Raw genomic sequence first — 56653 nt, 5'->3', positions numbered from 1 at the left:
GGGCGCGCCGCGCGACGGCAAGCGCCGCGTCACGGTATGCGACAAGGCCAACATCCTGCGCACCTACGCCTTTTTCCGCGCCGTCTGCGACGAGGTCGCGACGTCCTACCCCGACGTCGACATCGACTACGCCTATGCCGACGCCATCACGGTACACATGCTCAAACGGCCGGATTTCTATGACGTGATCGTGGCCGAAAACATGTTCGGCGACATCATCTCCGACCTGGGCGCCGCCACTATCGGCGGCATGGGCCTGTCCGCCTCGGCCGAACTGGGCGACACGCACGGCCTGTTCCAGGGCGCCCACGGTTCCGCCCCCGACATCGCCGGCCAGAATGCCGCCAGTCCACTGGCCACCATCCTGTCGGGCGCGCTCATGTTGCGCTGGCTGGGCGACAAGCATGCCGATGGCGCGTTGACCGACGCCGCGCAGCGCATCGAGCTCGCCGTCGAACAGGTGCTTGCCAAGGGAGACCACGTGCCGCGCGACCTGGGCGGCACCGCAAGCTGCACCGACATGACCCAGGCCGTCTGCCGCGCGCTGTCCCGCTGAGCGGCGTACGCATCCACACACACAAAAGCAATGACGAGGAGACACCCCATGCTACGCATCACCCCCATCCTGTGCGCCGCGCTGACCGCGGTATCGCTTGCCGCCCCCGCGGCGGCCCAGGACTATCCCAGCCGTTCCATCACGGTCATCGTGCCCTTCGCGCCGGGCGGCACCAGCGATACGCTGGGCCGTCTGGTGGCTACCTCCCTTTCCAAGCAGCTGGGCCAGACCGTGGTGGTCGAGAACTCCGGCGGAGCCGGTGGCCTTATCGGCATGCAGAAGCTGCAAAAGAGTTCGCCTGACGGCTACACCCTGGCCTTCAACAACATGTCGCTGGCGATCCTGCCGCACCTGCATCCCAAGGCCAATTACGATCCGCAAAAGGAACTGGCGCCCATCGGCATCGTCGCTACCGTGCCGATGGTGCTGTCGGTCAGCAACAAGAGCGGCATCCAGGACCTGCCCGCCATGCTCAAGCGCATCCGCGACACGAACGCCGTCAAGCTCAACCTGGGTTCCAGCGGTCCCGGCAGCACCGCGCATCTGGCAGAGGCCATGTTCCTGCACTTCGCCAATGCGCGCGGCGAACTCATTCCCTATCGCGGCACGGGTCCCGCATTGACCGACCTGATGAGCGGGATGATAGACGGCGTCATCGACCAGACCGTGACCATGCTGCCCCTGCACCAGGACAAGCGCGTCAAGGCCATCGCCGTCACCGGATCCGCCCGTCTGGCGCAGAGTCCGGACATTCCCACCTTTGCCGAGGGCGGCCTGCCCGAGTTCGACCTGGCGATCTGGAACGGCCTGGTCGCGCCCGCAGGCACTCCCCAGCCCGTCGTCGACAAGCTGTCCGCCGCCCTGTCCCAGGCCATCGACACGCCCGAGTTCAAGACGCGTCTGGAACAACTGGCGGCGCAGGCTCCGGCTACGCAAGAACGCGGCCCCCTTGCTTTCGCCGATCTGCTCAAGCGCGACTCGGAACGGGTGTCCTCGCTGGTCAAGAGCGCGAACTTGCTCGGCGCCAACTAAGCGTCGCGGGCGGCCTCAGGGGCCATGCCAGTACCGCCGCCCGCGCTCCCGCTCAGCCCAAACCTCCAGGCCCTCGGGACCTGAGCTCGCCATCACCGCGCCATCGCGGTCGCTGCGCCAAAAGGCGGCGCCAGTCCGTGTCCATCGCAGCTCCACCGCGCGGGCCGGATGGCGGAAGCGGTTCAGGTGTCCCGCCTGCGCGATCGCATGGCCGGCGGCCGCGGCGGCCACCAGGTCCCTGCCCGAGGACGACGCCGAGCCATGATGCGGCGCCATCACCACGTCCACCGGCGGCAAAGCCTGGACCAGCGCGCTTTCCTGCGCCACGCTCACATCGCCCGTCAGCAACATCGCATGAGACTTCCCCTGCACCAACAGCACGCAGCTATCGGCATTGCGGCCCTGCCCGCCCTTGCCGCCGGCATCCACCGGATTCAGGAAGGTGAACGCCACGCTGTCCGCCTCCCAGCCCTGGCCGCGCCGGCAGCGCCCCATGTCGTCAGGCAAGGGCGGTGCAATGCTGCCCGCGTCCGGCCACAACCCGATGTCGCGGCGCAGGAACGCGGCCACATCGAACGAGGCAAAGCCGCGTAATGCCGGAACCGCCGCCAGCACAGCGCGCAAGCCACCCACGTGATCCAGGTCGGCGTGCGACAGGACCAGCACGTCCAGCTGCCGGATACCGCGCGCCAGCAGGAATGGCGCCACCACGCGCTCGCCCGCGTCGCTGCCGCCGTAGTGGCGTGGGCCCGCGTCGAACAGCAGGGTTTGGTTGGCGGTCTCCACCAGGATGGCGCTGCCCTGCCCCACGTCCATCGCGCTCATGCGCCAATGGCCCGGCTCGGGCCGGTCGGGCCGCCAGAACAGCAGCGGCAGCATGCAGATCCACCCCAAATGCCTGCCCGGCCATCCGCGTACCTGCAGCGCCCATGCCATCCCAGCCACCGCCAGCAGCAGCCAGGGCCATGGCGCCGCCGCGACCGGCACGCTGGCCCAGGCGGCGTTGCCCACCCAGGACACGGGCGCCATGATCAGGTCGAACGCCAGCAAGCCCCATTGACCCGCGAACGCGGCCAGCGCCTGTGCGCCCGGCAGCACCGACAAGGCTGCGCACAGCAAGGCCAGCGGCGTCACGACGAAGGTCACGACGGGAATGGCCACCGCATTGGCCAGCGGCGAACCCAGCGACACCTGGTGCACCAGGAAGGCCAACAGCGGCGTCAGGCCTACGGTCACCATCAACTGCAAGCGCGTCGCCTGCGCCAATCTGGCCACGCAGCGCCGGCGCCAGCCGGCCTCGTGGTCCACCGGCGCATCCGCGATACGCAACAGCACCGCCACCGCGCCGAACGACAGCCAGAATCCCGCCGAGACCGGCGCCCAAGGATCCAGCGCCACCACCACAGCGGCGGCGCACGCCAGTACCCGGCCGGCCGACAGCGGCAGGCGCGACACCGCCGCCGCCAGCACCACCGACAGCATGAAAAAAGTGCGCCGCGCCGGCACACCCCAACCGGCCAGCAGGCAATACAGCAACGCGACCAGCGCGGCCGCCGCCCCGCCCGCCACGCGCGCGGGCACGTGCTCGGCCAACCCCGCGCCGCGCCAACGTCCCCGCCGCCACAGTGCCGCCACCAGCATCCCGGCGATGCCCGCTATCGAGGTCACGTGCATGCCGCTGATCGACACCAGATGCGTGATGCCGCTGCGGTTGAACAATCGCCAGTCGTCGCGCGCCACGCCGGCCTGATCGCCGATGGCCAGGGCGATCATCACCGGCGCGTAGCGATGCTCGCCCAGGGCCGCGCGCAAACCCTCCCGCACACGATGGCGCGCCCGCTCTATCGCGATGCCCGGTGTCGCCCAAGGCCGGTCCGCCAGCAGCCTGGGCTGCCCGCGCACCGTGCCCACCGCGCGTATCCCCTGCGCGAACATGCGCCCTTCCGCATCGGGCCCGGCGGGATTCAGCAGACCGTGGGGACGCCGCAGCACCAGCGCCATGCGCCAGACCTGGCCGGGCTTGAGTTCAGGTAGCGCGGCCTGCGGGCCGGGCGGCGCCTGCCAGCTGACCTGGATGCGCGACGGAATCCCTGGCGGCGCCGGCTCGTCCAGTTCGGCCAGAAAGCGCTGGCTGCGCACATCGCCGTCCGGCAACTCCGCGACGCGCAGCGCCAGGCGCGACACGGCGTCCTGGTGCGCATCCGACAGCCTATCGTCAAGCCTGGATTGCGCTTGCAGGCTGGCATTGAGCAGGCCCGCGCATAGGCCCAGCATCAGGGCCGCGAGCAAGCGCCCGGCGCGGTGCCGCAGCCGCATGCCGACGGCGGGCGCGAGCAGGCACGCCCCCGCCAACAACCATGTGGCCCCAGCTCCTGGAAGCCGGGGGCACAACTGGATCAACCCCGCGCCCGCCACGAACGCCATGCAGAAAATTCGGCCTGTGATGTGCGACTCCCGAAACGGGACAGCGTAGGCCGAGGCGCGGCGTTGCGGCGGATAGTGTGTATGTTTTCAGCCAGCTCGGCTGAACGCAGATCAGAAGAATCGGCGCTGCTTTTAGCCCACTGACGCGTTGGCAAGCTGTGCCGCGAACACGCTGGGCGGCAGACCATCGGCAACCTGCTTGAAGGACTTTTCCAGCATGGAAGACAATTGATCGAACTGCCAGGGACTCGAGGAACTGATCTGGCGTATCTCTTCCGGATTGCTGTACAGCCCCACATCGAAACCGCCAGCGGACAGCGTGCGGCCAGTCAGCCAGCTCGATCGTTCGCTGGCAAGATACAGCACGATGGGCGCGATGTTCTCCGGCATGAGCGCGGCTATTCCGGGACTGTCCACATCGCCCACCTTCTTGTCGCTGGGAATCGTGCCGGTCAGCCGGGTCGCGGCCACCGGCGCAATGGCGTTCGCCGTAACTCCATATCGCGCCAATCCTTGCGCCAACGAATACGTCAGGCCCACCACCCCCATCTTGGCTGCGGCGTAGTTCGCTTGCCCGGGAGACCCTTGCAAGCCCGAAGCCGAGGTGAAGTTGATGATGCGATAGTTCCCGTTCGGGTTGCGCTGCTGGCGGAAATAGGCCGCCGCCGGCTGGACGGTGCTGAAATGCCCCTTCAGGTGTACGCGGACGACGGCATCCCAATCCGCCTCGGTCATGTTGAAGATCATTCGATCGCGCAAGATGCCCGCAACGTTGACGACGATATCGAGCTTGCCGAATTTCGCCACCGCCGTCTCGACCAGCCGCCGCCCGGTTGCCACGTCGGCAATGTCACCGGCGTCGGCAACGGCGCTGCCTTTCAGATCGTTGATCTGCTCGGCGACGCGATGCACCGGGCCGTTGTCGCCGCCAGTGCCGTCCGGGCCGGTACCCAAATCGTTAATGACCAGATTCGCGCCCTCTCGCGCGAAGGCGAGCGCGATGGCAGCGCCAATTCCCTGTCCTGCTCCCGTGATGATCGCGGTACGGCCTTTCAGGATACCCATGCTCAAATCTCCATTTTGGATGTGTTGTAACGATCCCTGAGAACATTCCTCTGCAGCTTCCCCGCTTCCGTGCGGGGTAGCTCATCAAGAAATTCATACCTGCCCGGGCACTTGTAGCCGGCCAGGGTTTCGGCCGCGTAGGCCCGGAGTTCTTGAACCAAGGCTGCCCGGTCGCTGCCTGCGTCGGCAGGCTGTATCACCGCCAGGACGCTCTGCCCCCATTCGGGGTCGCTGACTCCAATGACCGCAACATCCTTCACCGATCCGTGGGTAATCAGGCGGCCTTCGATTTCAGCGGGATAAATGTTCACACCGCCTGACAGGATCAGATCGTTGCGGCGGTCGAGAATGAACAAGAAGCCATCCTCATCGATGGTGCCGATGTCGCCAGCGGTCGCGTAGCCATCGTCAAGACGGGTCGACCGGGTCTTTTCTTCGTCGTTGTGATAGGAATAATCGGTCATCGCGCTACGCGCATAGATCATGCCTACTTCGCCCGCGGGCAGTTCCTGCCCATTCTCATCGACGATCCTGAGCACCGTTCCAGGTGCGGCCCGGCCCACCGTTCCTGGCTTGCTCAGCCATTCCTCCGGGCCCACCATCGAGTACATGCCAGCCTCGGTCGAACCGAGGTATTCCCAGATTTTTGGCCCGAGCCATTCCATCATCTTGAACTTGACATCGATCGGGCAAGGCGCGCCGGCATGCACCACGCACTTCAAGCTTGAAACATCGTATTTCTTGCGGTTTTCCAGCCGCAGCAATCTGACAAAATGGGTCGGCACCATGTGCACGGTAGATACCCGATATTTTTCGATATCCCGCAATGCCAGTTCGGCATCGAACTTGTTGCGGCAAACAATCGTATGGCCGCGATGCAGGGACATCATCGCCCATGCGGCAGGCGCCGAATGATAGAGGGGCGAGAACACCAGGTGACAACCAGGGTCATGAGAAACGCCAAAGAGATCGAGCGCGTCCGGGAGGTTGTCGATGACATCCTCGGGGCTCTTGTCCGCGAGCTTGCGCTTCACGCCCTTGGGCCTGCCGGTAGTCCCGGATGTGTAGCCCATCCACGAGCCCGCGCTGCGTTGATCGGGGACGCGGCTGTCCGCCTTCAATTCGTCGAATCCGCCCCAGCCACCCTCTGCTCCCTCGATGCTGAAGCGCATCGCTGGCAATTCGGCGGAGGCAAGACCGGGCGCGAACTCATTTGACGCGATCAGCATCTTTGAGTCGCTATCGCGCAAGATGTAGACGATCTCCTCGGCAGTGAGGTGCCAATTGATCGGCACCATGTACAGCCCGAGCTGCCCCGTGGCCAATGCAAGCTCGAAATAAGCTTGACAGTTCTTTAGAAGCACGGCGACCGCGTCCCCCCTACGCAGACCTCGCGCGCGAAGTCCATTCGACAGTCTGTTGACCTCGTCCAGCAACTTGCCAAAGGTCGTCGTCGTTCCGTCCGCCTCGATGTACGCAATGCGCTCGGGATGCCTGCTGGCGAGGCTGTAGAAACCTTTCGATTCGGGTCCTTTGCCGTGCATGGGTCTTCCTCCAATGATTTGCTGTGCAAACTCGGTCTCTTTCATCCGGAATTTGGCGCATTTTTTTACGGACGTTTTTTGTCTGTAAATAATAATATTGCGGTTCTTTGAGGTCAAGCGGCTAGGCAAATTGTCCGGTTTCGAGAGACGGGCGAACGAGTTCGCACGCGAGCGGCGCGTTGCCTTGGGGACGACATTGTGGCGTCAATAGGCCGCCACTACCGCCTCGCCAATCACCTTCTGCGCACCGTTCTGGTCCGCGCAGCCCAGGCTTAGCTTGACGAGCTTATCCCCCTGCGCGGTGGACTTTTCAATCACGCGCCCGACGCAATGAGGCTTGTCGCCCACGTTCGTAATTCCCGTAAATCTCACTGACATGCTGCGGATGTCTTCCTGCGGTACCAGCTTGGTCAGCAACCTTCCCAGATATGCGGCCGAAAGCATGCCGTGCGCGAATACGTCCTGCATTTTTGCCTTTCTGGCGAAATCGATATCCACATGAATCGGGTTATGGTCGCCGGATGCGCCGCAGTACAGCGCCAAGGTGGTCCGGGTGATGGCCGGTATATCCGTCAGCGCGATCTCATCTCCGACCGAGATGGCAGAAAAATCAATTCTTTGCATGGGTATTCTCCTTATCCGTTTCTACGCTCGACGATTGTGCTGCGAAGCTGCGCCACCGCGTCCCCATTGACGTCGCTCACGGCAGTTTCCAAGACGACAAAATGAAGCTGGCCGTCTTTCTTGTCGTATACGTCGGCCACCTTGGTTTCAAACTGCAGGACGTCTCCGGCATAGGCCATTTTTTTATAGGTGAAAGCCTGCTCGGCATGCAGAACGCGCGCCAGATCGAGTTGCAAGCGCGACATGGTATTGCTGGAGGCCGCGGCCTCTCCATTTAGGCAAAACAGGAAGGTCGGCGGAATCGGAATACCTCTGTAGCCGGCGGCAAGCGCCGCGGACTCTTCAAAGTAGATCGGATTGTTCTCTCCGATTGCTTTTGAGAAAAATTTCAACCGCCCCATCTCCGCCGTCGCAGTTCCCCGCGACAGGATCGTCCCGATATCAGTCGGCTCAGCCATAGCGCATCTCCGTGGAAAAAGTTTTCGCTCTGGTACGGGCGGACGCCGCAGACCGCCAATCCCCTGCCTTCAGGACTGTTGACACGCCCGTACGCCAGCACTATTATTTTCAGACTTATTTCGTCCGTAAATCGTAGCACGGAAATTGCAGAGATCAATAGCAAGTCAACGCAACGCCATCGTCAATCAAACCGAAACGACATTCATGAAGCCCATACCTACACCAGACACCCTTCCATACTGGAACGCGGCAAAACAAGGCCGGCTCGAAATTCAACATTGCAATGATTGCGGCCAGTTCTACTTCTATCCGGGGATTTTCTGCCGGCATTGCCTTTCCGATCAGGTCCGGTGGAAGCAGGTTTCCGGAAAAGCAAAGCTGATCTCCTATGTGATCAACCACCGGCCCATCCCGGGCAATGAGGGCGCATCGCCCGTCATCGCCCTGGTCCAGCTGGCCGAAGGCCCTCGCATGATGACCAACATCGTGGGCATCGCGCCCACACCGGAAAACCTGGCATTGGACATGGACCTGATCGTCGACTTTGTGCAGCGCGATGGCATATCGCTGCCCGTGTTTCAGCCCGAGGGAATCAGCAAATGAGCGAAAAAAACATGCATGGCGGCAACGTGGTCATCGTGGGCGCCGCCGAAACCGATGAGATCGGCATCGTTCCCTCCAAATCCGTGATCGCGCTTCACGCCGAAGCCGCCAGAAACGCCCTGCGCGACGCAGGCTTGTCACCCTCGGACGTAGACGGCATCGCCACTGCAGGGCTGATGCCGATGGAGGTTTCGCACTATTTGGGGATCACCCCCAGATGGATCGATGGCACGATGGTCGGCGGATGCAGCTTCCTTTCCCATGTGCGACACGCCGCGGCCGCCATTGCTTCGGGCGCCGCAAACGTGGTCCTCATCACGCATGGCGAGTCCGGCCGTTCACGAGTCGGGGCGCCCGCCTGGACCATCAACGCGGCGGCAGCGGAAGGACAATTCGAAGCGCCATACGGCGCCGTGGCGCCATACTCGACCTTTACCGTGCCCGCCTTGCGGTTCTTGCATGACCGGGACATGGGGCCGCGGGATCTCGCGGAAGTCGTGGTCGCGCAGCGAAAATGGGCAAGCCGCAACTCCCGCGCCTTGCGCCGAGAAATCGTCACGGCCGATGAAGTATTGTCTGCGCCTGTCATCGCTTACCCGTTCACGCGCGACATGTGTTGCGTCGTCACGGACGGCGGCGGCGCCCTGGTGTTGACCAGCGCCGACCGAGCCGCGGACCTGCCTTCGGCGGACCGCGCGGTCTTCTTGCTGGGCTCCGGCGAATCCGCCGAATCACGGCTGGTATCGCAAATGGAAGACGTCAGTTCGTTCCAGTCCTTCCGCCGATCTTCCAAAGAGGCGTTCGAAACCAGCGGAATCAGCCATGACGATGTGGACCATCTGATGTGCTACGACGCGTTCGCGCACTTGCCGCTATACATGCTCGAAGATATCGGATTCGTGGGCAAAGGCGAGTCCGGCGCCTTCATTGCCGAGGGCAATACGCTGCCGTCCGGCAGGCTGCCCATGAACACCAATGGAGGGGGGCTCTGCTACACTCACACGGGCATGTACGGCATGTTTGCCATTCAGGAAGCAGTACGCCAGTTGCGGGGCTGCGCCGATGCTCAAGTCGAAGACGCGCAGCTTAGTTTCGTGCAGGGCGTGGGGCTGTTTTTTGCGGCATCGACCAGTCTGGTGCTATCCGCCAACCGGCCCTGATCCCCGCACGCGGATTTACGCCAGGCATCTGAGCGGTCAGTCCCCCGAAGGAGCATGCGCGATGGCGACATGCTCCGTTTTGCTTTATGGCGAGCCCTGCTCGCCATCCGCTTCGTCTCCGAGGGCAGAATTCTGAATCCGTCTACACCTGGCCGCGGCCGTCCGATAGATCCCACGCTCGAGCCCCGGGTCTTTGCCGCAACGCGCGCACTCTATACAGAGCTAGGCTGGGCCGGGCTGACCATAGATGGCGTTGCGCGCGCGGCTAAAGTCGGTAAAGCCGCGATCTACAAGCGCTGGCCCAACAAGGAAGCCTTGATCGCGGACACCTTGCAAGACCTGTCCACCCCGTTTCCGGATTTCGGCAATACCGGATCCCTGCGCGGAGATCTGGTCCACCTGGCGGTCGCCATCCTGCGATTCTATGCGCAGGGCTACGGGCTCATCGTCGCCCGGGTCCATATCGAGGCAAAGCTCTTTCCGGAAGTACTGGGCAGATCGCTGGCAGGCTGGGAACGCCATAGCCGGGAACACGGACGCAAGATCATCGTGCAGGCGATGGCGCGCAATGAAATCCCGAAAGACGTCTCCCCTGCCCTGGTACTCGATCTGGTCGCCGGCGCGCTGCTGAATCACTTCCTGTACACCCCAGACGACAAAATGGAATTGCTTCAGAAAAACTGCGCGAGCTATGCCGAAACGGTGGTCGACTTCGTGCTGCGCGGCGTGGGCTACCAACCCATCTCGCCTGACGGCTCGCCGGCCACTCCGGCCCGGCCAGCCCGCGGCTCATAGGGCGACATTTCCTGTATTGTGTCGGTGCCCGGCAAGATGCTTCACTCATTAATGAGATAAGTCCATGGCCCACCCAGACACGATTCCAGCCGCTCCATCGTCATTCCCGGCAACCGAGCTAACGAACGCTTTCGTCGCCTTCCTGTTCTCCGCATCCGCGCCGGTGGCCATCATCCTGAGCGCGGGCGTGAAGGGAGGCCTCAGCCAGGCCACCCTGGCTTCGTGGATCTTTGCCGCATTCGTGCTCAACGGCATCCTCACCATCGTGATGTCCGCCATCTACCGGCAGCCGCTCGCCTTCCTCTGGACCATCCCCGGCGCGGTGCTGGTCGCCAGCGCCCTGCAACATCTGCCCTTTGCCGAGGTCATCGGCGCCTATCTGCTGACCGCCGCGCTGATGCTGGTGCTGGGATTGACGGGCTGGGTCGGCGCCATCATGGACCGCATCCCCATGCCCATCGTCATGGGCATGGTCGCCGGCGTCTTCCTCAGCTTCGCGCTGGACTGGATCAAGTCGTTCGCATCCGATCCCTGGCTCGCGGGCGTCATGACCGCCACCTTCTTCCTGGTCTCGGTCTTCCCTGCCGTGCAAAAGCGGCTATCGCCCATTATCGGCGCGCTGATCGCGGGAATAGGCGTGCTGATGTTCATGGGACGAGCGCCACAGCTGGAACACGTCACGCTGGCGACCTCGGTGGCCAGCCCGCAGTTCTACGCGCCGGTATTCTCCTGGGCCGCGGCATTTGAGCTGGTGCTGCCTCTGGCCGTGACCGTGATCGCGGTGCAGAACGCGCAAGGGATTGCGGTGCTAAGGAATTCGCTGCATCGTCCGCCGGTCAATGCGATCACCAACGCCTGCGGCGTGTTCTCGGCGCTGACCGCCTGCCTGGGCTGCGTCTCGACCTGTCTGGCCGGTCCATCGAACGCCATCATCGCCTCCGGCGCCGACGCGTCGCGGCACTGGCTGGCCGCGATCTTCCTGGGTGTGATGGTGATCGTGTTCGGCCTGTTTTCGCCGCTGGTCACGCAGGCGCTGCTGGCCACGCCCGCCGCCTTCGTGGCCACGCTGGCGGGGCTGGCGCTCCTGCGCATCCTGCAAGGCGCGTTCCATACCGCTTTCCGCCAGCACTTCACGCTGGGCGCCCTGGTCGCCTTCCTGGTGACCCTGGGCGGCCTGCCCCTGCTTGGCATCGGCGCGCCGTTCTGGGGCGTGGTGTTCGGCGTGGCGACCAGCTTCATCCTGGAGCGCGCGGATTTTTCGAAGACCTGATGGCCAAAACCGTGCGGACGGCGCACAAGTACTGACTCAAGAAGCCGGAGGCGGTTGTGCTGCTTTGCCAAAACAGCCAATCGCATTGCCTCCAAAGAGCGATTCAGGATTTATGAAATCTCTCGTCGCTCGCAAGATTTCCGACGGATACCGGGCCCATGCGCGCTCTTGAGAGAGCATGTGCCAATCGCTGCCATACATGAGCCTGGCACTCAGCACTGCATGAGTTTCGAAGATCCTCTTCAATTGATCGCGCGCGATGCAACTCTCCAACTTTCCACATCTCAGATTTTCCCAGTAACCCGTATCGCCATAGAGGTTCTTCCCCGCGCCAGCCTCCATCAGTGCGGCAAACCCGGCTGACCAACCCTCAAGATCGTCTCCCCCAAAGTGGCCGATGTTCACACGGGGCGAGTCCAGTTTCATCAGCGCTTGCGTCCATCCCTGCGGGCTTGCGTACTCGTCATGCAGGTCATCCAACCCCATTGTTGATGCGCCGTGAGCCATCACCGGTACGTCCAGACGCTGGGCAATGTTCCACATCGCCGTCAGCTCACGTTCCAGGGCTGCGCCCGAGGGTATCCCCGGGCGCATCGGGTGAACGTCAGGGTTTACAAGCGGCCTGAATCCGTTCGGCGGGTAAATCTTGATACCGACAAACCCCCGCCTTTCTATCGCGTCGGCCACCCGCAAGCGCACCCGCTTGGGGTCCAGCACCGCACTCCAGGGGTTGTACGCAACCAAGGGGCGCATGTATCCATTCGACAGCACTGAAAGCAACTGATGCAGCGCTATCTGGCTCTCTTGCGATGAAAGGGCTGCGGGAGCCAACCAATAATCAAAGTCGACCAAGGAAGCAAACACGCGATCCACCCCGAAAGCCTGGTCACCGGTGGTGAACGACTGCTGGTACGCGAGCAGGTTCATCCATCGATAAGACAGCATGTATCCCACAAAACCCACAACACCTTCGCGATATGCTCCTCCCCCCTGGGCCTCGCCATCGCTCATGGGTTCTACCAGTCCTCCGGTCTCGGTGGCTTGAAAAACCATTGCCATCGTGTCCGGTCCCAAGTTTCCGTCCACCCCTCCCTGTGTAAAGCTCGCTGGCGCCGCATCGTTGTAGATCGTCTCAAATTCGGTTCCTCGTACCACCTCGAAGAAGAAGGCTGACTGTCTTTTCAAGAACTCTGCTCGCCGCTGGTGCAGGACAGTTTCGCTTGCCTCTGGCGGCAGGCCCATTACCGCATGGTTGCGGGCCATCCCGACAAGCTCTTTGATTTCTTCATCGGCGGTCGGCGCCAGGGATGCAATCCGGCCGGCAAGTGGGGCCAATGCCCTAATCAGCGTCCTGGATACTCCGGACCTGCTATGCGCAACCGGTCCCGCCAGGAATCCTTCCACCGGCACATCGCTGGCATTAAAGAAGTGCGCGTGGGTATCGACCACCCAAGCCGGAGCGCCCTCGGCCTTCCGCCCAGGACGCGGTGTGAGGATAGGGCTGAGGCCCTCGGGCGGAGCGCTGCCTTGAGCGTTTTCCGAAGCTCGGCGCGGCCATCGGCAGCCCCCAACAAAGGGCAGCACGGCGAGCGCGCTCAAGAGTTCGCGACGCCGGGGTTTCATACAGGGAGCCAGCTCGCGCGGCTTAGTTTGCGCGAATGGCGCGGCTCAGGCTGGTTCTCCGCGAAAAAAGAAAATGAAACGTGCGTCTCGTCGATATCGACGAGACCATAGTTCCTGTACGTCTCTCCTACCGTCACGGCGTATTTCACTGCCGCGCCCGATGAGGTCGCCTCATGCAGGGGCCAACCCGTGGTGTAAAAAGCATCAGACTCGTTACGGTGGATATCGCCGCTGAGCACCAGGATCTTGCTGATGGCTGCCCGACCAAGCAGCCACTCCCAGTCACCGGCATACCCAACCTTGTAATCAGCACAGGTTGAGCCACTGGCGAAGAGGTGAATGGCATCAGGCGCGCGCTCCATAGCAGCGTCGAAGCCGGCTCTTTGTCGGGCGCCCAATATCGTGCGCGCGTCGTCTGGAATCAGCCAGGTTCCCGTACGCCAGCTACGCACATCGGCAAGATGCAACATCACGTCATTCGACAGCTTGATACTTGGCGATTCCAGAGGCGGCTGATTCTCCTTCCAAAGGGACGGAGCATTGTAGGCATTGGGAAATGAGCCCGCCGCCATGCCTTTCTTCAGAGTCCTACGAAACGCCTCATGCAGGGCAGTGCTGATACGCAGTTTCGGCGCCTGAGCGGGGCTTTCCCTGGCAACCGCTCCCAGCACATCATTCCATAGGCAGTCGTGATCGTCCCAAGTCGTCCAGACACGACCTGTTGGCAAGGACTTCACAAGTCTTGAGAACTGCGCCTGCTGAAGCAGCTCGCTGTACCGAGAAAACGCATGCTTGGCAAAGTCGTCCACGCCCATATCTTTTGGATGCCCTGCTTCCTCGACATGTATGTCCAGGTACATGCTGTCGCCGAGCAAGATCAGATGATCTGGCGCTTGCGCCCTGATCCAGTCCCAAACGGGTTGGTCATTGAATACATTGGTGGCGATGCAGGACGCAAATGCGATGCGCATAAGAGTTCCCTCAAGCGATTCGATTTTTCATCAGGACAATTGCTTCTCCAACCAACTTTCCCTTATCGAACCGCTGGTTCTTTCCGAGTTTTCCGTCGGCGGTCAGCTGGTATCCGGTGACGAAGACGGATTGCCTGACGTTGCCGCCCACGGCCAATGCAACCTCGGAACCTACCGCCACGACAATGTCAGAATGGCTAGGAGCCTCCGGATTTTTCGTCGCGGCGAGATATTGGTCGAACGTGAAGGGAGTTCCCCGCCAACTGCCGATGATGTCGCCGACCTGCGGCTTGTCTTCCGTTAAGGGAACACCCCAGAACGGCGCGGACGCATCCTTGCTCGCCCCCTTCTTGATGGCATCCCACATGAACCTCGCGTGGCCGATGGACTGCTTGAAGGCCTGGTACTCCGGGATAACCTTCGCCGCGTTCCTTACCATGAGGGAAATGGCAACGGCAGACCAGGGGTAATCAGTATCTTTTCCGGTCAGGTTCTTACCCAGCGCCTTCCACATTTCGTGGATGTAGCTGCTATAGGGTTCAGCGTTCTCTTTACCCTGCCCTTTGTCGAATCGAAGCCACTGCTCCACCGCGGCCGCCACAAGCGCTTCGCGAGCGCGCGTAGCGGGTGACCGCAACGTTGGCTGTTTGGCCTTGGCCCACTTGAACTTCGAGTCCGCCAGGCCGTCAACCGAGTATCCCTGGAGCGGCACCCCGCCAATTTCCGTTTGAACGTGATGCCACCCACCGGGCGCGTCCCCCAGATCGAAGATTTCCTCGCCTAGCGTGAGACTGCCGATCGGTGAGTTCTTCGCAGTACTGGGCGTGGCCCGCAGGTTGACAGCCTCGACATTGACGAAACGCTTCATGAGACGCTCCCTGACCGCACCCGGGCATTGGCCGCTGTGCACGCCAAACCGAGACAACGATCTCTATCAACTCAATATGCAAAAGCCGGCACCTTTTCCAAGGTGCAGTGCAAGCCAAAGTACGTGAAAAGATCCGCATCATCTCTCCGCCAATTGCATGAAACACAATGGCGCAGATACCATCCGCACACACGGAAATCCCGGGCAAGAGGTGCTCCCCTCAAGTTATTGCCATAGGAGCGATGTGCGCGGCCTTGGCCGAAACCATGTTAGGAGTGTCTTTTTGTCGGCGCATACCCAAATTTGAGTATGCGGACCGCAAGACCCGTCCATTGCCACACCCAAGCCATAAGCACATCACTCAGTTAGAAATTGCGTATCGGTCGTTTGGCCTGACGACCATCTCCCGTACTGTGACCTGTCCGCGCCGGCCTTGCTGAATCCGCAAGGCGCCGCGTCCGTTTCACTCTCGGAGACCCGCATGAACGACCGGCTGCACCGTACCCAGGCTTCCCGCTCCGCCGCCATCAAGGCGAAGCTGGACTATCCCGTGATCGATACCGACGTACACGTCAACGACTATGCGCCTGTGCTGGAGGACTACATCCAGCACTATGGCGGCTCCAAGCTGGTGGACGTGCTGCGCAAGACGCAGGGCTCGCGCTTCGCCACCAAGTCCCAGGGCAAGGACTGGTATCAGCAGACGCCCGCGGAACGACAACACAACCGCACGCTGCGTTCGCCCTGGTGGGCGCGCGTCACGCGCAATACCCTGGACCTGGCCACGGTCACGCTGCCGGAGCTGCTATATGAACGCCTGGAGGAGCAAGGCTCCGACTATTCCATCCTGTTCCCCAACGACGTGCTGGCGCCGCTGGGCGCAGGCGACGAATACCGTCAGCCCTTGCATCGCGCGATCAACCATTTCCATGCGGACCAGTACCGCAAGTACAGCGACCGGCTGACGCCCGTGGCGGGCATTCCCCTGAACACGCCGCAGGAAGCCATTGAAGAACTCGAATTCGCCGTCAAGACGCTGGGGCTGAAGGTGGCGAACATTCCGGGCGGCGTGCGCCGGCCGATCAAGGCCATCGCCGACAAGTACCCGCCGGCGGAGTACCCGGAGATCGCGCGGCATGCGTCCTACGTCGACTTCTTCGGCCTGGACAGCGAGTACGACTACGACCCGTTCTGGGCCAAGGCGGTGGAACTGGGCGTGCCGCTCGCCACCCACTACGGCAGCCAGGGCTGGACCGGGCGCCACTCCATCAGCAATTACATGTTCAACCATATCGGCCACTTCGCCGACGGTTCCCAGGCCTTCGCCAAGGCGCTGTTCTTCGGCGGCGTGACCCGGCGCTTTCCCGATCTGCGCGTGGCCTTGCTGGAGGGTGGCGCGGATTGGGGCGCGCATGTGTATGCGCACCTGGTGGACCGCTGGGAAAAGCGCAACCGCAACGCCGTGCAGCAGTACAACCCGGCCAACGCCGACGTGGAGCTATTGGCAGACCTGTTCGAGCGCTACGGCGCCGGACTGCTGAACGGACGCGAAATCAACAAGGACACCCTGCTGCGCGACAGCCTGGGCCTGTCGGCGCTGCATCACAGCCGCGAGCCCCAGGGCGATGAGCTCGACGACTTCGCAGCGGCCGGCATCGAAAGCGTGGAGGACATCCGCAAGCGCTGGGTCGACAGCTTCTACTTCGGCTCGGAGGCCGACGACCGGACCATAGGCGCCGCCTTCAACGACCGCGCCAATCCGCTGAACACCAAGCTCAACGCGATCTGGTCGTCGGACGTCGGCCACTGGGACGTACCCGACCTGACCGAACCGCTGGCAGAGAGCTGGGACCTGGTCGAGGACGGCGTGATCTCCGCGGCGGATTTTAAGGCCCTGGTGTTCGACAACCCCTACCGCTTCTATACCCAGGCGCACCCCGAGTTCTTCAAGGGCACGCGCATCGAGCAGAAGCTGCAGGCGCGCGCCCAGAAGCGCGCGGCCTGACCTTATTGCTATCCGGCAATTCCGCCCGTCCGCATACGCCGGCGGGTGGCTAGTCCTGCCCGCGGCCAGCGCGCGCCAGCCCGGGCCTGTTTTCATCATCACCATTTGGAACGACCATGCGCACCCTGTTCTCTCCCCACAGCCTGATTTCACGCCTGATGCTGGGCGCTGCCTTGTGCGCCGTCAGTCTCGCCTCCCTGGCCGTGCCCGACGTGGTCCGTATCGGCGTGGCGACCGCCGGCGGCGGCGACCCCATCACCTGGGGCGGCTCGCCGGGCGGCGTGGCGCGCGCCAACAACTGGCTGGAGGAAGCCTTCCAGGGCACCGGCACCCAGGTGCAATGGCTGTTCTTCAAGGGCGCCGGCCCGGCGGTCAACGAAGCGCTCTCGAACAAGCAGATCGATTTTGCCTACCAGGGCGACCTGCCGTCGGTGGTGGGCCGCTCCAACGGGTTGAAGACCCGCATCCTGCTGGGTAGCGGCGTGCGCAACAACCTGTACGTCTCCACGCCCAAGGATTCCGCGCTGCAATCGCTGGACGATTTGAAGGACCGGAAGGTGTCGATCTTCCGCGGCACCAATGGCCATCTGGTCGCGATCAATGTGCTGGCCTCGCGTCAGCTGACCGAGCGCGACATCAAGGGCGTCAACCTGGACACGGGCAGCGCGCAGGCGGCGCTGGTCTCCAATGGCGTGGACGCCGCCTTTGGCGGCTATGAGTACTTCAAGCTGCGCGACCAGGGTCTGGCGCGCATCATCTACTCGACCAAGGGCCAGGATCCCTCGTTCACCCGCCAGGCGTCGTTGTTGGTGCGCGAGGACTTCGAAAAGGAGAACCCCGAAGCCGTGCAGCGCGTGGTCGACGTGTTCGTGCGCGCCGCGCAATGGTCCTCCGACGAACAGAACCGCGACGCGCTCTTCAAGCTCTGGGCGCGCAGCGGCACGCCTTACGCGTCCTGGCAGGCGGAGTTCGAAGGCGAAGTGCTGGCCGTGCGCAACTCGCCGCTGCTGGACCAGTTCCTCGCCGCGCGCTACCAGGCCGTGGCGGACGATGCGCTGAAACTGAAGCTGATCCGCCGTCCCGTGAGCGTGGACGGCTGGTTCGAGCCGCGCTACCTCGACGCCGCGCTGCGCAAGGCCAATCTTGCCACCCGCTGGACCGCGTTCAATGCGCAGGGCCAGCCGGCATCCGGCGAGCGCCAGGCCAACGCCGGCACGGCGCGATAAGGAGTGGTCATGTCCGCGAATACTCTGAGCGCGCCGCTGCCGTCCGCGCGCCATGCACCTCTTGATATGCTGCGCAACGCCGGCGGCCGCCTGCTGCCCTGGCTGCTGCCGCTGGCGCTGCTTGCGCTCTGGCAGCTGGGCGCGGCGCAGGGCTGGATCTCCCCGCAGGTGCTGCCTTCGCCCCACTTCGTCTGGCTGACCTTGCAGGATCTCTACGACAGCGGCGATCTCTGGCTGCACGTGCAGGCCAGCATGCAGCGCGTGCTGGTGGGCTTCGCGGTCGGCAGCGCGCTGGGCCTGGCGCTGGGCGCGGCGATGGGATTGTGGCGTCCGCTGGAAGCCTACATCTTGCCCACCTTCAACGCGCTGGTGCAGATTCCGGTACTGGCCTGGCTGCCCTTCGTGCTGCTGCTGGTAGGCATAGGCGAACCGCTGAAGTACATCCTGATCGCCAAGGCCGCGCTGGTGCCGGTGACGCTGAACACCTTGCAGGGATTCCGGCAGACCCCGGCCAACTTGCTGGAAGTGGCCCGCGTCTATGGCTACACGCGCCGCCAGCAGGTACTGGAAGTGGTGCTGCCGCATGCGCTGCCCACGCTCTTCACCGGCCTGCGCCTGGGCTTCACCAAGGCCTGGCTGTCGCTGGTCGTGGTGGAGCTGGTCGCGTCCAGCGAAGGGCTGGGCTACCTGATCGTCTATGGCCGCCAGTTGTTCCAGCTGGACCTGGTGATGGCGGCGGTGATCGTGGTGGGCGCCATCGGCTATGCCATCGACAAGTTGTTGGACCTGGCCGAAGTCCGCGCGGGCGGCGGCCACGCCGCTACCCGCCTGGGTACGACGCCCACGGGAGCCCAGGCATGACGGCGGCGTTCATCTCCTCGCCTCCTGCCGCCCGCCGCGCAAACCGTTGGCTGCAAGCACGCTGGCGCGGCCTGGTGCTGCCCGTTGCCGCAATCCTGGTCTGGTGGGCGCTGGCGCGGCTGGACTGGGTCTCCACGCCCTTGCTGGTGTCGCCGGGCAAGGTGCTGGATACCGCGGTCAGCCAGATCTCCTCGGGCAGGCTGTGGCGCGCGTTGAGCGCGAGCCTGGCGCGTGAATTCACCGGCTTCGCGATAGGCACCGCGCTCGGCCTGATACTCGGCGCGCTGCTGGGGCTGCTGCCGCTGTTCAACCGCATCGTGGGCCCCAGCTTCAATACCTTCAAGCAGATCTCGCTGTTCGCCTGGATTCCGCTGATCTCGGTTTGGTTCGGCCTGGGCGACGTGGCCAAGGTAACGTTCCTGTCGCTTGCGGCCCTGGTGCCCGTGGTCGTCAATACCTGCGACGGCATACGCAGCACGCCCACGGCCCTGCTGGAGGTAGCACGCGTGTTCGGCTATTCCCGCTGGCAGACCTTGCTGCACGTGGTGCTGCCGTCGGCGGCGCCTTCGATCTTCACCGGCGTGTACCTGGCGCTGATCTACTCCTGGCTGGCGACCATAGGCGCGGAGTACCTGCTGGTGGCCGGCCACGGCATCGGCAACACCCTGATCGAAGGCAGCGAACACTTCCAGATGGACCTGGTGATCTTCGGCATGTTCGTGATCGGCCTGGTGGGATGGACCATGAATGCATGGGCCCGCGCGCTCGAGCGCCGGCTGACGCGGCACCGCCCCGGCGCCGCCTGAGAAAGAAGGAAAGGAATGACGAGTATCTTCGGCAAGGAATTGAGTATCCGCGGCGTGGGCAAGCGGTATGCCGGCCCCGGCGACGGCGCGCAGGCGTTGCAAGTGCTGCACGACATCAACCTCGACGTGCCCGCCGGGCGCTTCGTCAGCATCGTGGGCGCCAGCGGCTGCGGCAAATCCACGCTGCTACGCCTGATCCTGGGGCTGGACGGCGACTACTCCGGCCAGATCCTGCTGGATGGCAAGCCAGTGCAAGGCGCGGGCCTGGACCGCGGCATCGTGTTCCAGGACCATCGCCTTTTCCCATGGCTGAATGTGGAACGCAATATCGCCACGGCGCTACGCAACGCGCCCTTGTCGAAGGCGGAAAAACGCGAGCTGGTGGCCGAGCATATCGCGCTGGTCGGATTGCAGGGCTTCGAGCAGTCCTACCCGCACCAGATTTCGGGCGGCATGGCGCAGCGCGTGGCGATCGCGCGCGGCCTGGTCAATCGGCCGCGGGTGCTACTGCTGGACGAGCCACTGGGCGCCCTGGACGCGTTGACGCGGTCGCGGTTGCAGAACGAGTTGCAGCGCATCTGGCAACACGAAAAGATCACCATGGTGCTGGTCACCCACGACGTGGAAGAAGCCGTATTCCTGGGCGACCGCGTGGTGGTGATGCAGCCGCGTCCGGGCCGCATACGCCGCATCGTCGACATCGATCTGCCGCATCCGCGCCACCGCAGCGATCCGCGCTTCATCCGGCTGCGCGATGACGTGCTGAGCGATTTTCTCGATCCGGACGGGCGCGTGGCCGACAACGAACCGCTGCCGCCTCCCGGAGGACTGGCGGCCACGGTAGGAGCCTTGCCCGCATTGGGACGCTTGCGCATGGCTTGGTAGGAAGCCGGCGGCTCACGCCGCCGGCTTCCACTGCGAGGGTCCGCCGCTCAGTCGATCGACGCGCCCGCCACCTTCACCACCTTGCCCAGCCGCGCGTACTCTTCCGCGCCGAACTCCGCCAGCGACTGGCGCGAGGTGGCCGAAGGAATGGCGCCGCGGGACTCCAGCATCTTGCGCACTTCGGGCTGCTGCAACGCGCGGTTGACGGCGGCGTTGAGCTTGTCCAGCACCGCCACCGGCGTACCCTTGGGCGCGTACAGGCCGTCCCAGGCGAAGAACTCATAACCCTTCAGGCCCGCCTCGTTGATCGTGGGAATGTCCGGGTTGGACGCCACCCGCTCCGGCGTCGTCACGCCCAGCGCGCGCAGCTTGCCTGCCGCGATCTGCCCCGACACATTGGGCATCACGTCGATCATGAACGAAATGCGGCCGCCCAGCAGATCGGTCATGGCCGCGCCGCCGCCCTTGTAGGGGATGTGCATGACCTTGGTCCCCGCCATCTGGTTCAGCAGCTCACAGGCCAGGTGCGAGGACGTGCCGTTGCCCGCCGAACCGCAGGTCAGTTCGCCCGGGTTGGCCTTGGCATAGGCCAGCAGCTGCGCCAGGGTCTTGAAGCGCTCGTCCGTGGCGTTGACCACCAGCGCCGCGGCGATGACCGTGAAGCGCGAGATCGGCTCGAAGTCGGAAGGCGCGTAGCCCGGCGACTTGTACAGCCAGTGGTTGGTGGCCTGGGTGCCGTTGGTGCCGTAGGCCAGCGTGTAGCCGTCGGGCTTGGCGCGCGCGGCGATCGAAGTGCCGATATTGCCGCCCGCGCCGGGGCGGTTCTCGACGATGATGGATTGGCCAAGTTCGCGCGACAGCGGTTCCGCGACCAGGCGCGCCAGCGTGTCGCCGCCGCCCCCGGCCGCGAACGGCACCACCAGCGTGATCGGGTGGGTCGGCCAGTCGGCCTGTTGCGCCTGGACGCCGGACACGACGGCCGCACAGGCGGCCGCCAACATGCATTGCAAGATTCTTGAAGGTTTCACGGTTTGTCTCCTGAGGAATTTTAGTTTCGCGTCCGCTGCTTTTTGAATAGTCCGGACGCGCGAGCTTGTATCGGTTCGGGGTAGGCGGGGATCTCGGTGATGCTCATTCCGTCATTCCGGCGGAAGATGGCGGCGGCTGCTCTTGTCGGCCAAGCGCCAGCCGCCGTCCGTCTCCACCAGCACGTCCTGGCATTCGCGGATGGCCACCAGGCGCGGCGCGCCGCCTTGTTCATGCGGCACGCTGTCGTAGGCGGTCAGGAAGTAGCCGACCGTCGCTCGCGCGCCGGCCAGTTCGATCAGCCGCAAGTTGGTGATGACATGGCAGGTGCTGCGTTCCGGCGCGCGGGCATTCAGGGCGTCCAGGATTTCCTGGCGGCCAGCGAGCCGGCGTCCTTGCCGCTGCCAGACGCCGTCCTCGGCCATGAGCGCGGCCGCCGCCTCGTGACGCCGAGTGTCCAGGGCGTGGAAAAATTCCAGCACCACGGACTCGCAGGCCGTCTTGGCCAGCATGGGCAAAATCGGGTTTTCCATTGCGATCCTCATTCGATCTGGGCGCTGGCCAGCGGCACATCCGGCCGCTGCAACAACGCCGGGTCCAGGGCCGCGCGCTGCGCGATCCATTTGCGCAGCTGACGGAAATCGCGCCCCGCATCCACCGATACGCCGGCCACGGCGCGGCCGCCGGCGTCCAGCGCCACCGACAGCAAGGCGCGGTCCCCGGCCTGGGGCCGCAGCACCTCGCTGCAGGCCAGGCCCGGAAATCCGACGATCTGCACCATGGCGTCGTACTGCTCCGACCAGACGGCGCCGGTCGGCGCATAAGGCTCGCCCAGGCCCAACGCCGACAGCGCGGCGGCCGCGCCCTGGTCCTGCGCGTTCTGCCAGGACTCCATGCGCGCATGGCCGTCCTCGGCCGCCAGCACCGCGACGTCGCCCGCCGCGTAGACCTCGGGCGCCGAGGTCCTGCAATATGCGTCCACCAGCACGCCGCGTTCGCAGGCGATGCCGGCCTCGCGCGCCAGTTCGTCATTGGCCCGCAGGCCCACGCCCAGCACGATGGCGTCCGCGTCCAGACGGGTGCCGTCGGACAGTTCCGCCACCGGACGGCCGTCCGCCTGCGCCAGCACCGCGCGCAGGCCGGTGTTCAGCCGCAAGTCCACGCCATGCGCGGCATGCAGCGCGGCCAGATGCGCCGAGACGCCGGGCTGCACGCTGCGGGCGCACAGCCGCGGCCCTTGCTCCAGCACGGTCACGGCGCTGCCCGACTGGCGCGCCGTCGCCGCCACCTCCAGCCCAATCCACCCGCCGCCGACCACGACCAGGCGGCGGCCCGGTCCCAGGCTGGCGCGCAGGCGCAAGGCGTCGCCACGGGTGCGCAGCACGTGCACACCCGGGCCGTCGATGCCCGGCAGCGCGGGCACTATCGGCCTGCCGCCCATGCACAGGATCAGCTTGTCGTAGGCAATGGCGCCGCCGTCCGAAGTATCCACCTGCCTGTCAGCCAGGCGCAGGCGCGTGGCCGCCACGCTCGGCTGGAACTCGATGCGCAGCGCGCCCAGCCGATCGGCCGAAAACAGCTCGGTGCTTTCAGGCACGGCCTGGCCGCCCAGCACCGCCTTGCTCAAGGGCGGACGCTCGTATGGCGCGTGAGCTTCATCGCCCAGCAGCACGATGCGGCCTTGGTAGCCGCGCTCGCGCAAGGTGGCCGCGGCCCAGCCGCCCGCCTGACCCGCTCCGACCACCACCATGGCGGCCGAGCTCATGCGGCCTCCGCCTTCAAGTACACCCTGCCCGCCTCCACCCGCACCTCGTAGCGGCGCAGGTCCGTCGTGACCGGCGGGCATTGCGGCTTGCCGCTACGAATGTCGAAGACCCCCTGGTGCAGCGGGCATTCGATGGTGCCGTCCTCCAGGTAGCCATCGGCCAGGCTGGCGTTGCCGTGCGGGCAGCGGTCCTGCGTGGCGCAAATATCGCCCTGCAGATCGTAGAGGCAGACGCCCTCGCCTTCGTGCACCACGCGCAGGGTGCCGGTGTCGGGCGAAATGTCCGACACCATCGCAACAGGTTTCCAGGTATCCATGCTCACAGCCCCATCGCCTGGCGGTAGTAGTCGTAGAAGGACCGGATCAAGACCTCGGTCACCATGTAGTCGGCGGGCTCGGTATCGCGGCCGCCCATCTCGACGATGCCGCGCGCTTCCGGATAACCGGTAACGCCGATCTGCACCTGGTTCAGCATTTCGCTGTCGTCCATCGACACGAAGCCGGCGGGACCCAGCAGGTTGGCGTGCTTCAGGCGCAGGCGGGTCATCTCCTCGTCGTCGTCCTCGTAGCCGTAGTAGGTGAACACCAGCTCATGCTCGGTGGGACTGCGTGGGATGACGTGGCGGGTCTTGAGCGAATTGGCCTGGATGCCGAACTGGGCAGCGGGAAATACCCAGGCGCCGCCGACGCGGCCACGGTTGAACTCGGCGCGCGGCGTCACCGTCTCCAGGTCCAGCAGTTCGAGGTCGTCGCGGAAGCGGCTCATCTCCGTGGTGGCCTCGGTCTTCTTCTTGCCCTCGTTGTGCGACACCATCACGCTGTGCGCGCCACCGCCCGTGGGGATGCACTCGGACTTGGAATCCGCGCGCCACAGGCCGAAGGTGATGTAGAAGGTGTGCAGCAGCGTGGCGTGGTACGGATCCTTCAGGTTCTCGAGGTACATCTTCCAGTTGCTGGGGATCAGCTGACGGCTGTAGCCCAGCAACTTGAGCGGCTTGCCCGGCAGCATGTGGTCGATCTCGGCCAGCACTTCCGGGCCGCAGTAATCCTCGAAGCTGGGCGCGTCCTCGGCGAAGGTGGCCCAGATCGAGCCGCCCCGGTTCACGCTGCGCAGCTTGCGGATGCCGTTCTGCTTGGGATCGAAGTCGCGCGGCATGCCACCCTTGCCCATGGCACCGCGGCGGAACGGCACGCCTTGCAGATTGCCGTTCAGGTCATAGTTCCATTGGTGGTAGGGGCAGGTGAAATCCTCGACCTTGCCGGTGTTCTGCCAGCAGATCTGCGCGCCGCGGTGCGCGCAGCGGTTTTCCAGCACATTGATCTCGCCTTCCGCGTTGCGGACCATGACCACGGGGCGGTTGCCGATCCAGTTGCGCTTGTAGCAGCCCACGTCGGGCACTTCGCATTCCAGGCCCACGTAGTTCCAGGTCTTGCCGCCGAAGAACACGTCCATTTCCTTCTGGAAGATGGCGGGATCGGTGTAGACCCAGTTGGGGATGCGCGTGTAGCCCTCCTTGGGCCAGCGGCGTTCGATATGGATGGGGGCCGCCGCCGGAGCCTCCGGCGCGGTGGTGTGGGAACAGGTCATGACAGGTATCCTCGGGGCGGATTCAGATGGGAACGATGAGCGAGGTGCGCACGCGGTAGTTGTCGTACACGCAGTCGCGGCGGCTGAAGGCCAGGCCCTCGGGCGTCACGCGCACCACGTCCAGATAGCGGCCCACCATGTTCAAGGTGGGTTCCCGGTCGGACAGCGACTCCATCACCGCGAAGTTGGCCTGCGCCACGATGTGGTCGCCCTGCACTTCCAGCACGCGCACGCCGCTGACGAAGTGGCGCAGCGAACGCGGCTCGAACATGGTGGTTTCGCGCAGGGCCGTGACGCGGTCGCGCACCATGTTCTTGTTCATGCAGTAGATCAGGCCCAGCGGCAGGCCGGCGTCATGGTTCTCGCGCGACAACACGCGGTAATGGCAGTCTTCGGTGAAGAAGCCAGGCCAGTCCTCCAGCCGGTCTTCGTCCAGGCAGTAGGCGTAGTCGTCGTAGAAGTCCCGCAGGCGCGCGCGCAGCGCCGGGGTGTCGGAAAGCTCGGTCATGGTCATTGCGGATCCAGGTATCGGTTCTGTGAAATCGCGTGCTATCGCGCCGTGGCGGCCAGTTGCGCGCGGTTGCTTTCGAAGCCGCTCTGGCTGCCCAGCGCCAGGATGGGTTCCTGCATGCGCTCCTGCCAGATCAGCGACTCCATGGCGATCTGCAGCGGATGGTCCTGCACCGTCAGCGCGGAGGTGGTCTCCGTGCCCGAGTGATGCGAGTGCATGGCCCAGCCCGGCGCCGACAGGATCAGGTCGCCCGCCTTCCAGTCCAGCCGCGTGCCGTTGACCTTGCTGTAGCCGTTGCCGCGCAGGTAATAATTGATGGCCGACGAGCTGTGGCGGTGCGGCACGTGATGGTTGTCCGGCGGCGACGAGGAAATGGTGGCGAAGAAGCTGTGCGTGGTGCCGATGCGGCGTTCGGTCGCCGGGTTGTACAGCACGAACAGGCGGCGGCCGTTGTAGCCGCGCGCCATGTCCTCGACGCTGGGCAGCTGGCGCGAGACCGCCGACCAGGGCCAGTGCAGGGCCTTGGATTCCAGCACGTCGATGTCGATCAGCCATTCATAGCCCAGCAGCCAGGCGCCCTCGGGCGTGATCTGCTCGCGCAGCGCCAGGTCGCGCGAACGGGCCGCGTCCGGCGCGCGCGGCGGCACCGGCTTTGTGTTGGCGTCGGCCGGCGGCACGCTGCCCTCGAACTCCTCGACGTAATGGATCTCCAGCTTTTCCAGCAGCGGCGCGTTGGAGTACGACAGGCGCACCCACGGCGTCTTGCCCTCGTTGCGGTAGGAATGCACCTGCATGGCGGGGGTGTTCCATACGTCCCAGTGCCCGACGCGGATATCGCGCCCGGCCACGGTGGCCACACCCTCGCCGCTGATACAGATCTCCAGCATGTTGGAGTTCTTGCGCAGGTTGAACGTGCATTCGCCCGGATTGACCACGTTGATGGTGACGTCAGTGCCTGGGGCCAGGCCCAGGCCCGGCGCGGTGGCTTCCGGATGCACGATGAGGGACGCGCGGCGGCCGTTGTCGGGCCGGGGCGCGTCCGTCAGGCGCGCAATCTCAAGATCGATATCCTCTTTGGGGATGACGATGGACGGCCATTTATTTTGTTCCCGCGGACTGGCGCCGCTGACATCGACGAACATGTGTTTCTCCTCTTGCGGCCGGCGCCTCGCGCCGGCTGTACGGTTATGCGAATTCGGTTCAGGGCTGCGCCAGCAGCAGGTTCTCGCGGGTCTGGGGCGGCAGCGCCACGCCCAGGCCGTGGTCGCGGGCGTGCTCGTACACCACCCGCGCCATTGCCAGGTCGGACAGGCCCATGCCCATGCCCTTGAAGATCGTCAGCCGCGCTTCCTGCGGGCGGCCTGCGTCCGCGGCGAGCAGATCGCTCAGCACCGCCACGTCTTGCCACGGCGCGCCATCGGCGCCAAAGCGCTCGCGCAATTCACGCGAGCCGCGGCGCGCGTTCTCCATATCGTCCACCACCACTCGGTCCGCGCGCTCGAACACGTCCTGCGCGAATTCGGCCTTGGCCGGCAGGATCGCGCCCACGGCGTTCAGGTGCCTGCAGTCGGCCAGCATGGCCGCGTCGACGAAAGGTTCGACGGCGCGCGTGATCAAGGTGACGATTTCCGCGCCGGCCAGCGCCTGCTCCAGGCTGGATGCTTCCTCGACCTCGAATCGATACTTGCCTTGCACGCTGGCGATAAAGGCGCGGCGCTTTTCCGGCGTGGGGCTGTAGACGCGCACGCGGCGCAGATCGCGCACGGCGGCCAGCGCGGCCAGCTGGGTCACGGCCTGCGGACCCGTGCCGATCAGCGCGGCACAGGATGCGTCGGCCGGCGCCAGCGCCCGCGTGGCGACGCCGCTGATCGCGGCGGTGCGCAGCATGCCCAGCGCGCGCGCCTCGATCACGGCGCGCAGAAAGCCCGACTCGGCATCGAACAGGCTGAACAGCGAGCCGCCGCCGTTCTTGGTATGGACCCAAGTCTTGAATCCCGCATAGCCGCCGGCGCCGGTCTGCACCGAACCCAATGCATGCATCGAACTGCCGTCGCCCCAGGTCGCCAGCGCCTTGGGCAGGTTGCGCGCCTGCTCGCGCCCTTGCGCGACCAGCATGGCATGCAGGGCTTCGATCGCCTTGGGAATGTCCAGCACCGAGACCACGTCCCGTTCCGTCAGGTACCGCAGCGCATCAGTCATGCGCGTCTCCTTGTTGGTCGGCGGCGGGCTCGTCCGTCACCGTGTTGACCAGCGTCCCGATGCCGGGGATCTCGACTTCCAGCGTGTCGCCGGCGTTCATGAAGCGCGGCGGCTTGCGGCTGGAACCCACGCCCTCCGGCGTGCCGGTGGCGATCACGTCGCCGGGCGACAGGCGGGTGAAGCTGCTGATGTAGGCAATCAGCTCGGGAATGGGGAAGATCAGGTCGGACACCTGCCCGTGCTGCATGACCTCGCCGTTCAGGCGCGAGATGACTTCCAGGCGCGCCGGATCGCCGATCTCGTCGGCGGTGACCAGACAGGGGCCGAGCGCGCCGCTGCGCTCGAAGTTCTTGCCCGGCGTCACTTGCGCGTTGTGCTTCTGGAAATCACGCACGGAGTTCTCGGCCATGCAGGTGTAGCCAGCCACGTGAGCGAGGGCGTCCTTGGCAGCGATGTGGCGGCCGCCGCGGCCGATCACCACGGCCAATTCGGCCTCGTAGTCGAACCGGTCAGAAGCTTGCGGTTTCCACACCGGGTCGCCATGGCCGACGAAACTGTCCGCAAAGCGCGCAAACAGCGAGGGATGCGCGGGCAGCTCACGCCCGGCCTCGGCCACATGGCGGCCATAGTTCAGCCCTACGCAGAGGATCTTGCGCGGTGCCACGACCGGCGGCAGCAGACGCAACCCGGCCAAGGGCAGACAGGCCGCTGGGTCTTGCGCCTCGGCGGCGCGCGCGATCTGCTCCACCCCTGCCTCCAACGCCGCGACCATGTCCGGCCAGATCTGCGTCAGCGCCACGACCTCGGTGCCGCGCAACACGCCCCAGGCGCTGCGGCCTGCCTGAACGAAGCTGATGAGCCTCATGTTGTCTCCTGTGCTTGCGGCGGCTTATCGCATGCATTGAGATATTTCTTTGCATGCATTCGTCGCCTTATTCGTACTTGAACCGCTGTTTTTCCGAATTATTGCATGCAATTTTGATAAATCGCAAGGCGGAGAGGGTTTTTTTATTGACTATTGCATGCAATTTTGACGGTACACTGAAAGCCTTCAAAGACCGGGATCCGCCCACATCTCTCTATGGCCGCACAAATCGATAAAGTCATTTCGGAACTCCGGGACATGGTGCTTTCAGGCGTGCTGCAGCCCGGGGAACGCGTGGTCGAATTGCAGTTCTCGGCGCGCCTGGGCGTGTCGCGCACCCCGCTGCGCATAGCGCTGACCGAGCTGGAAAAGGAAGGTTTGCTGGAACGGCTGCCGTCGCGCGGCTTCCGCGTGCGAGCTTTTACCGTGGACGAGATCGGCGATGCGGTGGACGTGCGCGGCGTGCTCGAAGGCATGGCGGCCCGCCTGCTGGCCGAGCGCGGCGCCTCGCAGGACGTGCTGGACCGACTGTCGCAAGCGGTGGAAGAAGGACGCGCCCTGCTGGCGCCCGCCCGCCGCGATCCCAACACCACGGTGGATGCGCGCGCCTGGGGGCAGATCAACCGGCGCTTTCACGAGATCCTGTGCGAAGCCGCGGGCAACCGCGCGCTCTTGTCGGCGCTGGAACACAACAACAAGACGCCCCTGGCCGGCCCGGCCGCGCTGACCCTGCCGTCCACGCCGTCGCTGCTGGAAACGCCGTTCGTGCTGCGCGCGCAGGCGGACCACGAAGACCTGCTGCGCGCCATCACGCGCCGCGAGGCCGTGCGCGCGGAAAACCTGATGCGCGAACACGCCTACCGCAGCCGTGAAAACAAGCGCGTGCTGCTGGAATCGCTGCGCGGCGCCCTGCCCGCGCAGCCCGGGCTGTCGGACGTCAGCGCTTAATCAGAGCCCCTACGCATGCAACACACCCCAGACCTTTCCGCCCAGGCGCTCATTTCGCGCGAGCTTTTCACCGCCTTGCGCCGCGATGCGCCGCTGGTGCAGTGCCTGACCAATTTCGTATCCATGAACACCGCGGCCAACGTGCTGCTGGCCATGGGCGCCTCGCCCGCCATGGTGCATGCCCAAGAGGAAGCACCCGAGTTCGCGCGCCTCTGCGGCGCGGTGGTGATCAATATCGGCACCCTGTCCTCGCCCTGGCTGGACAGCATGCTGCTGACCGCCGCCTCGGCCAACGAGGCCGGCATTCCCTGGGTGCTGGATCCGGTGGCCCACCACGCCACCGCCTTCCGCCGCGACGCGGTGCGGCGCCTGCTGGACCTGCGGCCCGCCATCATCCGCGGCAATGCCTCGGAGATCATCGCGCTGGCCGGCGGACAAAGCGCGGGCAAGGGGGTGGATGCGGGCGACGCCGTCGCGCAGGCGGAAGCATCGGCCCACGCCCTGGCCGCAAGCCTAGGCACGGTGGTGGCGGTCACCGGCGAAACCGACTACGTCACGGACGGCACGCGCGCCGTGCGCATCGCGGGCGGCTCGCCCCTGATGCCGCGCGTCACGGCCACCGGCTGCGCGCTGACGGCGCTGGTCGGCGCCTGCGCCGCAGTGTCCAAGGAAGACCCCTACTCGGCGGCTGTTGTCGCCTTGTCGTGTTTCGCCATCGCCGGCCAGCGCGCCGGTGAACTGGCGCAAGGACCTGGATCGTTCGCGTGGCGCTTCCTGGATGCGCTGGCGGCGTTGGAAGCGGACGACCTTGGCCGGGAATCGCCGCTGCGCTAGCCCTTACATGCGGTACTGCAGGCTCAGCATCGCATTGCGCGGCGCGCCCGGCATGTTCAGGTTGGGGCTGCTGCCGTGGGCCGACACGATGTAGCCGGCGTCGAACAGGTTGTACACGTTCAACTGCACCGAATACGGTCCCTGACGCCACCACGCCGCGGCGTCGGCCGTCACGTAGCCCGGCAGCCTGACGGTATTGCCCGGATTGGCGTAGCGCGCCCCCACCAGGTTCAGGCCGGCGCCCACGCCAAAGCCCTCTCCCAGGTCCTTGGTGACCCAGACGTTGCCGGCGTGGCGCGGCGTCAGCGTGGCGCGTTTGCCCTCCACGTTCTTGCCGCCGTCGCGCGCGATCGATTCGGTGATGCGGGCATCCAGGTAGGCGTAGCCCAGCATCGCGCGCCAGCCATTGCTCAGATCGCCCGACAAGGTCCATTCCGCGCCGTCCGTGCGCTGCGTGCCGACCGGCACCAGCGTATTAGAGACCGGATTGGTGACCTTGATGTCGGTGCGCTCCAGGCGGAAGACAGACACCGTGGTCGACAGCTTGCCACCAAGGAAGTCGTACTTGGCGCCGATTTCGTAGTTGGTGGTTTTCTCGGGCGCCAGGTCGGCGTTGTTCGCGGCCAGCGAGAACGCTTCGCCGGATGGCTGGTACGACTGGCTCCACGAAATGTAGTACGACTGCACCGTGTCGGGCTGGAACACCAGGCCCAGGCGCGGGCTCCAGTTGGAATCGGTGCGGGCCAGGTTGGTGCCGTTGCGGCGGTCTTCGGTCTTCTGCTCGAAGCGGTCGTGGCGCACGCCGCCCAGCACTTTCCAGTGTTCGCCCAGCGACACCATGTCCTGCACGTACAGGCCCAGAGTATTGAAACGGCCCAGATTGTCCGTGCCGGGACGGCCGCCCAGCTGCAAGGGCAAAGTCGGCAGCACCGGATCGAACAGGTCGACGGTCGCCACATTATTGGCCGAGTAGTTCACCAGGTCCTTGTTCTGCTGGCCGACCTCCACGCCGTACAGGATCTCGTGCCGCACCGCGCCCCACTGCGCGCGTTGCGTCAGTTCGGTCTGGTTGGTCCAGCCGTGTTCTTCGCGCATCACGTTCGAGCGGTTCAAGGTCACGGTCCTTGCGGCCTCGTTCACGATGCCGGGCAAGGTGTTGTTGCGATCCAGGGTGTAGTGGTAGTAGCGCGTGGCGTTGCGCAGCGACCAGTTCTCGTTGAAACGATGGTTCAGCGTGGCGGCATAGGACTGCACCCGCGCCTGCGAGTAGTCCGCGTCGCGCGCGTTTTCGGCGCCGTAGTAGGTGGAAGGATCCACCTCCACCGGACGGCCATGGTAGGCCGGGATGCCAAAGTCCGTGACGCGGCGGTCTTCGAGGAATTCGGTCTGCAGCAGCAGCGTCGTATCCTCGCCCAGGCGAAATTGGGCGGACGGCGCTATCGCCTTGCGGTCCAGGAATTGCTTGTCGCGGTAGCTGTCGCCCTTCTCCACCGCGCCGGTCAGGCGCCACGCCATGCTGCCGCTTTCCGTCGAACGGCCCAGGTCCAGATCCAGGCGCCGGTCATTCCAGGAGCCGTAGCTCAGGCCCAGTTGCGTGATGTCCTCTCCGGGCTTCTTGGTGATGCGGTTGATCAGGCCGCCCGACGATCCCCGGCCGTACAGCACCGCGGCCGGTCCCTTGATGACGTCGATGCGCTCGACGTTGGACAGGTCGCGGAAATACAGCGCGTCGTCGCGGAAGCCGTCGACGAACTGGTCGGCGATGGCGGTAAAGCCCCGGATCGACACCTGGTCACGCTGTCCATCGCCGGTGGAGAAGCTCACGCCCGGCACGTTCTTCAACGCGTCCTGCATCGAATTGGAGTGCTGATCGCGCATGACCTCCGCGGGCACCACGTTCACGGTCTGCGGAATATCGCGCAAGGGAACATCGATCTTGGTGGCGCTGGACGAGTCAGGCGGGTTGTAGCTTTGCGCCGCCGCGTCGTTGCCGTACACGCTGACGGCGGGCAAGGTTGGAGTGCTGGTCTGGGCTTGCGCGGGAGCCGGGCTGGCCAGGGGTGCCAGGACAATCAATGCTGCGGAAATCGAACGAGGGGCGTGCATGGCCGTGCTGCGTCTTTCTAAAGTAGTTTGAAATGGAACGATCGGCGATTTTCCGGTTAATGAGAATAGGTCGCAATCTTTTTGTCATTTCGTTGCCGGCGGGCCACGATAAATGAGACAGTCGTCCAATTCAGTTTTCTGTCAGCACGTGTATGCAACCCGTGCGCGAACCGTGGCCGCGGCAGCCTTCGCCCATGTCACGGCCGGGTCACATGCTGTCCCCAAAATTCCTTTCCTTCAAACCCGGAGGAAAGACGGTGAAGCCGAATCTAGGAAAGATCCTTGCAATGTCCGCCAGCGCCGCGCTGCTGGCGGGCCTGGCCGCTTGCGGCGGCGATGACGACGACGATGACACGCCCGCGACGCCGCCGCAGGCCAGCGTGCCGCAGGGCTCCACGCTGGACGTGGCCATCCTGGGCACTACCGACCTGCACGCCAACGTGCTGGGTTACGACTATTACAAGCTGGCCGAAGACAAAAGCTACGGCGTGGACCGCACGGCCACGCTGATCGCCAATGCCCGCAAGCAGAACGCCAACACCCTGCTGTTCGACAACGGCGACACCATCCAGGGCACGGCCCTGTCCGACTACCAGGCGCTGGTGGCGCCGGTGCAATGCAGCGACATGCTGGCGATCTACAAGCAGATGAAGCTGCTGGCCTATGACGCCGCCACGCTGGGCAACCACGAGTTCAACTATGGCCTGCCCTTCCTGTCGCAGATCACGAATACGGACCTCGGGCTGGCCGGCATCGGCAAAGGCACGGCCCAGACCAACCCCGCCGGCGCCAAGGACTGCGCGGCGCCAGGCTTTCCCTTCGTGTCCGCCAATGTCGTATCGGCTGCGAGCAAGCAGCCCGTCTTCAAGCCCTGGGTGGTGCTGGACAAGACCTTCAAGGCCACCGATCCCAACGGCAAGCAAATCGACGTTGCGCTGAAAGTGGGCGTGATCGGCTTTGCGCCGCCGCCCATCCTGCAATGGGACAAGGCCAATCTGGAAGGCCATGTGGAAGTCGCGGGCTGGAAGGAGTCGGCGCAGCGCTACGTGCCGGAAATGCGCGCGGCCGGCGCCGACCTGGTGGTGGCGCTGGCGCACGGCGGCATCGACATGCTCACCGCCTACAGCCCCGCCATGGAGAATGGCGCCGGCTACCTGAGCCAAGTACCCGGCATCGATGCCCTGATCACCGGCCACCAGCACCTGCTGTTCCCCGACACCAACGCCAAGTCGCAATTCGCGGGCCAGCCCGGCATCGATCTGGAGAAGGGTCTGATCAACGGCGTGCCCGCGGTGCAGGCCGGCCAGTGGGGCAACAACCTGGGGCAGATCACGCTCAAGCTGGCGTATAACAAGAGCTGGCAGGTGCAGAAGGACGCCACGCGCGTGCAGCGCATCTCCACCCGCCTGACCGCGCAGAGCGGCGCCACGCCCGCGACCTACGTCGAACCGGATGCCGCCACCCAGCAGCTGGTGCAGGCGGAACACGCGGCCACCATCGCCTACGTCAAGACGCCCATCGGCCAGAGCCGCTTCGACATGGCGACCTATTACGCGCTGGCGGGTGACGTGTCGGCGTTGCAGATCGTGAACATGGCGCAGATCGATTATCTGGCGGACTACATCGCCAAGAACAAGCCGTCATACGCCGCGCTGCCCATCCTGTCCGCCGCTGCGCCCTTCAAGGGCGGACGCAACGGTCCCGGCGACTTCACCTACGTGAAGCAGGGCAACATCGCCATCAACAACGCCGCCGACCTGTACCTGTACCCGAACACCCTGCAGGTGGTGCGGGTCAGCGGCGACATCGTGCGGCAATGGCTGGAGAAGACGGCCGAACAGTTCCGTCAGATCGACCCGGGCCAGGTCGCGCCGCAGGATCTGATCGACACCGGCTTCCCGACCTTCAACTTCGACGTGCTCTACGCCGCCGGCAACACCTTGCAGTATGAAATCGACGTGACCAAGCCCAAGGGCTCGCGCATCACGAAGCTGACGTACCAGGGCGCGCCGCTGGATCCCGCCGCGCAATTCCTGGTGGTGACCAACAACTACCGCGCCAGCGGCGGCGGTGACTTCCCCGGCCTGGCCGGCGGCAAGGGCGACATCGTGCTGCAAGCTCCGGACGCCAGTCGCGACGTGCTGATCAGCTACATCAAGAAGCACCCGGATCTGGACCTGGCAAGCTATGGCCTGGACCGCAGCTGGCGCTTTGCGCGGGTGGGTGCATTGGCTGGACCGGTGGTGTTCGCGTCGGTGCCAGGGACGCTGGCCATGGCCGCGGCGCATGGCGTGGACAACGTCAGCGTGCATGACGCCACGCCCGACCCGGTGACCCAGCTGTCGCGCTACGCGGTGGATCTCAGCCGCTAAGGCTGGCGGTAGTAGACGCAGATGCGCCGGCCGCCGATCTCGTGCACCTCGATCGGCAGCTCGTACAGTTCGCTCAGGATCTCCGGCCGGACCAGTTCGGCCGGAGTCCCCTGATGCGCGATGCGCCCTGCCCGCATCGCCACGATGCGGTCCGCGTAGGTGGACGCGAAATTGATGTCGTGCAGCACCAGCACCACGGTCTTACCCAGTTCGTCCGCCGCCCGCCGCAAGGTGCCCATCATGGCGACGGCGTGCTTCATGTCCAGGCTGTTCAAGGGCTCGTCCAGCAGCACGTAGCGCGTGTCCTGGCACAGCACCATCGCGACGAAGGCGCGCTGGCGCTGTCCGCCCGACATCTCGTCCAGGTAGCGGTCAGCCAGCGGCTCCAGGTTCAGGTAGGCAATGGCGCGGTCGATGTGGTCCTTGTCTTCAAGCGTCAGCCGGCCGCCGGTATGCGGATAACGGCCGAACGCGACCAGGTCCCTCGCCGTCAGCCGCAGCGGCAGGTGGTTGTCCTGGCGCAGGATGGCCAGGCGACGCGCCAGCTCGCGGCTGTCCGCCCGCGTCACGTCCAGGCCTTCCACCAGCACCCGGCCGGCGGACATGGGCAGCAAGCGGCTGACCATGGACAGCAGCGTGGACTTGCCCGCGCCGTTGGGGCCAATGATGGCCGTAACGCCGCCCGCCGGCAGCGTCAGGCTGACATCGTCGACCACCACGCTATCGCCGTACTGCTTGCTGATTTGCTGGATCTCTATCATCGGCGCCCCCTGCGCAGGATCAGGACGAGGAACATCAGGCCGCCCAGGAATTCGATCACCACGCTGACGGTGGTGTTCAGGCCCAACACGCGTTCAAGCAGCGTCTGGCCGCCGACCAGGAAGATCACGCTCAGCAGCACGGCCGCCGGCACGGTGTGGCGGTGCCGGTCGGAACCCATGGCCTGATAGGCCAGGTTGCTGACCAGCAGGCCGAAGAAGGTCACCGGACCGACCAGCGCCGTTGATACCGACACCAGCACCGCAATGGCGGCCAGCGTCAGCATCAGCGTGCGGCGATAGTCCACGCCCAGGTTCACCGCAATATCGCGGCCCAGCGCCAACACGTCGTAGCGGCGCCGCATGCGCCACACCAGCAGGGACGCGGCGCACACCGCGGCCAGCGCGATCGGCAGCAGGCCCACGCGCACAGTGTTGAAGCTGGCGAACATGCGGTCCTGCAGCACCAGGAACTCGTTGGGATCGATCAGCCGCACCACGAAGCTGGACAGGCTGCGGAACAACAGGCCGAAGATGATGCCCACCAGCATCATCAGGTGCAGGCTGCGCACCGCGTCGGAGAACAACCAGCGGAACAGCAGGCAGGCAAACGCCGTCATGGCGCCGACCTCCAGCAGGAACGCCGCCACCGGATGGCTGGCGGCGGTGGCCGCCTGGCCGAAGCCGAACACCACCACCGCCTGGATCAGCAGGTACAGGGCGTCGAAGCCCATGATGGCGGGCGTCAGGATGCGGTTGTGGGTGATGGTCTGGAACAGCACCGACGACACCGCCACGGCATAGGCCACCAGCAGCATCGCCGCCAGCTTGGCGCCGCGGAACGGAATCACGAAGGACCACTGGCCATTGGCGCCCAGGGTCATGAAGGCGACGGCGCAGGCCAGGGCGGCGGCGCCCAGCAGCCACAGGCGCCAGGCTTGCGGCGCACGAACCGGCGCAGGTGCGCGGATTGTGAGTTCAGCCAAGTCGGTTCCTCCGCGTGCGCAACAGCCACAGGAACAGGATGCTGCCCAGCACGCCGACCACCGTGCCGATGGGAATCTCGTAGGGATGGATCACCAGCCGGCCGATGACGTCGCAGGCCAGCACGAACACCCCGCCCAGCACCGCCACGTAGGGAATGGAGCGGCGCATGTTGTCGCCCAGTACCAGGCTGACGGCGTTGGGCACGATCAGGCCCAGAAAGGGAATGCTGCCGGCCGTCACCACCACCACGGCCGAAATCGCGGACACGATCAACAGTCCCGCCAGCGTCAGCCGCGCATGGTTCAGGCCGAGGTTGGCGGCGAACTCGCGGCCCATGCCCGCCACCGTGTAGCGGTCGGCGGCCGCGTAAGCCGCACAGGCCAGGCCGAAGCCTATCCACAGCAGTTCATAGCGCCCCCGCAGCACGCCCGAAAAATCGCCCGTGGTCCAGGCATGCAGCGACTGCAGCAGGTCGTAGCGGTAGGCGACGAAGGTAGTGGCGGCGTGGATCACGCCGCCCAGGATCAGCCCGATCAGCGGCACGATGAAGGGCGTGCGCAACGGCACGCGCTTGAGCAAGGCCAGGAACAACAAGGTGCCGGCCAGCGCGAAACCCGTGGCCGTGAGCATCTTGCCGATCACGGGCGTATCCGGCGCCAGCAGCGTGACCACCAGTATGCCCAGGGTGGCGGACTCCACCGTGCCCGCGGTAGTGGGCTCCACGTAGCGGTTGCGCACCAGCATCTGCATAATCAGCCCCGCCACCGCCAGCGACATGCCGGCCAGCAGCAAGGCCAGCGTGCGCGGTATCCGGCTGACCATCAGCAGGCGCCAGGCCCGCTCCGCGTCCTCGCCGCCGCTCCACAGCGCGGCCAGGCTGAGCTGGCCGGCGCCCAGGCTGATGCTGGCCGCGCACAGGGCCAGCAGCAAGGCGACTGCCACCGCCAAACCTCCCCAACCGCCTATCGACTGCCGCCAGCTCACCCGCAATGCTCCCGCCGCTCAGGCATAAGGCTTTATTTGCCCGCCGCCAGCGCGCCAGCGATCTCGTCCACGTTCTGCTGCATGGCGGTCAGGCCTGCGCTGCCCAGCAGATACCAGTTGTAGCCGTTCAGGTAGACCACGCGCTTGTTCTTCCAAGCCTTGGTCGGACGCACCAGCTCGTTGTCCAGCATGCGCTGGGCCGATACCCCTTCGCGGCCGATGGCGGCATCGCGGTCGATCACGAACAGCCAGTCAGGGTCGGTCTGGGCGATGAACTCGAAGGAGATCGCCTGGCCGTGGTTCGACACGCTCAGCCCCGTCGTCGCCGGCTTGATGCCGAAGGCGTCGTGGATCACGCCGAAGCGCGAACCCGGGCCATAGGCGCTCATCTTGCCGCCGGTGGTCAGCACGATCAGTGCGGTGCCGGCGCTTGCCGCCTTGTTGTTCAGATCCGCGATCGAAGCGCGCAGCGCGTCGAGCTTGGTCTTCGCAGCGTCCTGTTTGCCATAGATGGCGGCCAGCGTTTCGGTGTTGCGCGTGACGCTACCTACCAGATCCTTGGCGTTCACCGTCAGGTCCACGGTGGGCGCCAGCTTGGCGAGCTCGTCGTACTTGGGCGCGGAGCGGCCCGCCACGAAGATGAGCTGCGGCGCGGCGGCGTGGATCACCTCGTAGTTGGGCTCGAACATCGAACCCACCTTCAGGTAGCGCTGATCGGCATACTGGCTCAGCTGCGGCGGCCACTTGGCGACCGTCGGCACGCCCGCCACCTCTACATCCAGCGCATGCAGCGTGTCCAGCACGGCCAGGTCCATGACTACCGTCTTCTCAGGGTTGGCCGGCACGGCGGTTTCACCGCGCGCGTGCTTTACTGGCACCGTCGCCTGCGCCGCGCATACCGCCGTGGCGGCGCCGAGGACCAGCGCGGCCCCGGCCTGGATCGCCCAACGCCGGACGCGGCCTGCTTGCGTTTGCTTCTTCATGCATACCTCTTCATGTAGCGGGCGCCAGGCGCCCTTTCAAACTCAGAACTTGACGCCCACGCCCAGCCAGTAGCGGCGGCCGTCCTCGACATAGCCGTAGTCGTCATACGTGACCTGTTTGTCGAACAGGTTGTAGATGCCGGCGTACACCGCCACGGTCTTGTTCACCTGGTACGAGCCGCCCAGGTCCACGAAGGTGTAGGAAGGCGCCACCACCGACGAGGAAGACGGGCCGGTGATGGGCTGGCTTTCCTTGCCGCGGTAGTTCAGGCGCGCCCATGCCTGCAATGCGTCCGAGGCCTGCCAGTTCACCGTGGTGGTGAACAAGTGCTTGGGCAGCTGGTTCAGCGGCTGGCCCTGGTACTGGCCGGACTTCTGTTCCGACTTGGTGAAGGTGTAGCTGCTGGTCAGGGACCAGTCGCGCGACAGCGGCAGCTTCAGGTTGGCTTCCACGCCGCGCGAATTGGCCTTGTCCACGTTCATGTAGGTGGTCGGGTCCGAGCCGAACTGGTTCGGGCCGTCCGTGCACTGGCTCGCCGGGCAAGCCACGCGGGTGATCTTGTCCTTGAAGTCGTTGTTGAAAATGGTCAGGCCGGCGTTGAAGCCTTCGCCGTCGTCATACAGGATGCCGATTTCCTCGGTCACCGACTTCTCGGGCGTCAGGTCCGGATTGCCGTACATATTGCCGCCACGGCTGACCTGGCCCCAGCCAGCCACCGTCTGGCGCAGATCAGGCGCGCGGAACCCCGTGGACACGCCGCCCTTCAGGGTCCAGCGGTCGGCCATGTGCCAGACGCCGTACAGGCGCGGGCTGAAGTGCGTACCGAAGTTCTCGTCTTCGTCCATGCGCAGGCCGGTGGTGACAGCGAAGGTCTCGGTCAGGCGCCATTCGTCCTCGGCGAACAAGGCCCACTGGTAGCGGTCCACCTTGCTGGGGCCGTTGGCCAGCTGGTTGCCGGTCTGGTCGTTCAGGCGCTGGCTCAGGTAGCTGCCGCCCAGGGTCAGCATGTGCGAGCCCAGCGGCAGCGTCCAGCTGGTCTGGATGTCCAGGTTCTTGATCTTCATCTGGCGCGAGCGGTTGTCGAATTCTTCCTGCTGCACGTAGCTGTCCGACACGCCCCAGCCCCAGCGGCCGGTGTGCGACAGCGCCCACTTGTTGCTGCGGTAGTCAGTATCGGACGAGGCCGGGCAGCCATTGCGCCCGCAAGCCTGGCCGGGCGGCAGCGGCTCAACGGTCTTGCCCAGCGTTTCGTGCAGCTTCTGGCGCATGGTGGTCGCTTCCAGCACGATGTCGTGGTCGCGGTTGGGCGTCAGCGCCAGCTTGGCCGTGACGCTCTCCGAGTTGCGCTTGCGGAAGCCGTCGACGATGTCGTCTTCGTCGCGCTGCGTGGCCTGGCCGTAGATCTGCAGGCCCAGCAGGTCGGTCTTGATCGGGCCGGACAGGTAGAAGTTGCCCTGGTAGATGTCGCCCGACTTGTTGCTCTCCTGGATCGTGGTATCCAGGCGGATCTCGCCGCCCCACTCCGAGGGCACCTTGCGGGTGATGATGTTGATCACCCCGCCCATGGCGTCCGAGCCGTACAGCGAGGACATGGGACCGCGCACCACCTCGATGCGCTCGATGGCGGAAAGCGGCGGGGTCCAGCCGCCTTCGACGCCCGTGGAATCCGAGTTGGTGCGGGTTTCGCGCGAATTCTGGCGTTTGCCGTCGATCAGGATCAGCGTGTACTTGGGTCCCATGCCGCGCAGACTGATGTCCTGGCGGTCGCCGCCGCCGGTGACGATCACGCCCGGCACGTCCACCAGCGCGTCGTTGATGTCGCGATAGAACTTCTTGTCCAGGTCCTCGCGGGTGATCACGCTGATCGACGCCGGCGCGTCCTGGATCTGCTGCTCATAGCCCGAGGCCGTCACCACCACGGTATCCAGCGTCTTGGCGCTGTCCGCGCTTTGCGCCCACAGGGGCTGCGCCACGCCGAAACCCGCGGCGCACAGGGCTGCCGCCAATTGCGTGCGCGAACCCGGACCGCGCCGGCCGGCGACCATTTGTTTGCTGCTCATGATTCCAATTTCTCCCGTCCCAGGCCTGCGCCGCACCCCGCGTGCGGCGTCCGTCCTACCCCGTACTTATTAATGAAAACCATTCTCATATTAGAATTGGAGCTGCCGGGAGCCAGCAACACGCTTTCCGCAACTTTTATCTTCTTTGAACTTCTTGACACTCCGGTCCGCGGCCATAAGCCAAACTGCCGGATGCAGAACCGACGACACGCATGCCTTTTTCCCACGCTCCGGCGACGCGCCGCATCCTGCTGATCGACGACGATGTCGAGCTCGCGCAGATGCTGCGTGAATACCTGGAACCCGGCCATTGCCAGCTCACCCTGGCGCATAGCGGCGCGCACGGCCTGGCCCTGCTGGCGCAAGACGACTACGACCTGGTGCTGCTGGATTTGATGCTGCCCGACGGCAACGGGCTGGATCTGCTGAAGCAGTACCGCCAGCGCTCGCGCCGGCCCGTCATCATGTTCACCGCCCACGGCGGCGAGACGGACCGCGTGCTGGGCCTGGAGTTCGGCGCCGACGATTACCTGGCCAAACCTTTTAGCCCGCGCGAACTCAAGGCCCGCATCAGCGCGGTGCTGCGCCGCTTCGAGGAAGTGCCCGACACCGCCCGGCCCGCCTTGGCGTTGGGCGCGGTGTCGCTCGACCCCGCCACCGGCCTCTTGCGGGTGGGCGACAGTGAAATCGCGCTGACCGGCGCCGAGCAGCGCATCCTGGAAATCCTCCTGCGCACGCCGGGCCAGGTGGTCGGACGCGACCAGATCGGCCTGTACGCGCTGGGCCGCAAGCCGGACCGCTACGACCGCAGCATCGATACCCACATCAGCGCGCTGCGCAAGAAGCTGCGCAGCGACAGCGGCGCCGAAACGCTGGCCATTCGCAACCTGCGCGGCCTGGGCTACGTGCTGGCGGGCGCGGACTGATGGCCTGGCTGCCCGCCCGCTCGCTGTTCTGGCGCGCTTTCCTGACCTTCTGGGGCGCGATGGCCGTCATCCTGGTGTGCGGCATGGTGCTGACGGCCGCGGTCGCCTGGTACCGCTTCAACTCCCTGGACGGCCTGAATCCCGGCAACCTCACGCGCGACGCAGCGCAGATCGCCCGCACCGAAGGCGAGGTCGGCCTGAAGCGCTGGGTTCAGGCCATGGACCAGCGCTACTCGGCGCTGAAGATCTACGTCATGGACGCTCAGGACGCCGACATCCTGGGCCGGCGGCTGCCCGCCCGCATGGAAGACTGGTTAAGCGATTTCCGCGCAGGACCCGACCGCTCGCCAAAGGCGGACTACCTGCCCGCCGACCCCACCGGCGAACGGGTCTCCTGGTGGGAACCGCAAAAGCTGGTGCTGCCCGATGGCTCGGTGCTGCTGATGCTGTTCCTGCCGTTCGATTCTTCGCATTGGGAAGTGCTGGCCCTATCGCCGGTCGCGCTGGCGCTGGTGCTGTTCGCGTTGGCGGTGACCGCTCCGTTCTGCTGGGCTCTGAGCCGCCACGTGACGGCGCCGTTGGCGCAGCTGCGTCAGACCACTCATGCTCTGTCGGCCGGCCGGCTGGACGTCCATACCCCTGCCAAGCTGGCTCGCCGCAAGGACGAACTGGGCCTCTTGGCACGCGACTTCGACGCCATGGCCGACCGCCTGAAGGCCCTGGTCGACACGCGCGAGCAGTTGCTGCACAACATTGCGCATGAACTGCGCTCGCCGCTCGCGCGGCTGCGGCTGGCGGCCGAACTGGCGCGGCGCAAGGACGAACGCCAGGACCTGCAGCTGGATCGCATCGAACTCGAATGCGAACGCCTGGACGCGCTGGTTGGCAACACCTTGAGGCTGGCGCGCCTGGGCGCCTTGCCCGTCCCCACCGAAAACCTGGACCTGGCCGAAGTCGTTTCCGACGTGGTCAATGATGCCCGCTACGAAGCCGGCGGCCGGCAGATAGGCATAGAGTGGCAGCAACAGGCCCCGGTGCCGCTCATCGGCGATCGCTGCAGCCTGGCCAGCGCCATCGAGAATGTGCTGCGCAACGCCCTGCGCTTCGCGCCCGCGCACAGTGCGATCCGCGTGCGCCTGCTGTCGAACTCGCAGGAGGCCTGCCTGGAAATCGAAGATCGCGGGCCGGGCGTGGCATCCGAAGAACTGGAAGCGCTGTTCGAGCCCTTCTATCGCACCGCATCGGGCGCGCGCAAGGCCGGCAGCGGCGCCGGGTTGGGGCTGTCCATCGCCCAGGCCGCGGTGGCCGCGCACAAGGGCACGATGTCGGCCCGCAACATCTCGCCGCAAGGGCTTTGCGTGCGGATGGAGCTGCCGCGCCCGGCTGGCTGAACCGGGTCAGCCGCGGTCAGTCGGCATCGGCCAGGATCGCGGCCGGCAGCCGCGGCAATACGCGCATGGCATTGGCCGTGGTGGCATGCGCCACCTGCGCGGGCGTGATGCCGCGCAGTTCCGCCAGCGTGGCGGCGATGCGGACCAATTCCGCCGGCGCGTTGCGTCGCTGCGGCGGATGCAGCCAGGCCGGGGGAATGTCCGGCGCATCGGTCTCCAGCACCAGGTGCGCCAGATCCACGTCCACCGCATGGCGGCGGATCTGCAAGGCGCGCTCATAGGTCATGGCGCCGCCCAGGCCCAGCGCGAAACCCTGCTCGATGAAGGCCTGAGCCTGCTGCGCGCTGCCGTTGAAGGCATGCGCAATGCCGCCGATACGGGGATGGCGGCGCAGGTATTTCAAGAGGATGTCCTGCGATCTGCGCACATGCAGCAGCACCGGCAGGTGGAACTCGGCGGCCAGCGCCAGTTGGGCGGCGTAGAACCGTTCCTGGCGCTCGCGCGGCTCGCCGGAAGCGATTTCAGGAACGAAGAAGTCCAGGCCGATCTCGCCGATGGCGACGAAGCGCGGATCGCCCAGCGCTTCCTTGACGGCCGCACGTAGCGCGTCCAGATCATCATCGCTGGCGCGCTGCACATACAACGGATGAATGCCCAGCGCATAGGCGCCGCCGGCGGTCTTGCCGGCCAGATCGCGCACCACGGAAAAATTGGCGCGCTCGACCGCCGGAATCACGATGGACTGGACGCCCGCCTCGCAGGCGTCGTCGGCGACCTGCTCGCGGTCGGCGTCGAACTCGGCGGCATCCAGGTGGCAATGGGTATCGATCAGCATGGGCGCGACCTCCTTGTCCGGATTATCGCCCCGCGCGCCTTAACCCGAAACCAGGCGGCCGTTTTCCATCAGCAGTTGGCGGTCGGCGCGGGCGGCCAGTTCGGGGTCGTGGGTGACGATGGCGAACGCCGTGCCCGATTCCTGGTTCACCCGCGTCAACAGTTCGAACATATTGTGCGCGGTGTGGCGGTCCAGGTTGCCGGTGGGTTCGTCGGCCAGCACGCAGACGGGACGCGTGACCAGGGCCCGCGCCAGCGCCACGCGCTGCCGCTCGCCGCCGGACAACTGCCCCGGGAAATGCCCTTCGCGGGCGGCCAGGCCCACCATGCCCAGGACTTCGTGCGCGGCTGCCCGCGCCTTATCGCGGCTCTCGCGGCGCACGATCAGCGGCATCGCCACGTTGTCCAGCGCGGAAAACTCCGGCAGCAGGTGGTGGAATTGGTAGACGAAGCCCAGGCTGCGGTTGCGCACCGCGCTCTTGCGGCCCTCGGACAGTCCGACGGCGAGCTGGCCATCCACCGAGACGGAGCCGCTGGTAGGCACGTCCAGCAGGCCCAGGATATGCAGCAGCGTGCTCTTGCCCGAGCCCGAGGCGCCGACGATGGCGACCATTTCGCCGCGCGCCACCGTCAGGCTGACGTTGCTCAGCACTTCGATGCGCGCGGGGCCTTCGTCGTAGACCTTGACGATATTGTCGGCCTGCAGCGCGTGAGTCAGCATGTCAGTCATGGCGCAGCACCTGTGCGGGTTGCAGGCGCGAGGCGCGCCAGCTGGGATACAGGGTCGCCAGCAACGACAGCACCAGGGAAGTCACGCCGATGGTGACGATGTCGCCCATCTGCGGATCCGAAGGCAAGGCGCTGATGAAATAGATTTCGCGCGGCAGGAAATGCACGCCCAGCAGGCCCTCGATGAACGGCACGATCACGTCCACGTTGTAGGCGATCAGGATGCCGCCCGCCACGCCCAGCAGCGTGCCGATCACGCCGATCAGCGCCCCCTGCACCAGGAAGATGCGGGCAATCTCGCGCGGGCCGGCGCCCAGCGTGCGCAGGATGGCGATGTCGGACTGCTTGTCCTTCACGGCCATGACCAGGGACGACAGCAGGTTGAACGCGGCCACGGCCACGATCAACGCCAGGATCAGGAACATCATGCGCTTTTCGGTCTTCACGGCCGCGAACCAGGTGCGGTTGTTGCGCGACCAGTCGCTCGCCATCATGTAGGGCGGCAGCACCTTCTGCAGCTCGGCCGCCACTTCCGGCGCGCGCTGCATGTCGGCGACGCGCAGGCGCACGCCGGCGGTGCCGCTGTCGCGGAACACGCGGGCGGCATCCTCGTCGTCGACGAAGGCCAGCGAGGAATCGTATTCATAGTGGCCGGACGAGAACACGCCCACCACGGTGAACTGGCGCATGCGCGGCGTGAAACCCGCCGGGCTGATCGAGCCTTGCGGCGCCATCATCAAGAGCGTGTCGCCCAGCTTCACGCCCATGCCATCGGCCAGTTCATTGCCCAGCACCACGCCGAAACTGCCGGGTTTCAGATCGGTGAGCTTGCCCGACACCATCTGGCGCGGCAGGTCCGAGACATTGCCTTCGGTCTGCGGATCGATGCCGCGTACCTGCACGCCCCGCAAGGCCTGGCCGCGCACCAGCATGCCCTGCGCCGCCACGAACGGGGCGCCGGCCTTGACGGCGGGATTCTTCTCGGCGGCGGACGCGAATTCCTGCCATCTCTCCAGCACCCGCTCGGGCGCAGCCCCGGGAATATAGAGTTCGATGTGCGGCAGCACCGACAACATGCGGTCGCGCACTTCCTTCTGGAAGCCGTTCATTACGGACAGCACCACGATCAGCGCGGCAACGCCCAGCGCGATGCCCGCCATCGAACTGGCGGCGATGAAGGAGATGAAGCGATCGCGGCGGCCGCGTCGCTGACGGATTCTGGCCAGCCCGGCATAGCGGGCGCCTATCCATAGTTCGTAGGGTATTTTCAGCACGTGCGCATTATGGCATTAACCGCCTGGATTCCGGCCCGCGGATGTGCGGTTCGGAGACCAGGCGTTTCAAGCTATGGCAGTCCGCGGCGCCGCTTAGTTCCCGGCGCCTGCGGGGACTACAATCGCGCCCATGCTGATCGTCATTCCGGGCGCCCTGCCCGCCCTACCCTTTGCCGCCGAACTGGCCAAGCTGTTGCCTGAACGCGCGCCCACGCTACATGGCTGGCTGCTCGCCGGCAGCGCCCGGCCCCAGGCCCATGACCGGCGCGCGCAGGGCTGCACGCCCTACGAAGCCTGGCTGCTGGACCGCGCGGGCTACGTCCCCGAGCCAGGCCTGCCGCCCGGCGCCGGACTCGGCCCGCTGCTGGCCGGGGCGCAAGCCGAAGGCAGCGGCCCCATCTGGCTGGCCGAACTGGTCCATCTGGCGCTGGGCACGGACCAGGCCACCTTGCTGGATCCCGGCCTGATGGACCTGCGCGCCGAGGAAACGGCCGCCCTGCTCGACACCGCCCGCCCCCTGTTCGAGGACACGGGCTTCGCGGTCGAAGAACTCTCGCCCGAACGCTGGCGCCTGCGCCTGCCGGAGGGCCTGCGTCCGCAGACCGCCAGCCCGCTGGCCGTGGCTGGACAGCGCCTGAACGACTGGTGGCGCCAGGACGCGGAAGCGCGCCCCTGGCGCCGGCTGCTCAATGAAATACAGATGGCCTGGCATGAACACCCGGTCAACGACGCCCGCGCGGCGCGCGGCTTGCCGCCAGTCAACGCGCTATGGCTGTATGGCGGCGGCACGCCCTGGACGCAGTCCCGGCCGACCCCGGCGCAGGTGTACGCCGATCTGGACGCCCCCCAGCGGGCCGGCGACTGGGCCGCCTGGCTGGACGCCCTGGCAGCGCTGGACGCGCAGCATCTGCGCCCGCTGGCCGGCAAGCATGGCCTGCCGGCCGCGCCCGCCGAACTGCTGCTGCTGGGCGACGACCGCAAGGTCGCCCTTACCCTGAAACCGCGCGGGGGCCTGCTCGGCTTGCTGCCCGCGCCCAAGAAAAACTGGAGCGCCTGGTGGTCTCACCCCGCTTAACCGTCCGCACGCCCGACCTGCAGGCCTGCCACATCCTGGAAGCCTCAGGCATCCACCCTCTGCTGGCCCGCCTGTGGGCCGCCCGCGGCGTCACCCATCCTGATCAAACCCAGCTCGCCTGGAAGTCGCTGCTGCCGCCTAACGGCCTGACGCATTCGGACCACGCTGCCGGCGTGCTGGCCGACGCCATCCAGGCCGGCAAGAAGCTGCTGATCGTGGCCGACTATGACTGCGACGGCGCCACCGCCTGCGCGGTCGGCCTGCGCGCCCTGTCCGCCATGGGCGCCGACGTGGACTTCCTGGTGCCCAACCGCTTCGAAACCGGTTACGGCCTGTCGCCCGCTGTGGTCGACCTGGCAGTCCGGCATCGCGCCGGCAAGCCCGACATCATCATCACGGTCGACAACGGCATTGCCAGCGTCGACGGCGTGGCCGCGGCCAACGACGCCGGCATCGGCGTGGTCATCACCGACCACCACTTGCCCGGCGACACGCTGCCGGCGGCCCTGGCCATCGTGAACCCGAATCAGCCCGGCTGCGGCTTTCCGTCCAAGAACCTGGCGGGCGTGGGCGTCATTTTCTACATGATGCTGGCCCTGCGCGCCGAACTGCGCCGCCGCGGCGTCTACGCGGCCGATGGCGGCCCGCGCCTGGACGCGCTGTCCGACCTGGTGGCGCTGGGCACGGTAGCCGACGTGGTCAAACTGGATGCCAACAACCGCCTGCTGGTCACCCAGGGCCTGCAACGCATGCGCGCCGGCCGCCTGCAGCCCGGCTTGCGCGCACTGTTCGCCGTAGCCGGGCGCGAGCCGCGCGCGGCCAACGGCTTCGACCTGGGCTTCGCGCTCGGCCCCCGCATCAATGCGGCCGGCCGTCTGGCCGACATGAGCCTGGGCATCGCCTGTCTGACCACCGACGACGAGGCGCAGGCGCTGGAAATGGCGCGCGAGCTCGACAACATCAACCGCGAACGCCGCACGATCGAAGCCGAAATGCGCGAGCAGGCGCTGGCCGCCATGGAAGCGCCGAACGCGGCCGCAGGCGCCACGGTCTGTGTGTTCGACCCGGGCTGGCACCAGGGCGTGGTGGGCCTGGTGGCCTCGCGCCTGAAGGAAAAATTCTGGCGCCCGACGCTGGCCTTTGCGCCCGCGGGGGACGACGAAATCCGCGGTTCGGGCCGCTCGATCCCCGACGTGCACCTGCGCGACGCGCTGGACCTGGTGTCCAAGCGCCATCCCAACCTGATCCGCAAGTTCGGCGGCCACGCCATGGCGGCCGGCCTGACCCTGGGGCGCGAGGACTTCGCCGCCTTCGCCCCCGCTTTCGACGCCGCCGTGCGCGAGCTGACGGGCCGCGATACCTTCGAGCCAGTGATCGAGACCGACGGCTCGCTGGAATCGGGCTACGCCAACGCCGACGTCGCCGGCATGCTCCAGCAGCAAGTCTGGGGCGCCGGCTTCGCCGCCCCGCTGTTCCTGGACGAGTTCGTGGTGCGCAACCAGCGCCTGGTCGGGGAAAAGCACCTCAAACTGTCGCTGGAGCGCGGCCATCAGCGCTTCGACGCCATCTGGTTCGGCCACGACCAGTCGCTGCCCGAACATATCCAGGCGGCTTACCGGCTGGAGCAGAACGTGTGGAACGGGATGGTGTCGGTTCAGCTGGTCATCGAGCACGCGGGCTGAGGCCCGCCATGGGCGCAAGCCCCGATAAGGCGGGAAACGTCGCACGCGGAGCGGACCCGGGTACCTGTCCCGGGCCGCTCGCACGGCGTCCGGCCTACTTGTTCACCAGCTTCGCAGGCTGCGCCAGGGCCACCAGCGCGCCCACCACCAGGCAGCCCGACAACATGTAGAGGCCTGTATTGGTTGTGCCCGTCATGTCCTTGAGCCAGCCCACCAGATACGGGCTGACGAAGCCAGCCAAGTTGCCCACCGAATTGATGAGCGCGATGCCGGCCGCCGCGGCGGTGCCGCCCAGCAAGGCCGTGGGCAGGCTCCAGAACAACGGCAGTACCGTGCAGATGCCGATATTGGCCACCGTCAGCGCCAAGATCGCCAGTACAGTGTTGCCGCTCCAGATCGCCGAGAACAGCAGGCCCAGCGCGCCGAACAGCGCGGGCAAGGCCACATGCCAGCGGCGCTCCCGCAGGCGGTCGGAGTTGCGCGAGATCAGGATCATGCCGATCACGGCGAACAGGTTCGGAATCGCCGTCAACAGGCCAATGGCCAGCGGACTCTGCACGCCCGTACTCTTGATCAGGGTCGGCATCCAGAAGCCCACGCCGTACAGCCCCATCACGAACGAAAAGTAGATCAACGCCATCGCCCACACCCGCGGCTTGACCAGCGCGGCGCGGATCGGCGGATCTTCCTTCTGCTGTTCCTCGGCCGCAATATTGCGGATCAGCACGGCCTTTTCATTGGCAGTCAGCCACTTGGCCTTGTTGATGCGGTCGTCTAGATAGATCAGCACCAGAACGCCGATCAGCACGGACGGAATCCCCTCCAGCAGGAACAGCCACTGCCAGCCCGACAGCCCGTGGTCGCCGTGGAAGGTGCTCATTATCCAGCCGGAGATCGGGCCGCCGATCAGCCCGGACATGGGCACCGCGGTCATGAAAAAGGTCGTGATGCGGCCGCGCCGGGCCGCCGGATACCAGTAGGTCAGGTACAGGATGATGCCCGGAAAGAATCCGGCTTCCGCCGCGCCCAGCAGGAAGCGCAGGATGTAGAACATGTGCACGCTGCTCACGAACATCATGCAGGCGGAAATGATCCCCCAGGTAATCATGATGCGGGCGATCCAGATCCGCGCGCCCACCTTGTGCAGGATGATGTTGCTGGGAATCTCGAAGATGAAGTAGCCGATGAAGAAAATGCCCGCGCCCAGCCCGTACACGGTTTCGCTGAACTGAAGCTCTTGCAGCATCTGTAATTTGGCGAAACCCACGTTGACGCGGTCCAGGTAGGCCACGACGTAGCACACCACCAATAGCGGCACCAGCCGCCAGCCTACCTTGCGGTAGATCCGGTCTTCCTCTGTCGCCGGGATCGCCGGCGAAACCCCGGGGGCCATCGCGTTGTCCATCTATGTCTCCATTCCTCTGTCGGGATAGGCCGGCAGCTCGCCGGCGCCGTCGCGGTCCATCCCGTCCCGATCAGGAACGGCCGGGCCGTTGCCCCCAGCCTAGAACCCCCGTCTTGACAAAAAACTGAACAATTCGGATTTTCTGGCAGAAACCTCCGCGATAAGATCCGTCCCCCTTCTTGTCCACTGTGGCCGCGCACTTGGCCCAAGCACGGTAAAATGTTCGGTTTCGCACAAAAGTCATCAGGACAGGATCATCATGGAAGCCGAACGTCAGAACCAGCTCGCAGCCCGCCTCGCCGATTACGCGGAGCGCGAACAGGCTCTACGGAGGTATCTTTGACTACGATGCCAAAGCTGAACGCCTGCAAGTCGTAAACGCCGAACTCGAAGACCCGGCGGTCTGGAACGACCCCAAGCACGCCCAGGACCTGGGCCGTGAAAAGAAAGCCCTGGAAGACGTGGTGGAAACGCTCACCGCCCTGGGCTCGGGCCTGGCCGACTCGAACGAATTGTTCGAACTGGCCGCCTCCGACGACGACGACGCGACCCTCGAATCCATCGAGCAGGATGCCGACGCCTTCCAGGAAAAGCTGGAAGCGCTGGAGTTCCGCCGCATGTTCTCCAATCCGGCCGATCCGCTGAACTGCTTCCTGGACATCCAGGCCGGCGCCGGCGGCACGGAAGCGCAGGACTGGGCCTCGATGCTATTGCGCCAGTACCTGAAGTACGCCGAGCGCAAGGGCTTCAAGGCCGAAGTGCTGGAAGAATCCGACGGCGATGTCGCGGGCCTGAAGTCCGCCACCATCAAGATCGAAGGCGAATACGCCTTCGGCTACCTGCGCACCGAAACCGGCGTGCACCGCCTGGTGCGCAAGAGCCCGTTCGACTCCTCGGGCGGCCGCCACACCTCGTTCGCCAGCGTCTTCGTCTACCCCGAGGTCGACGAATCCTTCGAAGTCGAAGTGAACCCCGCCGACCTGCGCGTGGACACCTACCGCGCTTCCGGCGCGGGCGGCCAGCACATCAACAAGACCGATTCGGCCGTGCGCCTGACCCACATCCCCACCGGTATCGTGGTGCAGTGCCAGAACGACCGTTCGCAGCACCGCAACCGCGCCGAAGCCATGCAGATGCTGAAGTCCAAGCTCTACGAACTGGAAATGCGCAACCGCATGGCCGAGCAACAGAAGCTGGAAGACTCCAAGACCGACGTGGGCTGGGGCCACCAGATCCGCTCCTACGTGCTGGACCAGAGCCGCATCAAGGACCTGCGCACCAACGTCGAAATTTCCAACACCCAGAAGGTGCTGGACGGCGACCTGGACCCCTTCATCCAGGCCAGCCTGAAGCAAGGCATCTAAGTTTCGCGATACTTCCCCTCAACGCATCCAGAGGTTCACGAATGTCCGACACCATCGTAATTCTCACCGGCGCATCGCGCGGCATCGGCGCCGCCATGGCGCGCGGCCTGGCCAAACCGGGCACCCGGCTGATCACCCTGGCGCGCCGGGAAGATCCCGAACTGGCTGCCTATGCCCGCTCGCAGGACGCGCAGCTGGAACAGCTGTCCGTGGACCTCTCGGACCTGAATGCGGCCGAGACCGCCGCGCAGCGCATCTGCGCGTCGCTGCCGCGTGACGCCCGCCGCTATCTGCTGATCAACAACGCCGGCACCGTGCACCCCGTCGCCGGCACCGACGCGCTGGTCGACGGCGCGGCCATCGCCGCCGCCTTCAACCTGAATGTCAGCGCCGTGATGCTGCTCACGGCGCGCTTCCTGGCCGCGGTCGAGGACCTCAAGGCCGACCGCCGCGTGCTCAACATCTCCTCCGGCGCGGGCCGCAACCCGAACGCCGGCTGGGGCGTCTACTGCGCCACCAAGGCCGCGCTCGACATGTACTCGCGCGTGGTCAAGGCGGAGCAAGGCGCCGACGGCGCGCGCATCGTCGCGCTGGCCCCCGGCATCGTCGACACCGACATGCAGGCCGCCATCCGTTCCAGCGATCCGGAAAGCTTCCCGGCGCTGGCCAAGTTCCAGGAGTTCCACGCGACCGGCAAGCTGTCCTCGCCCGCCAACGTGGCCTCCCGCATCCTCGCCTACCTGGACCGCGAAGATTTCGGCACGACCGAGATCGACGACATCCGCAATTACGACTGATTCCCCGACCATGACCGACCACTCGACCACTCCGGCGCCCGCCCAGGACGAAAACCGCTTGATCGCCGAACGGCGCGCCAAGCTGGCCAAACTGCGCGAAACCGGGGTCGCGTACCCCAACGACTTCGTTCCCGACGCCCGCGCCGCCGCCCTGCATGACAAGTACGACGGCCAGGAGCAGGAAGCGCTTGCCGCCAACCCCGTCACCGTCAAGGTCGCCGGCCGCATGATGCTCAAGCGCGTCATGGGCAAGGCCAGCTTCGCCACGCTGCAGGACAGCACCGGCCGCATCCAGATCTACCTGGACCGCGGCACGCTGGGCGAAGACAGCTACGCCGCGTTCAAGCAATGGGACATCGGCGACATCATCGCGATCGAAGGGTCGGTCTTCAAGACCAACAAGGGCGAACTCTCGGTGCACGCCGCCAGCGCGCGCCTGCTGTCCAAGTCGCTGCGCCCGCTGCCCGACAAGTTCCACGGCGTGGCCGACCAGGAACTGCGCTACCGCCAGCGCTACGTCGACCTCATCATGACGGACGCCACGCGCCGCACTTTCGAGGCGCGCAGCAAGGCCGTGGGCAGCATCCGCCAGTTCATGCTGAACGCGGGCTTTCTCGAAGTGGAAACCCCCATGCTGCACCCGATTCCGGGCGGCGCGGCAGCCAAGCCCTTCGTCACGCACCACAATGCGCTGGACATGGAAATGTACCTGCGCATCGCGCCCGAGCTCTACCTCAAGCGCCTGATCGTCGGCGGCTTCGAGCGCGTCTTCGAAGTCAACCGCAACTTCCGCAACGAGGGCGTGAGCCCGCGCCACAATCCTGAATTCACCATGATGGAGTTCTATGCGGCCTTTGCGGAATACCGCTGGCTCATGGACTTCACGGAAGAGCTGATCCGCCAGGCCGCCATCTCGGCCACCGGCAGCGCGGTGCTGACCTACGGCGAACGCGAACTCGATCTGTCCAAGCCGTTCGACCGCCTGACCATCTGCGAAGCCATCCTCAAGTACGCCCCCGGCTACACCCAGGCGCAACTGGACGATGCGGCCTTCGTGCGCGCCGAACTCAAAAAGCTGGGAGCCGATGCCGACGGCCCGGTGCTGTCGCGCGCCGGACTGGGCGCGCTGCAGCTGGCCCTGTTCGAAGAGACCGCCGAAGCCAAGCTCTGGAACCCCACCTACATCATCGACTACCCGGTGGAAGTCTCGCCGCTGGCGCGCGCCTCCGATACCCGCGAGGGCATCACCGAGCGCTTCGAACTCTTCATGACCGGCCGCGAAATCGCCAACGGCTTCTCGGAATTGAACGATCCCGAAGACCAGGCCGAGCGCTTCCGCTCGCAGGTCGAGGCCAAGGACGCGGGCGACGAGGAAGCCATGTTCTACGACGCGGACTATATCCGCGCCCTGGAATACGGCATGCCTCCGACGGGCGGCTGCGGCATCGGCATTGACCGCCTGGTCATGCTGCTGACCGACAGCCCCAGCATTCGCGACGTCATCCTGTTCCCGCACCTGCGCCGTGAAGACTAAACGGCGGCTGGCATCATGATCTTCAAGATCCTGATGCTGCTGCTGGTCGTGGCGGGGCTGATCTACTGGATCAAACAGCCCCGCGGCGGCCAGCCCTACACCTCCTATCCGGCGGCGCGTCCGCGCCGGCCGGTGTTCATCGCGCTGTGCATCGCCGCGGCGCTCTCGGTGGCGGCTTCCCTGACGACCTTCCTGCTGTGGGCAGGCGGCGTGGCAGGCGGCGTCACCGGCGGCGGCTATCACGGCCAGGTGGATTTCCTGCTGCCCGTGGCGGGCACCCTGCTGGCGCTGGCCGTCGTCTGCGCCGTGGGCGCATTCTTCAAGCGCCGGGGCTGAAGTCCTGCCCTGGCGGCCCGCCTATTCCGGCCATTTGCCGGCTCCCGCCGGCAGCGAGGGCAGCGATGCCTGCAACATCGCATCGATGAACTCGGCAGGCCGCAAGCGGCCGTCCGGCTTGTACCACTGCACCGTCAGGTTCATCGCGCCCAGCACGCAGCGCTTGATGACGCGCGCATCGCCCTGCAGCAGTCCCACGCCGACAGCGGCCGCCACCGCGTCCTGCCACATCGTCTCGTAGCGGTCGCTCAGCGATTTCACGGCCGCGCGGCTGGGCGGCGAAAGACTGCGCCATTCGTAGACCAGCGCATTCATGGCGTCGCCACCGGCGCCATGCAGCATGCTCCACATGTGCACGCGGAATAGCGCGGCCAGCCGGTCCGCCGGCGCCTGGTAGCGCCCCAGGGCCCGTTCGCCGTCGTCTATCACTTCCTGGATGCCGTTGTTCATCACCGCCACCAGGATCTCTTCCTTGCTGCGGAAATGATGGAACAGGCTGCCGGACTGCAGGCCCACTGCCCGCGCCAGCTCGCGCACGGTGGTGCGTTCATAGCCGTGCTTGCAGAATAGCTGCCCCGCCGTCAGGACCAGCTCGCGCCGGCGTTCGGACTCCGAGCCCTCGTCCCGCCCTTGCGCGGCCTCCCGGATTTTCTCCATGGTGCGGTCACAGCCTTTGAATGATGGTCGCCGTGGCCATGCCGTGGCCGATGCACATCAGCTGCATGCCCAGCTCGCCTTCGGTGGCTTCCAGTCCCGTCAGCATCTTGGCCATCAGCCCGGCGCCGGTGGCCCCTAGCGGATGGCCGTGAGCGATCGCGCCGCCCCAAGGATTGACGCGCGACAGCTTGGCGCCCAGTTCGCGCTGCCAGGCCAGCACCACGCTGGCGAAGGCCTCGTTGATCTCGATCCAGTCTATGTCCTCCAGGCTCAGGCCGGCGCGCGCCAGCGCCTGCCGGGCCGCCGGGATCACGCCCGTCAATTGCAGCACCGGGTCCGATCCCACCACCACCCGCGCCAGGAAGCGCGCGCGCGGCCGCAGGCCGTCGGCCAAGGCCGCATCGCGGTCGGCCAGCAGCACCGCCGAGGCGCCGTCCGCCAACTGGCTGGCGTTGGCGGCGGTGACGCCGCCCTGGCCCGGCGGTCGCAAGGCGGGCGCCATGGCCGCCATGCGGGCCGGGTCCGTCTTCTCGCGTATGCCTTCGTCGCGCCCGGCATCTGCGCGCGGCCCCGGCAGCAACTCGGCGTGGCGGCCGGCCTGCGCCGCGCTCCAGGCGCGCGCATGGCTCTCCCTGGCCCATTCGTCCATCTCGGCCTGGGACAGCTGCCAGCGCTCCGCAATCCGCTCCGCGCTCTCGATCTGATGAATCAATGGATAGCGGTCCAGCAAGGCGGGGTTCAAGCCTTCGAAGCCGCGGAACTCGCCTTGTCCCAGCGTCACGTCCAGGAACATCGGCACCCGGCTCATGCTTTCGACGCCGCCGGCCACCACGTAGCGCATGTCGCCTGCGGCAATCGCTTGCGCGCCGAAATGCACCGCCTGCTGGCTGGACCCGCACATGCGGTTGAGCGCCACGCCCGGCACGCTCTCGGGCAAGCCCGCCAGCATGGCGGCCAGCCTGCCGATGTTGGCGCCCTGCTCGCCCGCCTGGCTGACGCAGCCCGCGATCAGGTCCTCGACCTGCGCGCCCGGCAGTCCGGCTCGCGCCAGCAGGCCCCGCACGGTCTCGGCCAGCAGCGTGTCCGGCCGCGTATCGGCCCACCATCCGCCGCGCCGCCCGAAGGGCGTGCGCACGGCCTCCACGATCACGGCTTCATTCATGCCGTCGTCTCCTCAACGTAGAGCGCTTCGATTTCATCCGCATAGCTGCGGTAGATGCTGGCGCGCCTGACCTTCATGGTCGCGGTCACTTCGCCGTCATCATGGTCCAGTTCCTTGGTCAGCAGATGGAAGCGCTTGATCTGCGCCACGGGCGCGAGGCCCGCGTTGGCGCGCGCGACCTCCTGCTGCACCAGCTCGCGCACCTGCGCGCATTCGGCCAACGAGCGGAAATGCGTGAAGGCGATGCGGCGCGACTCGGCCCACTTGCCCACCGTATCGAACTCCAGCTGGATCAGCGCGGACACGTACTTCCTGCCGTCCGCGATCACGATGCATTCCTTGACGTAGGGGCTGCCCTTGACCGCGTTCTCGATCTCGGAAGGCGTCAGGTTCTTACCGCCCGCCGTAATCATGATGTCCTTCAGACGGTCCACGATACGCACGCGGCCCGCTTCTTCAGCCACCACATCGCCCGTGTACAGCCAGCCGTCGCGCACGGTACTGGCAGTGGCTTCCGGGTTCTTGTAATAGCCCTGGAACACCATCTCGCCGCGCACCAGCAGCTCGCCCGCCTCGCCCATGCGCCATTCCACCCCCAGGATGGGCTCACCCACGGTGCCCACCTTCACGCGGTCCGGATGCTGACCGAAGATCATGCCCGCCGACTCCGTCAGTCCGTAGACCTCGATCAGCGGCACGCCCAGCGTGCGGAAGTAGCGCACC

At 65.8% G+C, this 56653-nt stretch carries 51 protein-coding genes and 1 pseudogene (2 of these 52 only partly in view); 22 read left to right on the top strand and 30 right to left on the bottom strand.

Features of this window, described 5'->3' with window-relative positions:
- Positions 1-556, top strand: partial view of an isocitrate/isopropylmalate dehydrogenase family protein gene (locus AC3WOB_RS24195; RefSeq protein WP_492276392.1) — the 3' portion only. Its footprint begins 533 nt before the window's first position; 556 of the gene's 1089 nt are visible here — the last part of the coding sequence; its start codon lies off the left edge, out of view; it ends in the stop codon at positions 554-556.
- A gap of 48 nt (positions 557-604) precedes the next feature.
- Positions 605-1588: a Bug family tripartite tricarboxylate transporter substrate binding protein gene (locus tag AC3WOB_RS24190; RefSeq protein WP_492276391.1), complete on the top strand. Its 984-nt coding sequence runs from the start codon at positions 605-607 to the stop codon at positions 1586-1588.
- Between the two features lie 15 nt (positions 1589-1603).
- On the opposite strand, the gene AC3WOB_RS24185 is transcribed toward AC3WOB_RS24190, so the two are convergent.
- From AC3WOB_RS24185 to AC3WOB_RS24165, 5 genes are all read right to left on the bottom strand, one after another.
- Positions 1604-4012, bottom strand: coding sequence for a DNA internalization-related competence protein ComEC/Rec2 (locus tag AC3WOB_RS24185; protein WP_492276390.1), 2409 nt, complete (start codon positions 4010-4012; stop codon positions 1604-1606).
- Positions 4013-4144: 132 nt separating this feature from the next.
- Positions 4145-5077 (bottom strand): SDR family NAD(P)-dependent oxidoreductase, encoded by a 933-nt coding sequence (locus AC3WOB_RS24180; RefSeq protein WP_492276389.1) that lies wholly within the window; start codon positions 5075-5077, stop codon positions 4145-4147.
- A gap of 2 nt (positions 5078-5079) precedes the next feature.
- Positions 5080-6738, bottom strand: coding sequence for an AMP-binding protein (locus tag AC3WOB_RS24175; protein WP_492276388.1), 1659 nt, complete (start codon positions 6736-6738; stop codon positions 5080-5082).
- Positions 6739-6825: 87 nt separating this feature from the next.
- A complete protein-coding gene (locus AC3WOB_RS24170) occupies positions 6826-7245 on the bottom strand; it encodes a MaoC/PaaZ C-terminal domain-containing protein (RefSeq protein WP_013394533.1) in 420 nt (139 codons plus the stop codon).
- A gap of 11 nt (positions 7246-7256) precedes the next feature.
- On the bottom strand, positions 7257-7703 hold the full coding sequence (locus tag AC3WOB_RS24165) for a MaoC family dehydratase N-terminal domain-containing protein (protein WP_013394534.1): 447 nt from the start codon (positions 7701-7703) through the stop codon (positions 7257-7259).
- A gap of 205 nt (positions 7704-7908) precedes the next feature.
- Here AC3WOB_RS24165 and AC3WOB_RS24160 point away from each other — a divergent pair, with 205 nt between their 5' ends.
- From AC3WOB_RS24160 to AC3WOB_RS24145, 4 genes are all read left to right on the top strand, one after another.
- Complete coding sequence (locus AC3WOB_RS24160) at positions 7909-8307, top strand: Zn-ribbon domain-containing OB-fold protein (protein ID WP_013394535.1); 399 nt, start codon at positions 7909-7911, stop codon at positions 8305-8307.
- Positions 8304-9467, top strand: a complete 1164-nt coding sequence (locus tag AC3WOB_RS24155) for a thiolase C-terminal domain-containing protein (protein ID WP_492276387.1) — start codon at positions 8304-8306, stop codon at positions 9465-9467. The genes AC3WOB_RS24160 and AC3WOB_RS24155 overlap by 4 nt, the downstream gene beginning before the upstream one ends.
- A gap of 54 nt (positions 9468-9521) precedes the next feature.
- Positions 9522-10262 (top strand): TetR/AcrR family transcriptional regulator, encoded by a 741-nt coding sequence (locus tag AC3WOB_RS24150; RefSeq protein WP_492276386.1) that lies wholly within the window; start codon positions 9522-9524, stop codon positions 10260-10262.
- A gap of 64 nt (positions 10263-10326) precedes the next feature.
- The gene (locus AC3WOB_RS24145) at positions 10327-11532 is read left to right on the top strand and encodes a benzoate/H(+) symporter BenE family transporter (protein WP_013394538.1); all 1206 of its coding nucleotides are present in this window, start codon (positions 10327-10329) and stop codon (positions 11530-11532) included.
- Positions 11533-11568: 36 nt separating this feature from the next.
- Here the strand turns inward: AC3WOB_RS24145 and AC3WOB_RS24140 are convergent, their stop codons facing one another.
- From AC3WOB_RS24140 to AC3WOB_RS24130, 3 genes are read right to left on the bottom strand one after another with little or no spacing between them, the layout of a single operon-like run.
- Positions 11569-13131 (bottom strand): amidohydrolase family protein, encoded by a 1563-nt coding sequence (locus AC3WOB_RS24140; RefSeq protein ID WP_492276385.1) that lies wholly within the window; start codon positions 13129-13131, stop codon positions 11569-11571.
- 20 nt (positions 13132-13151) lie between these two features.
- Entirely contained in the window at positions 13152-14126 is a 975-nt protein-coding gene (locus tag AC3WOB_RS24135; protein ID WP_492276384.1) for an alkaline phosphatase D family protein, read from the bottom strand.
- Between the two features lie 10 nt (positions 14127-14136).
- A complete protein-coding gene (locus AC3WOB_RS24130) occupies positions 14137-14994 on the bottom strand; it encodes a DUF2272 domain-containing protein (RefSeq protein WP_492276383.1) in 858 nt (285 codons plus the stop codon).
- Between the two features lie 481 nt (positions 14995-15475).
- Between AC3WOB_RS24130 and AC3WOB_RS24125 the strand changes: the two genes are divergently transcribed.
- From AC3WOB_RS24125 to AC3WOB_RS24105, 5 genes are all read left to right on the top strand, one after another.
- Positions 15476-16999: an amidohydrolase family protein gene (locus AC3WOB_RS24125; RefSeq protein ID WP_492276382.1), complete on the top strand. Its 1524-nt coding sequence runs from the start codon at positions 15476-15478 to the stop codon at positions 16997-16999.
- 116 nt (positions 17000-17115) lie between these two features.
- On the top strand, positions 17116-18225 hold the full coding sequence (locus AC3WOB_RS24120; RefSeq protein WP_492276381.1) for an ABC transporter substrate-binding protein: 1110 nt from the start codon (positions 17116-17118) through the stop codon (positions 18223-18225).
- Between the two features lie 9 nt (positions 18226-18234).
- On the top strand, positions 18235-19086 hold the full coding sequence (locus AC3WOB_RS24115) for an ABC transporter permease (protein ID WP_492276380.1): 852 nt from the start codon (positions 18235-18237) through the stop codon (positions 19084-19086).
- Positions 19083-19892 carry an ABC transporter permease gene (locus AC3WOB_RS24110; protein ID WP_492276379.1) on the top strand — a complete coding sequence of 270 codons (810 nt, stop codon included), beginning with the start codon at positions 19083-19085 and terminating at the stop codon, positions 19890-19892. The genes AC3WOB_RS24115 and AC3WOB_RS24110 overlap by 4 nt, the downstream gene beginning before the upstream one ends.
- 15 nt (positions 19893-19907) lie before the next feature.
- On the top strand, positions 19908-20777 hold the full coding sequence (locus AC3WOB_RS24105) for an ABC transporter ATP-binding protein (protein WP_492276378.1): 870 nt from the start codon (positions 19908-19910) through the stop codon (positions 20775-20777).
- Positions 20778-20824: 47 nt separating this feature from the next.
- Here AC3WOB_RS24105 and AC3WOB_RS24100 read toward each other — a convergent pair whose 3' ends face one another.
- The 9 genes from AC3WOB_RS24100 to AC3WOB_RS24060 all read right to left on the bottom strand — a co-directional run bounded on the left by AC3WOB_RS24100 (position 20825) and on the right by AC3WOB_RS24060 (position 28731).
- Positions 20825-21778 (bottom strand): Bug family tripartite tricarboxylate transporter substrate binding protein, encoded by a 954-nt coding sequence (locus tag AC3WOB_RS24100; RefSeq protein WP_013394547.1) that lies wholly within the window; start codon positions 21776-21778, stop codon positions 20825-20827.
- Positions 21779-21916: 138 nt separating this feature from the next.
- Positions 21917-22336 carry a nuclear transport factor 2 family protein gene (locus AC3WOB_RS24095; protein WP_492276377.1) on the bottom strand — a complete coding sequence of 140 codons (420 nt, stop codon included), beginning with the start codon at positions 22334-22336 and terminating at the stop codon, positions 21917-21919.
- 8 nt (positions 22337-22344) lie between these two features.
- Entirely contained in the window at positions 22345-23568 is a 1224-nt protein-coding gene (locus AC3WOB_RS24090; RefSeq protein ID WP_492276376.1) for an NAD(P)/FAD-dependent oxidoreductase, read from the bottom strand.
- Entirely contained in the window at positions 23565-23885 is a 321-nt protein-coding gene (locus AC3WOB_RS24085; RefSeq protein WP_492276375.1) for a non-heme iron oxygenase ferredoxin subunit, read from the bottom strand. The genes AC3WOB_RS24090 and AC3WOB_RS24085 overlap by 4 nt, the downstream gene beginning before the upstream one ends.
- A 2-nt stretch (positions 23886-23887) precedes the next feature.
- Positions 23888-25156 carry an aromatic ring-hydroxylating dioxygenase subunit alpha gene (locus AC3WOB_RS24080; protein ID WP_492276374.1) on the bottom strand — a complete coding sequence of 423 codons (1269 nt, stop codon included), beginning with the start codon at positions 25154-25156 and terminating at the stop codon, positions 23888-23890.
- A gap of 22 nt (positions 25157-25178) precedes the next feature.
- Positions 25179-25670, bottom strand: coding sequence for an aromatic-ring-hydroxylating dioxygenase subunit beta (locus tag AC3WOB_RS24075; RefSeq protein ID WP_013394552.1), 492 nt, complete (start codon positions 25668-25670; stop codon positions 25179-25181).
- 35 nt (positions 25671-25705) lie between these two features.
- Positions 25706-26809, bottom strand: a complete 1104-nt coding sequence (locus tag AC3WOB_RS24070) for a cupin domain-containing protein (protein ID WP_492276373.1) — start codon at positions 26807-26809, stop codon at positions 25706-25708.
- A 58-nt stretch (positions 26810-26867) separates the two neighbouring features.
- Entirely contained in the window at positions 26868-27866 is a 999-nt protein-coding gene (locus AC3WOB_RS24065; RefSeq protein WP_492276372.1) for an ornithine cyclodeaminase family protein, read from the bottom strand.
- Positions 27859-28731 carry a fumarylacetoacetate hydrolase family protein gene (locus AC3WOB_RS24060; protein WP_492276371.1) on the bottom strand — a complete coding sequence of 291 codons (873 nt, stop codon included), beginning with the start codon at positions 28729-28731 and terminating at the stop codon, positions 27859-27861. Before AC3WOB_RS24060 ends, AC3WOB_RS24065 begins: the two co-directional genes overlap by 8 nt.
- A gap of 216 nt (positions 28732-28947) precedes the next feature.
- Here AC3WOB_RS24060 and AC3WOB_RS24055 point away from each other — a divergent pair, with 216 nt between their 5' ends.
- Both AC3WOB_RS24055 and thiM read left to right on the top strand, forming a co-directional pair.
- Positions 28948-29679, top strand: coding sequence for a GntR family transcriptional regulator (locus AC3WOB_RS24055; RefSeq protein ID WP_088141226.1), 732 nt, complete (start codon positions 28948-28950; stop codon positions 29677-29679).
- A gap of 15 nt (positions 29680-29694) precedes the next feature.
- Positions 29695-30513 (top strand): hydroxyethylthiazole kinase, encoded by an 819-nt coding sequence (gene thiM / locus AC3WOB_RS24050; RefSeq protein WP_492276370.1) that lies wholly within the window; start codon positions 29695-29697, stop codon positions 30511-30513.
- A gap of 3 nt (positions 30514-30516) precedes the next feature.
- Here the strand turns inward: thiM and AC3WOB_RS24045 are convergent, their stop codons facing one another.
- Positions 30517-32619 (bottom strand): TonB-dependent receptor, encoded by a 2103-nt coding sequence (locus AC3WOB_RS24045; protein WP_492276369.1) that lies wholly within the window; start codon positions 32617-32619, stop codon positions 30517-30519.
- Between the two features lie 152 nt (positions 32620-32771).
- On the opposite strand from AC3WOB_RS24045, the pseudogene AC3WOB_RS24040 reads away from it, so the two are divergent.
- Positions 32772-34694 (top strand): annotated as a pseudogene (locus AC3WOB_RS24040) (5'-nucleotidase C-terminal domain-containing protein); the annotation flags it as partial.
- Between the two features lie 293 nt (positions 34695-34987).
- On the opposite strand, the gene AC3WOB_RS24035 reads toward AC3WOB_RS24040, so the two are convergent.
- The 5 genes from AC3WOB_RS24035 to AC3WOB_RS24015 are packed head-to-tail and all read right to left on the bottom strand — an operon-like array spanning position 34988 to position 40764.
- Entirely contained in the window at positions 34988-35752 is a 765-nt protein-coding gene (locus AC3WOB_RS24035) for an iron ABC transporter ATP-binding protein (RefSeq protein WP_492276368.1), read from the bottom strand.
- The gene (locus AC3WOB_RS24030) at positions 35749-36735 is read right to left on the bottom strand and encodes an iron chelate uptake ABC transporter family permease subunit (protein WP_492276367.1); all 987 of its coding nucleotides are present in this window, start codon (positions 36733-36735) and stop codon (positions 35749-35751) included. The genes AC3WOB_RS24035 and AC3WOB_RS24030 overlap by 4 nt, the downstream gene beginning before the upstream one ends.
- On the bottom strand, positions 36728-37720 hold the full coding sequence (locus tag AC3WOB_RS24025; protein WP_492276366.1) for an ABC transporter permease: 993 nt from the start codon (positions 37718-37720) through the stop codon (positions 36728-36730). Before AC3WOB_RS24025 ends, AC3WOB_RS24030 begins: the two co-directional genes overlap by 8 nt.
- A 32-nt stretch (positions 37721-37752) precedes the next feature.
- Entirely contained in the window at positions 37753-38703 is a 951-nt protein-coding gene (locus tag AC3WOB_RS24020; RefSeq protein WP_492276365.1) for a siderophore ABC transporter substrate-binding protein, read from the bottom strand.
- Between the two features lie 42 nt (positions 38704-38745).
- Positions 38746-40764, bottom strand: a complete 2019-nt coding sequence (locus AC3WOB_RS24015) for a ligand-gated channel protein (protein ID WP_492276364.1) — start codon at positions 40762-40764, stop codon at positions 38746-38748.
- Positions 40765-40976: 212 nt separating this feature from the next.
- Between AC3WOB_RS24015 and AC3WOB_RS24010 the strand changes: the two genes are divergently transcribed.
- Together AC3WOB_RS24010 and AC3WOB_RS24005 are read left to right on the top strand one after the other, a co-directional pair.
- On the top strand, positions 40977-41690 hold the full coding sequence (locus AC3WOB_RS24010) for a response regulator transcription factor (protein ID WP_013394565.1): 714 nt from the start codon (positions 40977-40979) through the stop codon (positions 41688-41690).
- The gene (locus tag AC3WOB_RS24005) at positions 41690-43081 is read left to right on the top strand and encodes a sensor histidine kinase (RefSeq protein WP_492276363.1); all 1392 of its coding nucleotides are present in this window, start codon (positions 41690-41692) and stop codon (positions 43079-43081) included. The genes AC3WOB_RS24010 and AC3WOB_RS24005 overlap by 1 nt, the downstream gene beginning before the upstream one ends.
- Before the next feature lie 16 nt (positions 43082-43097).
- Here AC3WOB_RS24005 and AC3WOB_RS24000 read toward each other — a convergent pair whose 3' ends face one another.
- The 3 genes from AC3WOB_RS24000 to AC3WOB_RS23990 are packed head-to-tail and all read right to left on the bottom strand — an operon-like array spanning position 43098 to position 45870.
- Positions 43098-43916 (bottom strand): TatD family hydrolase, encoded by an 819-nt coding sequence (locus AC3WOB_RS24000; protein WP_492276362.1) that lies wholly within the window; start codon positions 43914-43916, stop codon positions 43098-43100.
- Positions 43917-43955: 39 nt separating this feature from the next.
- The gene (locus tag AC3WOB_RS23995) at positions 43956-44645 is read right to left on the bottom strand and encodes an ABC transporter ATP-binding protein (RefSeq protein ID WP_207464361.1); all 690 of its coding nucleotides are present in this window, start codon (positions 44643-44645) and stop codon (positions 43956-43958) included.
- Complete coding sequence (locus AC3WOB_RS23990) at positions 44638-45870, bottom strand: lipoprotein-releasing ABC transporter permease subunit (RefSeq protein WP_492276475.1); 1233 nt, start codon at positions 45868-45870, stop codon at positions 44638-44640. The genes AC3WOB_RS23995 and AC3WOB_RS23990 overlap by 8 nt, the downstream gene beginning before the upstream one ends.
- A 178-nt stretch (positions 45871-46048) precedes the next feature.
- On the opposite strand from AC3WOB_RS23990, the gene AC3WOB_RS23985 reads away from it, so the two are divergent.
- Positions 46049-46993 carry a hypothetical protein gene (locus AC3WOB_RS23985; protein ID WP_013394570.1) on the top strand — a complete coding sequence of 315 codons (945 nt, stop codon included), beginning with the start codon at positions 46049-46051 and terminating at the stop codon, positions 46991-46993.
- A complete protein-coding gene (gene recJ, locus AC3WOB_RS23980; RefSeq protein ID WP_013394571.1) occupies positions 46975-48675 on the top strand; it encodes a single-stranded-DNA-specific exonuclease RecJ in 1701 nt (566 codons plus the stop codon). Before AC3WOB_RS23985 ends, recJ begins: the two co-directional genes overlap by 19 nt.
- Positions 48676-48769: 94 nt before the next feature.
- Here recJ and AC3WOB_RS23975 read toward each other — a convergent pair whose 3' ends face one another.
- Entirely contained in the window at positions 48770-50080 is a 1311-nt protein-coding gene (locus AC3WOB_RS23975) for an MFS transporter (protein ID WP_013394572.1), read from the bottom strand.
- Positions 50081-50339: 259 nt separating this feature from the next.
- Here AC3WOB_RS23975 and prfB point away from each other — a divergent pair.
- The 4 genes from prfB to AC3WOB_RS23955 all read left to right on the top strand — a co-directional run bounded on the left by prfB (position 50340) and on the right by AC3WOB_RS23955 (position 54111).
- Positions 50340-51444 (top strand): peptide chain release factor 2 gene (gene prfB / locus AC3WOB_RS23970; RefSeq protein ID WP_148260614.1). Its coding sequence is split into 2 segments (ribosomal slippage): positions 50340-50420 and positions 50422-51444, totalling 1104 coding nucleotides; the frame shifts between segments, so codons are not numbered across the junction.
- 41 nt (positions 51445-51485) lie between these two features.
- The gene (locus tag AC3WOB_RS23965) at positions 51486-52241 is read left to right on the top strand and encodes an SDR family oxidoreductase (protein ID WP_492276361.1); all 756 of its coding nucleotides are present in this window, start codon (positions 51486-51488) and stop codon (positions 52239-52241) included.
- 10 nt (positions 52242-52251) lie between these two features.
- Positions 52252-53775, top strand: a complete 1524-nt coding sequence (gene lysS / locus AC3WOB_RS23960; RefSeq protein WP_332011628.1) for a lysine--tRNA ligase — start codon at positions 52252-52254, stop codon at positions 53773-53775.
- Positions 53776-53790: 15 nt separating this feature from the next.
- Positions 53791-54111, top strand: a complete 321-nt coding sequence (locus tag AC3WOB_RS23955; RefSeq protein ID WP_013394576.1) for a preprotein translocase subunit TatB — start codon at positions 53791-53793, stop codon at positions 54109-54111.
- Positions 54112-54132: 21 nt separating this feature from the next.
- On the opposite strand, the gene AC3WOB_RS23950 is transcribed toward AC3WOB_RS23955, so the two are convergent.
- The 3 genes in view from AC3WOB_RS23950 to AC3WOB_RS23940 are tightly spaced (at most 16 nt apart) and all read right to left on the bottom strand, a layout consistent with a single transcriptional unit that may run on beyond the window.
- Complete coding sequence (locus tag AC3WOB_RS23950) at positions 54133-54759, bottom strand: TetR/AcrR family transcriptional regulator (protein WP_492276474.1); 627 nt, start codon at positions 54757-54759, stop codon at positions 54133-54135.
- Positions 54760-54775: 16 nt separating this feature from the next.
- On the bottom strand, positions 54776-55930 hold the full coding sequence (locus tag AC3WOB_RS23945) for a thiolase family protein (RefSeq protein WP_492276360.1): 1155 nt from the start codon (positions 55928-55930) through the stop codon (positions 54776-54778).
- Positions 55927-56653, bottom strand: the end of a protein-coding gene (locus AC3WOB_RS23940) for an AMP-dependent synthetase/ligase (RefSeq protein ID WP_492276359.1). It continues 1133 nt past the right edge of the window; the window shows 727 of its 1860 coding nt (coding positions 1134-1860); the start codon falls outside the window, past its right edge; it ends in the stop codon at positions 55927-55929. Before AC3WOB_RS23940 ends, AC3WOB_RS23945 begins: the two co-directional genes overlap by 4 nt.

It is taken from the genome of Achromobacter sp. FW305-C-30-7 (genome assembly GCF_058783105.1).
Note: the sequence above shows the minus strand (reverse complement) of the source record. Positions and strands in the feature narration are given on the sequence as shown.

Bases quoted from the DNA above. Each gene is read 5' to 3' on its own strand.
- AC3WOB_RS24105 (WP_492276378.1), top strand. From the start codon at position 19,908: ATGACGAGTATCTTCGGCAAGGAATTGAGTATCCGCGGCGTGGGCAAG.
- AC3WOB_RS24120 (WP_492276381.1), top strand. From the start codon at position 17,116: ATGCGCACCCTGTTCTCTCCCCACAGCCTGATTTCACGCCTGATGCTG.
- AC3WOB_RS24020 (WP_492276365.1), bottom strand. From the start codon at position 38,703: ATGAAGAAGCAAACGCAAGCAGGCCGCGTCCGGCGTTGGGCGATCCAG.
- AC3WOB_RS23965 (WP_492276361.1), top strand. From the start codon at position 51,486: ATGTCCGACACCATCGTAATTCTCACCGGCGCATCGCGCGGCATCGGC.
- AC3WOB_RS24130 (WP_492276383.1), bottom strand. From the start codon at position 14,994: ATGAAGCGTTTCGTCAATGTCGAGGCTGTCAACCTGCGGGCCACGCCC.
- AC3WOB_RS24150 (WP_492276386.1), top strand. From the start codon at position 9,522: ATGCGCGATGGCGACATGCTCCGTTTTGCTTTATGGCGAGCCCTGCTC.
- AC3WOB_RS24110 (WP_492276379.1), top strand. From the start codon at position 19,083: ATGACGGCGGCGTTCATCTCCTCGCCTCCTGCCGCCCGCCGCGCAAAC.
- AC3WOB_RS24010 (WP_013394565.1), top strand. From the start codon at position 40,977: ATGCCTTTTTCCCACGCTCCGGCGACGCGCCGCATCCTGCTGATCGAC.
- AC3WOB_RS24080 (WP_492276374.1), bottom strand. From the start codon at position 25,156: ATGACCTGTTCCCACACCACCGCGCCGGAGGCTCCGGCGGCGGCCCCC.
- AC3WOB_RS23945 (WP_492276360.1), bottom strand. From the start codon at position 55,930: ATGAATGAAGCCGTGATCGTGGAGGCCGTGCGCACGCCCTTCGGGCGG.
- AC3WOB_RS24125 (WP_492276382.1), top strand. From the start codon at position 15,476: ATGAACGACCGGCTGCACCGTACCCAGGCTTCCCGCTCCGCCGCCATC.
- AC3WOB_RS24170 (WP_013394533.1), bottom strand. From the start codon at position 7,245: ATGCAAAGAATTGATTTTTCTGCCATCTCGGTCGGAGATGAGATCGCG.
- AC3WOB_RS24100 (WP_013394547.1), bottom strand. From the start codon at position 21,778: ATGTTGGCGGCCGCCTGTGCGGCCGTCGTGTCCGGCGTCCAGGCGCAA.
- AC3WOB_RS24095 (WP_492276377.1), bottom strand. From the start codon at position 22,336: ATGGAAAACCCGATTTTGCCCATGCTGGCCAAGACGGCCTGCGAGTCC.
- AC3WOB_RS24190 (WP_492276391.1), top strand. From the start codon at position 605: ATGCTACGCATCACCCCCATCCTGTGCGCCGCGCTGACCGCGGTATCG.
- lysS (WP_332011628.1), top strand. From the start codon at position 52,252: ATGACCGACCACTCGACCACTCCGGCGCCCGCCCAGGACGAAAACCGC.
- AC3WOB_RS24115 (WP_492276380.1), top strand. From the start codon at position 18,235: ATGTCCGCGAATACTCTGAGCGCGCCGCTGCCGTCCGCGCGCCATGCA.
- AC3WOB_RS23975 (WP_013394572.1), bottom strand. From the start codon at position 50,080: ATGGACAACGCGATGGCCCCCGGGGTTTCGCCGGCGATCCCGGCGACA.
- AC3WOB_RS24005 (WP_492276363.1), top strand. From the start codon at position 41,690: ATGGCCTGGCTGCCCGCCCGCTCGCTGTTCTGGCGCGCTTTCCTGACC.
- AC3WOB_RS24070 (WP_492276373.1), bottom strand. From the start codon at position 26,809: ATGTTCGTCGATGTCAGCGGCGCCAGTCCGCGGGAACAAAATAAATGG.
- AC3WOB_RS23995 (WP_207464361.1), bottom strand. From the start codon at position 44,645: ATGACTGACATGCTGACTCACGCGCTGCAGGCCGACAATATCGTCAAG.
- AC3WOB_RS24155 (WP_492276387.1), top strand. From the start codon at position 8,304: ATGAGCGAAAAAAACATGCATGGCGGCAACGTGGTCATCGTGGGCGCC.
- AC3WOB_RS24180 (WP_492276389.1), bottom strand. From the start codon at position 5,077: ATGGGTATCCTGAAAGGCCGTACCGCGATCATCACGGGAGCAGGACAG.
- AC3WOB_RS24145 (WP_013394538.1), top strand. From the start codon at position 10,327: ATGGCCCACCCAGACACGATTCCAGCCGCTCCATCGTCATTCCCGGCA.
- AC3WOB_RS24045 (WP_492276369.1), bottom strand. From the start codon at position 32,619: ATGCACGCCCCTCGTTCGATTTCCGCAGCATTGATTGTCCTGGCACCC.
- AC3WOB_RS24055 (WP_088141226.1), top strand. From the start codon at position 28,948: ATGGCCGCACAAATCGATAAAGTCATTTCGGAACTCCGGGACATGGTG.
- thiM (WP_492276370.1), top strand. From the start codon at position 29,695: ATGCAACACACCCCAGACCTTTCCGCCCAGGCGCTCATTTCGCGCGAG.
- AC3WOB_RS24000 (WP_492276362.1), bottom strand. From the start codon at position 43,916: ATGCTGATCGATACCCATTGCCACCTGGATGCCGCCGAGTTCGACGCC.
- AC3WOB_RS24165 (WP_013394534.1), bottom strand. From the start codon at position 7,703: ATGGCTGAGCCGACTGATATCGGGACGATCCTGTCGCGGGGAACTGCG.
- AC3WOB_RS24185 (WP_492276390.1), bottom strand. From the start codon at position 4,012: ATGGCGTTCGTGGCGGGCGCGGGGTTGATCCAGTTGTGCCCCCGGCTT.
- AC3WOB_RS24160 (WP_013394535.1), top strand. From the start codon at position 7,909: ATGAAGCCCATACCTACACCAGACACCCTTCCATACTGGAACGCGGCA.
- AC3WOB_RS23985 (WP_013394570.1), top strand. From the start codon at position 46,049: ATGCTGATCGTCATTCCGGGCGCCCTGCCCGCCCTACCCTTTGCCGCC.
- AC3WOB_RS24085 (WP_492276375.1), bottom strand. From the start codon at position 23,885: ATGGATACCTGGAAACCTGTTGCGATGGTGTCGGACATTTCGCCCGAC.
- AC3WOB_RS24075 (WP_013394552.1), bottom strand. From the start codon at position 25,670: ATGACCATGACCGAGCTTTCCGACACCCCGGCGCTGCGCGCGCGCCTG.
- AC3WOB_RS24060 (WP_492276371.1), bottom strand. From the start codon at position 28,731: ATGAGGCTCATCAGCTTCGTTCAGGCAGGCCGCAGCGCCTGGGGCGTG.
- AC3WOB_RS24035 (WP_492276368.1), bottom strand. From the start codon at position 35,752: ATGATAGAGATCCAGCAAATCAGCAAGCAGTACGGCGATAGCGTGGTG.
- AC3WOB_RS24090 (WP_492276376.1), bottom strand. From the start codon at position 23,568: ATGAGCTCGGCCGCCATGGTGGTGGTCGGAGCGGGTCAGGCGGGCGGC.
- AC3WOB_RS23955 (WP_013394576.1), top strand. From the start codon at position 53,791: ATGATCTTCAAGATCCTGATGCTGCTGCTGGTCGTGGCGGGGCTGATC.
- AC3WOB_RS24135 (WP_492276384.1), bottom strand. From the start codon at position 14,126: ATGCGCATCGCATTTGCGTCCTGCATCGCCACCAATGTATTCAATGAC.
- AC3WOB_RS24015 (WP_492276364.1), bottom strand. From the start codon at position 40,764: ATGAGCAGCAAACAAATGGTCGCCGGCCGGCGCGGTCCGGGTTCGCGC.
- AC3WOB_RS24065 (WP_492276372.1), bottom strand. From the start codon at position 27,866: ATGACTGATGCGCTGCGGTACCTGACGGAACGGGACGTGGTCTCGGTG.